The sequence below is a fragment of the Nocardia sp. NPDC051900 genome (assembly GCF_044452545.1).
In the GTDB taxonomy this organism is placed as follows: Bacteria; Actinomycetota; Actinomycetes; order Mycobacteriales; family Mycobacteriaceae; genus Nocardia; species Nocardia sichangensis.
Genome location: NZ_JBITBU010000016.1, coordinates 158,195 through 201,399 on the forward strand (window position 1 = coordinate 158,195; position 43,205 = coordinate 201,399).

Genomic DNA, 43,205 nt, shown 5'->3' on the forward strand with positions numbered 1-43,205 from the left:
GCGAACTGCGAGGACGAGCCCACCGCGTCGCGTACCTCCGCCAGCGTCACGGTGGTGCGTGCGCCGACCTCGCGCAGGCCGGTGTCCTCCAGGTGGGCGGCGATCCAGTCGGCGCACCAGTCCACCGGGGCGAAACTCTGCCGGGAGCGGCCGCTGGCGAACACCGGACGGTCGGCGGCCATGTCAGCCAGCACACCCTTGCGGTAGTCGCCGCCGTACATCGGGCCGAGCCGGACGACGAAAGTGTCGCGGCCGGAACACATTCGCTCGGCCTCCGCGCGATGGCGGCCGTAGACCGTGTCCAGCTGGGTCCGTGCGGAGATGCTGCTGATCTGCACGAACCGGTCCCAGCGCCATTGCTCGCGCAGCAGGCGCGTCTTGTCCACCGTCTCCCGGCGATCGTCGCCGGGATGCTGCTCGGCCCAGAACCGCTTCGACGGGCAGGCGGCGTTGATCAGCACGTCGTAACGACCTGCCGTGCAGTGGGATTCGTGGTCGTCGCGCACCACGGGCACGACCTCCCATCGCCGCGTCCTGCCGAGCGCCTCGACCAGTGCGGCGCCCACGTATCCCGCTGCGCCGAGCACCGCCACCCGCATCCCGCTCATGCGAGGCCCTGTCCGGCACGGGCGGTCGCGCTGGTCGGCCGCACCGATATTCGACCGCTCACGACTTGCCTTCCAAGGTGTGCGGCAGCGGCGCCACCTGCACGATCGGCGGATCGCACTCGTCCCACGGCTTGGTCAGCATCGCGACGAAGGTCAGCGGGGTGATCGAGTACACGGTGTGCATCACCCCGATCGGCGTGCGCGTGCAGATGCCCTTGCCCACATGGATGAACTCCTCCGGGCAGTCCGGATCCTCGTAGTCGTCCTTGGTCACCAGCACGCCGTTGCCCTCGACGAACAGCAGGTACTCGACGAAATGCGGGTGGTAGTGCAGGCCGCGCACCTTGCCGGGGTGCATGTAGATCAGGTTGAACTCGAGCAGGGGTTCCGGCGGGACCCAGGTGAAAATGCCACCGCGCCCGTCGCGGACGGTGTCGAGGTTGCACGACGGGGTGAGGACTTCGACCTTCATTACTGCATCCCTTCATCAGGCGGATACCGCGTCGGGGCGGACAGCGGCGAGCTTGTCCGCGAGCGAGTCGAGCAGCGCTGCCCGCTGCTCGACGAGAAAGAAGTGGCCGCCGGGCAGCAGCTCGGTGGAGCGCAGTCCAGGCAGGACGTCGCGCCAGGCCTCCAGCTGGGAGGCCGCGACCTGGCGGTCGTCGCGGCCGCCGAACAGGTGGGCCGGGCACGACGGCGCGGCGGCGGGTGTGAATCGGTAGTCGTCGAAGATCTCGAAGTCGCTGCGCAACGCGGGCAGGAACAGCGCCATCACCTCCGGGGTCTCGCGCACTTCCGGCGGGATGCCGCCGTAATGGCCGACCGCCGCGACGAACTCGTGGTCCGGTAGCTCCGACAACCGACCCGGCCTGGGGAGATGCGGGGCCACCGCGCCACCGAGGAACAACGCGCGTGGCGCGATCCCCTCGGGCAGGCGGCGGGCGACCTCGTAGGCGGCCAGCGCGCCGAGGCTGTGGCCGAAGAACGCGAACGGAAGATCGGTCAGCGGCAGCACCGCGGTCAACGCGGTCTCGACCAGATCGGTGAATCGCCGGATCGGCGTCTGCGCCAGATGCCGTTGGCGGGCGGGCAGTTCCAGAACGCACAGCTCGATCCAGTCGGGCAGCTGGCGCCGCCACGGCGTGTAGGCCGCCGCCTTGCCGCCGGCGAAGGGCCAGCAGAACAACCGCAGGCTCGGCGTCGCGGCGCTCTTGCGATGGATGGTCAGCCCTTGCACCTCGCGAATCGGTTGCGCCGCAACCGCCGTCGGAGAGGTCATCGCGGCCGGACCAGTCGTAGCGGGTTCCGGTGCGACCGGCATAGCCGTTCTCGGTGTGACCGGCGCAGCCGCTGTCAGTGCGGCTGCCGAGGAAATCGCCGAGACCGCCTCAGCCGGAGCGGCTTGCGATAGGGGCAGCGCACGTACGTCAGCTACTGTCGCGATCCGGGTCACCGGGGCATCCAGCGTCGCGAAGAACTTCGACAGCGGTGCCGACGGGCCCACCTCGTAGCGGGGTGTGCCCGAGCGCAGCAACGCTCGCATGTTGGCCGTCCAGCGCACCGGGGCGGAGATCTGGCGGACCAGATGCTCGGCGAGGGTTTCGGGCCGATGGAACTCTCCGGTGTAGTTCGAGGTCACCGCGACCGCGCGCTCGGCCCGCGTGCGCGGTGCGCAGTCGGCCAGATGTCCGGCGAACTCGTCCTCGATGCCGCGCATCCAGCGGGAGTGGAACGGCGCGCTGACCCGCAGCGGGACGAACCGCAGTTCCGGGAAGCGCTCGCCGAGCACGCCACGTGCGGCGGCGACAGCGTCGCGTTCACCGCTGATGACCACCTGATCGGTGGAATTGTCGTTGGCCACCTCGACGCCCGCCTCGGCCACCAGTTCGGCCACCCCCGAATCGGCGATGCCCGGCAGGATCAGCGCGGCCATCGCGCCCGCGCCCTCCGGCACGGCCTGCTGCATCAGCGCGCCGCGCGTGCGCACCAGTCGTACCCCGTCGGCGAGTTCGAAGACGCCCGCCGCGACCAGCGCGGCGTACTCGCCGAGACTGTGCCCGCCGAAAGCGACCGGTTGCCAGCCGGATTCGCTCACCAGCACCCGGTAGGCGGCGATCTCCATCGTCAGCACGCACGGCTGGGTGTACTCCGTGCGATGCAGTCGCGGATCCCGCTCCACGCAGATCCGCAGCAGGTCCTCGCCCACCGCGGCGCTCGCCTCGGCGAAAGTGTCTCGCGCGAGCGGGAATTCGGCGCAGAAATCCGCTCCCATCCCGGTGCGCTGCGCACCCTGCCCCGGGAAGACGATCGTGCAGCTCACCGCAGCGCCTCCGCGGTCGGCTCGGCCCCGCGGGGTGCGGGGATGTAGCCCACCTCGGCGCAGTGCGCCAGGTACACCCGCACCAGATCCTCGGTCGGCGGGCAGTCGATGCCCGCCGCGCCGAGCACCCGCCGGGTGTAGGTGCAGTCGGCGTAGGAACTCTCCTCGTAGTGGATGGTGCCGAACAGTTCGATGCCGTACTTGAACATCTCCAGGGTCTGGCTGTCGTACACCTCGTCGGTGCCCAGCCGGTAGATCTGCCGGTCGGTGGCCCTGCGGTGGAATTCCTCCAGCGGCACCAACGCCACCTCGTACCCGGCACGCTGGACGTAGCGGACCACGTCGTAGTAGCGCCGGATGTCCGGATTGGTCAGGTGGTAGGTCTCCCGGTAGGTGGCGCGGCGCGTGGCGATGTGCACGATCGCGGCGCTGACGTAGTCGACCGGACTGATGTCCCAGTGCACCGGCGTCAGCATCGTCTCGCCGGTCTCGATCATCGTCTTGAGGATGTCGTAGTACGCGCCTTTGACGCTGACCTCGGAGAACGGGTACCGGCCGGTCCGGCTGTCGCCCATGATGTTGCCGGGGCGAACGATGTCCCACAGCAGTCCGCGTTCGCTCGCCTCCCGGATCAGCTTCTCCGACTCGTATTTGGTCTGCTGGTAGGGCAGATGGTCGTAGCCCTGACCCAGTTCGAGATCCCGCTCGGTGAACGGCGGGTTGTTGAAATTGAGCCGATCGCCCAGCGCGCTGAAACTCGACACGTACACCAGGTACTTGCCGCGCGAGCGCAACGCGAATTCCACCGCGCGACGGGTTCCTTCGACGTTGATCGGGGCCAGGGCGTCGTAGAACGTGACCAAGGTGGTGCGGCCCGCGGCGTGGATGGTCAAGTCCACGTCGTCGGCCAGCCGCCGCCAGGTGACCTCGTCCAGGCCGAGCCGTTCGCTGGAGACGTCGCCGAGCACCGCGGTGACGCGCTGCGCGAACGCCTCGTCGAGGGTCGACTCCGGGTCGTAGGTGCTCAGGAAGTGCTTGATCCGACGCTCGGCCGCGGCCACGGTCTTGCCGCGCACCAGGCAGGTCACCCGGACGTCGGTGCGGGTGAGCAGATCGTGCAGCAGCTTGCCGCCCAGCACGCCGGTCACGCCGGTGATGAAGACCGACCGCACCGGGATCGGGACCTCTGTCGTCACCACGGGGATGTCCTGCTGGGCCGCTGTGGCCGCGGCGACCACGGTCGGGCGTGGGGCATCGTCGTGTGCCGTGCCGGAGATGATGCCTTCGGCCACCAGATAGTGCGACAGCGACGCGATCGTCGGATGCAGCTCGGTCGATTCCGCCGGGATCTTGACGTCGTAGTGCTTCATCAGCCGGTTGAGCATTCGGACGGTGGCCACCGAGTCGAATCCGAAGTCGGCGAATTCCGCCTCGAGGTCGAGCTCGGCCGGGTCGGACTTGGTCAGATCGGCGAAGATCTCCCGGATGTGCTCGGCGAGCCGGTCGCACAACTCGCTGTCGAATTCGTCACCGGAGGGCTCGGCGACGGCCGGTGCGGCGACTTCGGCGGTGGGCGTTTCGACCGGTTCCGGCGGTGCCGCAACGTCCTGAGGCGCTGTGCCGTTCGGTGAGTGCCCGTTGCGCTGCTCCGACTGCGGTGGCTCGATCTCCTGCGTGACCACTGTCTTCGCGACCACGTGCGGTGTTCGTCTGCGGTAGTCCTCGGGCACGATCCAGTACCTGCGCCGGGCGAACGGATAACCGGGCAGACCCACGATCCGGCCGAACGGCTGCTCGTAGCCCTGTTCCCAGTCCACGGTCCATCCGCCTGCCCACAGTTCGGCGACTCGCGGCAGGTTGCCCGACCGCAGCAGGGCGCGCACTTCGGCGCGGTCGGCGTCCGATTCGCCGGGCAGCTCGTCGAGGTCGCGGTGGGTGCGGGCCACGCCGCGGAAGACCAGTAGTCCCTCCGCCGGTGCGGGTGCGCCGGCATCGGCTGTGCTGTCGAGTAGTTCGACGAGTTCGGCCGTCGAGGTGGCGACCACCGCGAGTCGATGTTCGAACGGTGTCCGGCCGACGGCCAGCGTCCACGCCACATCGGGCAGCGCGAGAGGGTGATCGCGCAGCCGATCGGCGGTGCGGGCGGCCAGCTCCGCGAGCCGGTCGGCGTCGCGGGCGGACAACACCACGATCCTCGGCCGCCCATCTTCCGGCGTTGCCGCCACGGGCTCGGCGTCGGTGAGGATCATGTGGGCGTTGGAGCCTCCCGCGCCGAACGAGCTGACGGCGGTGACGCGTGGTGTGCCGTCGCCGGGGCGCGGCCAGGGTGTGGGCCGATCGATGACGTGGAACGGTGTCGCCGCGAAGTCGATTCCCGGGTTCGGTGGATCGCTGTGCAGGTTCGGCGCGATGGTGTCGTGGCGCAGTTGTAGCAGCGCCTTGACCACGCCCGCCGCGCCCGCCGCCGCTTCCAGATGTCCGACACTGGATTTCGCCGAGCCGATGCCGCAGTAGCCCTGCTCCGCTGTCGAGCGCCGATAGGCCTTGGTGAGGGCCGCGATCTCGATCGGGTCGCCCAGCGCGGTACCGGTGCCGTGGGCTTCCACGTAGCCGATGTCGGCCGCGTCGACGCGTGCCGCGGTCAGGGCTCGGCCGATGAGGTCGGCCTGGGCGACTGGGTTGGGGACGGTGAACCCGTTGGTGCGTCCGCCGTGGTTGACGGTGCTGCCCCGGATCACGCCGTAAACGCGGTCACCGTCGGCGCGTGCGTGCCGCAGCGGTTTGAGGACCAACGTGACCACACCCTCGCCCGGCACGTAGCCGTCGCCGCCCGCGCCGAACGTCCGGCAGCGGCCGTCGGTGGATGCCCAGCGGCCGTAGCCGAGCAGCAAGTACTTGCCGGGATGGATGGACACGTTCACCCCACCGGCCAGCGCGTAGGCCGCTTCGCCGCGGCGCAGACTCTCGCAGGCCAGATGCAGCGCGGTCAGCGATGCCGAGCACGCCGTGTCGACCGCGAGAGACGGGCCGGTGAAGCCGAAGTGGTAGGACACCCGATTCGCCACCGCAAAATACCCCGAGATCGGCACGCCGACGAACGCCTGGTACTCGGCGTAGCCGACCCCGGCGAAGACGCCGGCATCCGGCAGGCCGCGTGCGGCGGCGCTGCGGCGTACCCGATCGGGCGAGTAACCCGCGTCTTCCAGAGCCGCCCAGGAGGTTTCGAGGAACAGCCGCTGCTGTGGGTCCATCTCCTCGGCGTCTTTGGGGGTGATGCCGAAGAAGCGAGCGTCGAACTTGTCGACGTCGTCGATGAATCCGCCCCAGCGCGCGTAGGTGGTGCCCGGTTCGTCGGGATCGTCGGACAGGTATTCGCGGTGATCCCAGCGTTGCGGCGGCACCTCGACGATGCAGTCGCGACCGGCGACCAGGTTGGCCCAGAACTCCTCGATGTCCCCCGCCATCGGGAACTTGCCCGCCATGCCGATGACGGCGATGTCCGCCGCGTCGTCCGCGTCGTCGGCGGAATGCTCGGCGGGAGCGGTGGGCTCGGAGGTGACCGAGCCCGCCGACGCGGGTGCGCCGCCGGATGACGCGGTTGCGTTCGTCGTGTTCTCGGTGACGGCGGCCAGACGCGGCCCGTGCTCGTCGGCGAGGTAGCCCGCGAGGTCGCGGACGGTCTGGTATTCGAACATCAGCGTGCTCGGCATCGGTCCGAAATCGGTTTCCAGCCGGTCGTTCATCTTGCTGATCAGCACCGAGTCGATGCCATAGTCCTGCAGCGGGATTCGGGTGCGGATCCGCTGCGGGTCGAGTCGGCAGTACTCGGCGAGCAGGCCTTTGAGGTAGGTCTCGGCGGACTGCCGTCGCTGCGTGGGATCCGGCGATGTGGGCAGGACATGATCAGGCGCAGCAAGTCCACGAGCCCGATCGTCGGCAGCGTTCTGGGGCGCGCTGTTGTCCTGGAGCGCAGCGGCCGTCTGTGTCGCGGGCGCCGACGAGCCTCCGACCGCTCGCGAGGATGTCGCAGGTCCATCGAGTGCCGTCTCGACCATGGACGTGCCGGATGCCACCGCTGCGGCGGTGCTGAGCTCGCGGGGCGCCGCGCCGGTCGATGGGGCTGCGGTGCGCTGCGTCGCGGCGAGGTCCTGGGCTTCGCCGACAACGGAGCTGTGCGACGGGCGCGCCGTGTGCTCGGACGAAGGGACGCTCGAGTCCGGTGCCCAGCACCGTTCCCGGTCGAACTCGTAGCCGGGCAGATGGATACGGCGCGCGGCCGGGTCGGCCCAGCCCGCATGTGAGACGTGCCCGCCCTCGACCCATTGCCGTGCCACCGCCTCCGGGTCGTCCAGCACGGTGGCAGTGTCGCGGTCCGCGGCGGGGGTGTCGGTCGTTCCGGTGTAGACCCCGGCAGGCCGGTCGCCGTCGGCGAAGGCGGCAAGCCGGGCCACGACCGCATCCACCGAATCCCCGACCACCGCGAGCCGATGCTCGAATTCGCTGCGCCCGGCCGCGAGCGTGCGCGCTACGTCGGCGAGCGACAGGTCCGGGTGCGCCGCGAGATGCCTGCGCAGCGTCCGCGCCATCCGCGACAGGCTCGTAGCGCTGCGCGCGGAGAGCACCACCACCTGCGGTATCCCGGGCCCCGCACGCCGTGCGGTCGCGACGGCCGGTGCGCCGTCGACCACCAGGTGCGCGTTGGTGCCGCTGAAACCGAAGGAACTGATCGCGGCTCGGCGTGGCGCGCCGTCCCAGGCCCGCAGTTCGGTGTTGACGAAGAACGGCGACTGCTCCAATCCGAGCAGCGGATTCACCGAAGCGACGTGCAGTGACGGCGGCACCTGTCCGGCGCGCATGGCCAGCAGCACCTTGAACAGGCTCGCCATGCCCGCGGCGTGCGAGGCGTGCCCGATGTTCGATTTCACCGATCCCACCGGGATGACGCCGACCGCGTCGGTGTAGCGACGGAACGCCGCGGTGAGTGCCTCGAGTTCGATCGGGTCGCCCAACCGCGTTCCGGTGCCGTGCGTTTCGACGTAACCGATGGTGGACGGATCGATCCCGCCGTCGCGATACACCGCCAGTTCCAGTTCGGTCTGCGAACGAACGCTGGGTGCGGTGATGCCGTTGGTGCGGCCGTCGTGGTTGACGCCGATCCCGCGGATCACCCCGTGGATCGGGTCGCCGTCGCGTTCGGCGGCGGCCAACGGCTTGAGCACCACCACGCCGACACCCTCCGCGATCACGAAACCGTCGGCGTCGGCATCGAAACTCGCGCATCGCCCGCGTGGTGAGAGCATGCCCATCGACGAGGCGAGCAGGTGGTATTCGGGTGTCACGAACACCGCGACACCCCCGGCCAGCGCCAGCTCCGACTCCCCCGCGGCGAGACTGCGGCAGGCCTGGTGCAACGCGACCAGCGCCGAGGAACACGCGGTGTCCAGACCGAGACACGGGCCGGTGAGATCCAGGTGATAGGCCACGCGGGCAGGCAGGATGGCCGGGCTGTTACCGGTGAACACGTGATGGGAGCCGACCGTTCCGCGGTTGCGCAGCAGGGTGGCGTAGTCCGAACCGGGTGACCCAGCGAAGACGCCGCACCGGGTGCGCCGCAACGACTTCGGGTCGATGGCGGCGTCTTCCAGGGCCAGCCAGCTGTGTTCCAGGAACAGCCGCTGCTGCGGGTCCATGTAATCGGCTTCGGCAGGCACTATGTCGAAGAACGCCGGATCGAACTCCTCGACGCCGTCGAGGAAGCCGCCCCACTTGGAGTAGGTCTTGCCCGGCGTCGCCAGGCCGGGACGGAAATGCTCGGCGATCGGCCAGCGTCCGGCGGGGATCTCGGTCACCGCGTCCCGCCCTGTGGCGAGATCGCGCCAGAACTCCTCGAGGTTCGCCGCGCCCGGGAACTGCCCGGACATGCCGATGATGGCGATGTCCATCGATGTTGACCTTTCGCTGGGCCGTGCGGGCGGCGCGGTGGCGGTTCGAGGAGCCGAAGCGCCTTGTTCGGCCATGTGCCTGCTGAGCAGCCGCACCGACGGATGGTCGAACACCACCGTGGGTCGCAGCGTCAAGTCGTAGCGGGCGTTGACTCGATCGATGATCTTCACCGCGAGAATGGAATCGACGCCGTAGTCCGACAGCGGCAGCTCCGCGCGCACCTCGCCGCGCCCGACACCGAGGCCCTCGGCGACGAGGGCGACGAGTTCGGCTTCCAGGACGGCCGCACCACTCACGGTGGCCGGTTCCGCGTCCGGCCGCGCACCGGCGGGCGGGTTCCCGGTATCGGCGAGGCCGACTCGCGCGGTGGCGGGCTGCACCTCGGTCGGGGGTAAGGCGACAGCGGGCAGCGTGGTGGCGCTGACCGCGGCCAACACCCGGAAACTCGGCTCCGGGTCCTCCGACAGGCCGGGACCCCAGGCGCGGATTCCGGAGAAACCCGCCGCACTCATGGCGTCCCGCCACTGCGATTCGGACAGCAACGGCGAATACGGGAGACGCGCCTCGGGATCGCGATACGCGTGCCAGCCCTCCAGCAGGCCGAACGTCAGCGCGAGAACCTCGAGGTCGGCGGTCGCTTCGGTACAGGCGAGCACGCCGCCGGGCGCGAGCAGCCGCCGGACGTTGCGTAACGTCGCGTCGATCGACCGCGTCGCGTGCAGGACGTTGGCACAGATCACCAGATCGGCCTGGTGTGCGGGGAAGCCTTGCGCGATCGGATCCGCCTCGATGTCCAGCACCCCGAACCGCACGTTCGACCGCGTACCGAAGGTGCGTCGCCCGTGCGCGACGAAACTGTGCGACACGTCGGTGTAGTGATAGTCGAACGCGATCCCGCGTTCGGCGAGCGCGTCGAGCACCGCGTGCGTGGAACCTCCGGTGCCCGCGCCGACTTCCACGATCCGCACCGGCCGGGTCTCGCCGTGCCGCTGCGCCACGGCCGACACCAATCCGGCGAGCAATCCGTTGGTGAAGTCGTAGGCGGCGTTGCCGCGATAGATCGCGCCGACCAGTTCGAGGTCTCCGGCGGGGAACAGCACCTCGGTCGCGGACATCTCGCCGCGCAGTACGCGCGGATAGGCGGCCAGGCAGGCATCGAGCAAGGCCACGTACGGTTCGGTCTCCGGGAAGCGCGCGAGCAAGTCCGCGCGCATCCCGCCGGTGCCCGGTGGCGGGCCGGCGACTTCGATCCGGCCCTCGTGCCATCGCACCAGCCCGTGTCGCCGCAGAATGTCCAGGCAGCTGGTGCGTAGCCGGTCGAATTCGGGCCGCGCACCAAGGCGCGCGTCCAGCGACGGCGTGGTCCACTCCCCCGGCGTGAGCCCCATTCCGGCGAAGGTGGCGAACAGCAGCATCGCCGCGTAGCGGCCGAGTTCGGCTTTACCGGGCTCCACTGTGCCCGCAGGCTGGATGGACGCTTCGAAGCCCTCCACCGCGGCGTCGAATCCCGAGAGCGGCGGTGCGATGATCCAGTAGTCGGTGCGCTCGAAAGGATAGCCGGGCAGCGGGATTCGCTGCCGCGGCCCGCCGCGTCCACGCCAGTCGACATCGGCGCCCGCGACCCACTGCCGGGCCAGCTCTCGGTCGTCCGCCGCGGGCGCGTACAGCGGTGGCCGGGTGTGTGCGTCGACGCTGCCGGTGACCAGGGGGCCGAGCTGGTCGGCGCCGAACTGGTCGAGCGCGTCGGCCACCTCGAGCGGCGAGGACGCGACCACCGCGAGCCGGTGGGCCAGTGCGGGCCTGCCCACTTGCAAGGTGCGCACCGCGTCGAGGAAATCCGCGGGATCGAGGGTGCGGAAGTGCCGTGCCATGATCTCGGCGTAGCGGCGCAGCCGCTCCGGAGTGCGCGCGGACAACACGAAGATGTCGGGTTCACCGGTGGCGGCCGGACGCACTCGGTCGTCGATGAACTCCGCGAGCACCACGTGAGCGTTGGCGCCGCCCGCCCCGAAGGCGCTGATACCCGCGTGCCGCGCCACCGCGACGCCGTCGACGGTGCGGCGCGGCCAATCCTCCAGTTCACGCGGTAAGCGGAACGGCACCGAGTTGAACGCGATGGCCGGATTGACCTGTGCGGCATGCAATGTCGGCGCGATCCGGCCGTGACGCAGCTGCAACAGCACCCGGGTGAGACCCGCGATGCCCGCGGCCGCTTCCAGGTGGCCGATATTCGACTTCGTCGACCCGAGTGCGCGGGAGCGGCCGTCGCCGTTTCTGCCGAAAGCGGCGGCCAGCCCGGCTATTTCGATCGGATCGCCGAGCGGTGTGCCGGTTCCGTGCGCCTCGAGGTAGTCGATCGCGGCGGGGTCGACCCCGGCGGCGCGCAGGGCCTCGCCGATCACGTCGGCTTGCGCCCCTGGATGCGGCACGCTGTACCCGGAGGTCTGCCCGCCGTGATTCACCGCGCTGCCGAGGATCAGGCCGTGGATGGTGTCGCCGTCGGCGCGGGCGGCCGACAGCGGCTTCAGATACAGCGCCCCGACGCCTTCGCCGGGCACATAGCCGTCGGCGCTCGCGGCGAAGGGCCTGCACCGGCCGCTCTCGGACATCATGCCCAGGCTGTGCAGCAGCAGGAATTTGTCCTCGTGCAGCAGCAGGTTCACCCCGCCGACGAGCGCCGCGTCGCATTCGCCGTCGAGCAGGCTGCGCCGCGCCAGATGCAGTGCGGTCAGCGACGCCGAACACGCGGTGTCCACGGTGAGGCTCGGTCCGCGCAGACCGAGGGTGTAGGAGGTGCGGTTGGCGATCGACGACGGGATCGAGGCCACCGCGACCGGATCGCCGTCGCGGCTGGCCGCCACTCCGAGCAGCCGGTAGTCGCTCCAGGTGGCGCCTACGAACACACCCACCCGGCGGTCGCGCACGGCCGGGTCGGTGTGGTGGTAGCCGGCGTGCTCGAGCGCCGCGTACGCCTGCTGCAGGAACAACCGCTCCTGCGGGTCCAGCAGCGGCGCCTGAACCGGCGGGATGCGGAAGAACTGTGGGTCGAAACCACCCACGTCACGCAGGAATCCGCCGGTCATCGGTGGCGCGCCGGGCGTGCCTCGGACGGAGGTGAGCCACCAGCGTTCGGCGGGGACCGGGCCGACCGCGTCGTGTCCGTCGCGCAGATTGCGCCAGAACTCCTCGATGTCCTCCGCGTCGGGGTAGCGGCCGCTGATTCCGACGATCGCGATGGGCTCCTCGACGGGCTTGCGATGCTCGTCGACCGGCACGGTCGCGTGATGCGCATCGCCCGGCGCGGGTGGCGCGTCAGACGGTGCGGTTGCCGGTTGTAGTCGTGCTCGCAGGATGTCGCTGTGGCCCCATACCGCGGCCAGTTGTGCGCGGTGGAGCGTCGCGCAGGACAACAGCAGGTCCAGTCCGGTCGCGGTGGGCAGCAGTCCCACACCGGCGCGCCGCAGCGCGGCGATCTGCTCGGCGGGGGGATGCATACCGCCGTCGGCCCACAGCGGCCAGCCGATGCTGATCGTCCTGCTTCCGGCTCGATCGCGCTGTTCGGCGAAGACGTCGAGATAGCGGTTGGCCGCCGCGTAATCGGCTTGCCCCGGGTTGCCCAGCACCGCGGAGACCGAGGAGAACAACACGGTCAGGCGGGTCTCCGGCAGCGCCCGCGTCAAGTGCTCGACGCCGTAGATCTTCGGTGCGAGAACGGTTCTCGCGTCGTCGCGGCTGCTGCCGGACAGCAGTCCGTCGCGCAACTGACCCGCACCGTGGTAGAGCACGTCGACCGGCCCGAAGGTGGCGTGGGCGATCGCGGCGACGCGTTCGGCGTCGGCCGCGACCGACACGTCGGCGCGCACGTGTACGGCTTCCGCGCCGAGTTCGCCGAGCTCGGCCAGCAGTCCCGCGGCCGACGCGTCGAGCGGACGGCGCGATACCAGCACCAGCCGTGCGCTGTACTCGGCGGCGAGGCGGCGGGCCAGGTGACGGGCGATCCCACCGAATCCGCCGGTGACGACGACCACCGATCCCGTGCGCAGCACCGCGTCGCCGGAACTCGGCGTGGCATCGGTGAGCGGGCGGGTCCGGCGGATCCGGCGTTCTGCGCCGTGGTAGCGGATCTCGGTGGCGGGGTCGCGTTCGTCGATGCCCAGCTCCGTGGCCACGATGTCGTCGATCGGACGGGCGGGGTCGCGTTGGATGGCCCGCAGCAACGGTTGCGGCTGCTCGAGCCGCAGTGTGCGGGCCGCACCGCCCAGGAGGGCGCAACTCGATTCACCCGCGGGTGTCGCCGGTGTGAGAGCCAGCACCAGGCGCACCGGCGGTTCGGACACCGCCGCGACCGCGCGCAGCAGATCGCGCAGCGGCAGGTACACCCGTTCGATCAGCGCCTGCGGGTCACTGTCTGTCGTCGTTTCGGGCCACAGGTACACCGCGGCGTCGAAGCACAGCCGCAGGGCCGTCAGCTGGTCGACCAGCAGCTCCATGTGCCGTGCGTCCGCCGGGTCGACGACGAAAGCGTCTGTACCGGAGACGAACTCGCCACCGGGACGGACCCGGATGACAGTCGCGGCCGCGCCGTGCGGGTAAGGGTGCTCGGCGGTATCGAAGACGAGCAGGCTGGTGGGTTCCCGACGCGTATGCGCGGTGGTGTCGGGCTCCCAGTCGAACCCGAAAACGACGAGGTCTTCCGCCGCTACCGATTCCGGCGACGCGACCTGGTCCACTGTCGGCGGTCCCGCCACCTCTGCGACCACGATGGATTCGGCCGACGCGGCGGGGCGGTAGTTCGCGCCGACGATGTCGGCGAGATGTCCGGCGAGCGCGTCGATGGTCTGGTACTCGAACAGCAGCGTCGGATACAGCGGCTCGCCGACCCTCGCCTCCAACTCGGCGGTCAGCCGCAGCAGACGACCGGAATCCAATCCGAGCTCGTAGAACCCGACGTCGGTGCCGATCCCCGTGGCGTCGGCGCCGAGTTCACCGGCCACGAGAGCGGCCAGGTCGGCGGTGATCACCGCACGCGGATCACCCGAGGCCACCGGCACCGTCGTCGGTCGCGGCGTGGCTTGTCCCGTGGGTGCTGCCTGCGGCCGCGTCAGCAACCGCTGGATATCCGCGCTGCCACGCACACGCTTGGACGTCAGCCGATACCGCGCCACCGGCGCTCCGTCTTGGTCGTAGAGCGCCACATCGGCTTCGAGCAGGTCCCCGCCGTGCCCGCCACCGCGGACCGCCGCTCGCACGAGCACCTCCTCGGGCGTCGCGCGCCAGGCGCGGACGTCGCCGAAGAAGATGGGAATGAACGCGCTGTCGTCGTCCACGCCGAGCCGCTGCGGATCGATGAACGGCACGATCGTGGATGCGTCGAGGAACGTGGGGTGCAGCAGGAAGCCGGGCAGATGCGCCGTGGCCTCCGGACCGAGACCAAGCGTCGCGGTGACCACATCGTCACGCCGGGCGAAATGTCCGGTGGCGCGCATGAATTCGCGATGATCGATACCGCGGCCGCCGGTCTGGGCGTACAGCTCCGCCATGCCGCGCGCACGCGACGCCGCCCGGAAGTCGGCCGCATCGATCCCCGGCGGCTGATCGGAGGAAGCAGACCGCACCACAACGCATTCCGCGACAGGCTCGATCGCGCCGACCGGCACGCCTTTCGCGTCCAGGCTCTGGACGTCGATGGCGATCCGGCCGGTCGGACGATCCACGCGGAACGCGATGCGCACCGCGCCGTCGTCGGCGAGGGCGACCGGACGCTGGAACAACGCCTCCCGGATCGTCAGCTCGCCGGGCCGGTACCCCGCCGCCATCGCCGCGCGCAGGATCATGTCGAGATACACCACGCCCGGCAGGATCCGCACACCGTGCACGCGATGGTCGCGCACCACCGGGTCCTCGGCGCGCAGGGTGGTGGCAAAGCTGTCCAATTCGATCCCGCTCATCGCAGCGGCTCCACCTGGAGGAACGACGGTGCGGGCGCGCTGATCGGCACCACGATCCGCGGCGCGGGCTCCGTCGATGTGCTGGGAACCGTTTTCGGCAGCATGAAGCTCCTCTTGCGGAAGGCGGGTGGATCCAGGGGGTGGCGTGTCGGACGGTGCCCATCGGGCGCCTGCTCGACGATGAGGTGGGCATTGGTGCCGCCGAAGCCGAACGAGCTGACGCCCGCCGCGCGGGGCCTGCCGTCGGCCGGCTGCCACGGGCGCAGTTCTCGGTTGACCTGCAGCGGCGATCCGGCGAACTGGAATCGCGGATTGAGGTTGTCGCAGTGCAGCGACGGCGGCAGCGCCGCGTGGTGCACGGCCAGGATCGTCTTGACCGCCCCGGCGATGCCCGCCGCGGACAGCAGATGCCCGATATTGGTTTTCACGCTGCCGACCGCGCACGGCTCCGGGCCGCGCGACCGGTCGCCCAGCACGGTCGCCAACCCCTTCAGTTCGATGGGGTCGCCGATCATGGTGCCGGTGCCGTGCGCCTCCAGATACGACAGCGCGTCCGGGGACATGCCCGCCACTTCGAGCGCCGCGGTGACCACCTCGATCTGCGCCCGCATGTTGGGTGTGGTGATGCCCATCGTGTGCCCGTCGTTGCCGATCGCCGAGCCGCGCAGCACCGCGTAGACCCGATCGCCGTCGGCGAGCGCGTCGTCCAGCCGCTTGAGCATCAGCAGCGCCGCGCCCTCGCCCGGCACGAAACCGTCGGCGTCCTCGGAGAACGTCGCGCACCGCCCGTTCGGCGAGAGCACACCCGCCGCCGACAACGTGACGAACAGCATCTCGTCGAGCAGCACTTCCACCCCACCGGCCAGCGCCGCGTCGACCTCGCCCGCCCGCAACGCCTGGCAGGCCAGATGCACCGACAGCAACGACGACGAGCACGCGCTGTCGAGCACGACATTGCCCGCGTGCCAGTCGAAGAAGTCCGAGATGCGCGCGGCGATGAAGTTCTGCCCGATGCCGATGATGGTGTGCCGGTCGGCGACCGGGATGCGGTTGAAGTAATTCGCCGCCCTGCTGCCTGCGTAGACGCCGACTCGCTTGCCCGCCAACTCTTCGCGCCGGTATCCGGCGTCGGTGGTGGCCAGCACCGACGTCTCGAGCAGCAGCCGCTGCAACGGGTCCATCTGCCAAGCGAGTTCGTCGGTGACGCCGAAATACTGCGGATCGAACAGATCGATGCCGTCGACGAAGCCGCCCCATTTGCTGTTGGTCAGACCGGGTCCGCCGCCCGGGCGGTAGAACCGGGCGGGATCCCAGCGGGCCGGGTCCACCTCCCGGATGCCGGAGGCGCCCGTGGCGAGCAGGCGCCAGAACGCGTCCGGAGTGTCGCCGCCCGGAAGGCGGCAACCGATGCCGACCACGGCGATGGGCTCGGCTGCCCGGCCACGGCGGGCGTCGGCCGCCCAGGTGGCCGCACTGGGACGGGATGTCCCGCGGTCGGATGTGCGTTGATGATCAGCCGGTGGCCGCTGCGGATCGGCCGGTGGATCCGGCGGCGCTTCGGGCGCGAAACGTTCCGGGAATTGCTCGGTCAACAGACCCGCCAAGTCGTCCAGGGTCGGGAACTCCAGCACCAGCGCCGGGTCGAAGGGCGCGTCGACGACCTGCTCGATCCGGCGCACCGCCGAGGCGATCAACACCGAATCCGCGCCGTACTCCTCGAACCGTTTGTCGCCCTCGAAGCGGGCGGGGGCCAATTTCAGTTCGTCGGAGAAGATGCGCAGCAATTCCTGATACGCCGCCGCGGAGCCGTTCGCCGCCGTGGGCCGCGCGGTCGGCACGGGCGCCACCTCTGCTGCAGGTCGATTCGTCTGTGTCGAAAGATGAAGTGCCGCACCGTGGTAGGGCAAGACCACCGGGGCGGGTAGACCCAGTGCCGCGTCGAGTAGTTCGAATCCTTCCGCGGCGCTGAGGGTGGGCAGGCCGGTGGCGCGGTAGGCCGCGCTGGTCACCTCGCCGAACCCGGTGTCACGGAACGACGGCCAATTGATCGACCGGAACCAGTGTCGTCCCAATGCGTGCTGGGCCTCGGCGAAGCGGTCGAGGTGCGCGTTGGCCATCGCGTAGTCCGACAGGCCCACCGACAAGCCGGGCAGCACGGCCGACACCGAGGAGAACAAGACGAAGAAGTCGGGACGGTCGGCGGCCAAGACGTCGGCGAGGACCGCGGTGCCCGCCAATTTGGGCGCGAGCACGGTCGCGACGGCGTCGCCGGTCTTGCGCACGAACGCCGGGCTCTCCGCGGATACGCTTCCCGCGCAGTGCAGCACGCCGCCGATCGGGCCCAGCTCGTTGCGCACTCGATCGAAGAAGCCGGACAACCCCGCCTCGTCGGTGAGGCTGCCGAAGTAGGTGCGCACGGCGACGCCGCGGTCACGCAACTGCACCAGCCGCCGAACCTTCTCCGCCTCGGGGCCGGTTCCAGCAGCGACCCGGTCCCATTCCGTCTGCGGCGGTAGCGGTTCCCGGCCGAGGACGGCCAAGCGGCGCGCTCCGCGTTCGGCCAACGCCGCCGCGAACGCCGCACCCAGTCCGCGCGTGCCGCCGGTCACCACATAGGTGCGGGCGGGATCCACCACCAGACCGTCGCGTGCTGTCGCGTCGGTGAGTTCGACGGCTTCGCGTATTCCACCGCGATACCGCACCCGCGGCGCGCTGTCCTCGGTGGCCGCGCTCTCCGCGCCCAGTATCGCCAGCAATCGCGCGGGATCGGCGCACACCGCGTCGCGCTCGTCACCTATATGGACGCTCCGTGTGCGCACGTCGCGGATCTCCTCGGCAAGCGCGGCAACCAGGCCGCCCAGCGGCGCGGACTCCGGGCCGTCCGCGCCGGGGTGTCCGGCGGCGATGTGCAGCAGCGCGAGCGAACCGGCGCGCGCCTCGATCACGCCTTGGTAGAAACCCATTCGGCCGAGGTCGCCGGTGGGTCGTCCGGTCGCCGCGGGGACGAGGTCGCACACATCGAGGACGCAGTCGGTGTCGGGATAGCGGGCCGCGAGCGCCCGGCCGAGCGCAGCGCCCGCGTCGAAGTCGTCGCGGTGCAGGTCGCCCGGTAGTTCGGAGAGCCGCACCAGGCGGCCCGGATCACCGGTAGCGGCGGTCAGCGCCTCCACCAGGTGGTGCGGGGTTCGCGCGTCGTATACCAGCAGGGCGCGGCGGGAACGCAGGTCACCGCCGGGCAGCGCAGCTTCTCGCCAGACCGGGACCAGCAACCGTTGCGCTGCTGCCCGGCGGGTCGGCGCGGACTCCCGCATCCCGGCCTCCGTCTCGAATCCGCCCGTCGAAAGCTCCGACAACGGCTCGAGTGCGAGCCATTGCGCTGATACGGGTTGCGGTGCTCCCGATTGGAGCGTGGCCTGCCCATTCAGCGCAGGGAGCGCGACCGGAACAGGTCCCGAAGTCGACGTGGGCTGCGGCAGCGAGGTGTTGTCCGGCGTGAATGTGGACTGGTCACTGTGCCCGGCACCCGGTTCCACGCTGGGCGCGACGTCCGGAATCCAGTACCGCTCACGGGCGAACGGGTACGTGGGCGCGGGAATCCGGCGTCGCGGTCCCGGATCACGGACGGTGGCCCAATCGATGTCCTTACCGCCGAGCCAACGCGCGATCCGGGAATCCTCCGCCGCGTCCCGGCAGGATCTGGCGCCGGGCACGTCCTCGACCCAGGCGCGGACCGCGGCGCGCAGCTGGCCGATGTCGCGCGCGACGAACGCGGCGCGCGCGCTGCCTGCCTGCCGACCCACCTGCATGGTGAAGGCCAGATCGGCGAGGTTCGGCTGCTGCCCGGAGAGGAAACGGTCCAGCGCGGTGACGTACTCCGTGAGCCGCTCGCCGTCGCGCGCGGAGAGCGGGACGACCTGACCGCCGCTGAACCGCGTCTGCGGCCTGCGATCCACGTACTCCTCGATCACCACGTTCGCGTTGGCCCCGCCTGCCCCGAACGAACTCACCGTCGCCCGGCGCGGCCGCGCCGGATCTCCGCCGGGCCATGGCAGCGGGCGGGACGGGATTCGGAACGGTGTGGCCGCGAAGTCGATGTTCGGGTTGGGCGGCGTGGCGTGCAGCGACGGCACGATGGTCCGGTGTCGCAACTGTAGGAGCACCTTCGTCAGCGCCGCGACACCGGCCGCGGCCTCGAGGTGGCCGACATTGGACTTCACCGAACCGATCGGCAGCTCGGCCACGCCGGACGTGCCGAACACCTTTGCCAGACCGGCGATTTCGATCGGATCGCCCAGCGCGGTGCCGGTGCCGTGCGCTTCGACGTAGGAGACCGACGCCGGGTCCACGCCACCGGTGCGCAGCGCCGAGCGGATCACCGCCGCCTGCACGTCGGGATTGGGCACCGTGAACCCGTTGACCCGGCCGCCGTGGTTGATCGCGGTGCCCTTGATGACGCCGTAGATGGTGTCGCCGTCGGCTTCGGCGTCGGCCAGCGGCCGCAGCACCAGCGCCCCCACACCCTCACTGGCCACATACCCGTCGCCGCCTGCGCCGAAGGAACGGCAGCGGCCGTCGGTGGAGGCGAACTGCCCCTGGCTGAGCGCGACGAACTTGTACGGGTGCAGTGACAGATTGACGCCGCCGACCAGCGCCAGCCTGCATTCGCCGGTCCGGATGCTCTGGCAGGCCAGGTGCAGTGCGGTGAGCGAGGACGAGCACGCCGTGTCCACCGCCATGCTCGGCCCTTGGAAGTCCAGGGCGTGCGAGACACGATTCGGGATGCTCCAGAACGTCGACCCGGGCAGCGTGCCGCGCCCGAGCCGGGACTCCTCGGCCCCGAACATCTGATAGGTGCCCCACATGACACCGACGAACACACCGGCCTGCTCCGGACGCAGGCCGCCACGGGCCAGGTCGGCCCGGGAGTGTCCGGCGTCTTCCAATGCGGCCCAAGCGGTTTGCAGGAACAGCCGCTCCTGCGGGTCCAGGATCTCCGCCTCACGCGGGGAAATGGCGAAGAACAGCGGATCGAAGCAGTCGACGTCGTCGAGGAACCCGCCCCACTTGGTGTACGCGGTGAAGGGGTTGTGGCGGTCGGGGACGAAATAGCGGCTGTGATCCCACCGCTGCCGCGGGATCTCGGTGACGCAGTCGCGTCCCTCGACCAGCACCCGCCAATACTCGTCGAGCCCGTCCGCGCCCGGGTAGCGTCCGCTCACGCCCACGATCGCGATGTCCCCCACCGCGTCGGTGTGGCGATCGGTGTTCGAGATGGCGGCCGCGGTCGGTGTCTCGCGCGATGCGAACGACTCGGCCGACGCATGTCGGGCCTCCTGCCGACCGACGCTGGGCGCGGTCGGCGCGGACGACCCGAACGGGTCTGCCGATGCGTGCGCGGTCACGGGCCGCCGGTCGCGCGAAGCCGAGCGGCCGGCAGCGGCAGCCGCGTCGTTTGTGCCGGTCTGGTGAGTGCGCGGGGCAGTATCCGTCGCCCGCGGCGGCACGGCCGCGACGCCGTTCGACATGGGCACGGTGCCGCCCACGGCCATCTCCACGTTCAGCCGGGGAGCGGGCGTCCGCGCCGCCGTCCGATCGGAGGAATCGCCATTGCTGTCGATCGGCGGCGGCGCGGACGGCGCTTGCGCGGAGGCCAGCCGCACCAGCAGGCCGACCACCGCGCGCGGGGTGGGGTACTCGAAAGCCAAGGTGGCGGGCAGGCGGTGACCGCTCGAGCGCGACAGTTCGTCGCGGATCTCGAGCGCCGCGACCGAGTCCAGCCCGAGTTCGTGCAGCGGCCGATCGAGATCATCGCCGGGCGCCAACCCGAGGCAGCGGCGCACCAGCGCCTCCGTCCGCGCGGACAGGTCAGTGGCCGAATCGGTTGGCGTAGACGTGTTTTCGATCGGCGCGACGAAGTCCAGCAGCACGTCCGGCACGTCGGCGGCGATCACACCCGACATCGTCAACGGCATTGCGGTGACCGCCGGAGCCGCGGAACCGATCAGTTCGGCGAGCGTGTCGAAAGCCTGCTCGGGTCGCAGCAGGCCGTAACCACGGCGGGCCAGCCGTTGCACCGCGCCGCTGCTGAGCCGCTCGACCATTCCCGTGTCCGCCCACGGGCCCCACGCGATCGACAGCGCGGGCGTGCTCGACGCGTCGCGCGACTCGGCCACGCCGTCGAGGAAGGCGTTCGCGGCGGCGTAGCCGGCCTGACCGGGCAGTCCGACCACTGCCGCGGCCGAGGAGAACAGCAAGAAGAATCGCAAGGACCGGCTCTCGGTCAGCTCGTGCAGATGCCATGCCCCGAACGTCTTCGGCGCGAGCACCCGCCCGACCCGTGCGGCCGTCTGCTCGGCGATCACGCCGTCGTCGAGCACCCCGGCCAGGTGCACCACGCCCGCCAGCGGCGGCAGCTCACGGTCGATCCACGTCAGCGTGGCCGCCACGGCCGTACGGTCGGCGACGTCGAGCGACCGCACCTCGATCCGAGCGCCACGCTCCCGCAATTCGGCGATGGCGGACTCCGCTCGAGCATCGGGCGCGGACCTCCCGGCGAGAACCAGGTCCGGCCAACCGCGGTCGACGAACCAGCGAGCCAGCCGCAGACCGACCCCACCCAGGCCGCCGGTGATCAGCACCGTCCCACCCGCGCCGGAGGCGACCGTCGGCGCGCTGGGCACTGTCAACGGCACGAGCCGAGGCACCCGACGACGCCCCTGACGCAGCGCGAGCTGCCGCGGCGACGAGGGTGTCACGAACGTGTCGACCACAGAGCGAACGTCGGCATCCTTATCGAGATCGATTACATGACAGCCTATTTCGCGGTGTTCGAGCTGCGCGCTGCGGGCGAATCCCCACAGCGCCGACTGCTGCGGCGCCACCCGATCGGAAGGCTCCACTCGCTGACCGTGACGGGTGAGCAGCCACACCGCCGGTTCTCCGGCCAGCGCCGCGGCCTGCACGAGATGCAGCGCGCCCACCACCAGACGTTCCGCGGCCACCGGTGCGGGCGCGTCCTCGTCGGACAACGCGACCGCGGAGACGATCCCGCGCAGCGGTGCGCGACCGTCGTCCACCGCGCCGAGCAACGCCCGCACGGCCGCGGGCACGCCGAGGTCGATCTCGAACTCGTCTTCCCCGCGGAACCCGAACCCGTCACCGGGCCTGGCGACTACACACTCCCCGCCACGTGCCCGCACCTCGTCCGCGACATCGTCGGCGAAGCTTCCGGGCGCACCGATGACGAGCCAGCGCCCGGCCGCGGAGGCCGGTGCCGCCGGGCCGGTCTCCCGCCAGTCGATACGGTAGGTGTCCGCGACCGACCGATCGGGAACCGCCGGGGCGGACGACTGCCCGGCCGAATTCGGCGTGGGCATCACTCGCAATCCGTTCGCGACCAGCACCGCAGAGCCCTCCTCATCGAGCAGTCGAACATCGGCGACACACAGCTGCGGCGTCTGCTCGAGGACGCGCACATGGCCGAATCGAACGGTGCCCGCCACGGCGGAGACGAGTACCTGGTCCACCGCGAACGGCACCCACGTCTGCTCGTCGGCCCGCGGCGACATCGCCGCATAGGTGGCTTGGAACGCCGCGTCCAGCAGAACCGGGTGCACCGCCCCAGGGCCGGTATCGGTATCGAAATCCGACAACGTGGCCAAGGCTTCGCGCCGACCCAGGCGCAGGCCGACGACACGGCGGAACGCCGGTCCGTAAGGCAGGCCCGCGCGGGTCAGCCGTTGGTAGAACTCCGCTGCGGCCAGGTGTTCCGGGCAGGCGCCGAGGATCTCCCCAAGAGAGGCACCATCCGGGATCCGGTGCGTTCCGGTGCTGACATGGGCGCGGGCGTGTGTGCCTGCGCTTTCCGTCCGCACGTGCACCGCGAATCCGTCGGCGGTCGGGTCGAAGTCGATTCGTACCTGCTGCGGGCCGGTCAGCGCGAGTCCGCTGGTGATCACGAGGTCATCGATCGCGACGACGTCACCGGCGACGAGTCCGTGCGCGACGTCGGCGATGGTGGCGACGAACCAGGCGCCCGGCACGACGACAGTCCGATCCACGACATGGTCGGCCAGATATGACGGAGAATCCGGCCCGAGCGTCAGATCGAAATTCGTTGCGGTGCTGCTCGATATCGAATGATCTGCCTGCCGGGCCGCAGCCGCAGCGATCTCTTGCCGCGTCCGAGGACCCGCATAAGGGACGGCATCCACCTCGGCCGACGGAGGCGCGGCCCCGAGGTCCGTCAGAGGATTCGGCTCGGCTGCGACGCCCGATCCTGGGACCGTCTCGTGACCGCGAGTTGGATGGGTCGTGACGCTGCGATCCGATAGCTCGGCATGCAGATGCGTCGAAACCATCGAGTGTCCTGCGCCTGCGGCCTCAGAGTGCGAAAGGACTGCGTCGACCGGACGCGTCGAGTAGCCCACGGCGGGTGTCGGTGCGGTTCCGGGCTCCGCCGAGACGCTGCCCGACCGCATGGAGATAAGCGTGTGCCCGTCGCCAGCGCTGCCCGGTGCCGCCACAGCGTCGTAGGACCGGGATTCGACCCAATAGCGTTGCCGCTGGAAGGGGTACGTCGGAGCGAGCGCGCGCCGACGATCGTGCGGACGGTGCACCTGCTCCCAGTCCACCGCCACGCCCCCGACATACAGGCGTCCCAGCGCCGTCATCATCGTCTCGCGATCACCACGGCCGCGACGCAGCGACGCGACGAACCGCGCCGAGTCACCCAGCACGCGCCCGCCGAGCGCGGACAACGTCGGATGCGGCCCGATTTCGAGGAACTCGTCGATCCCCAGCTCGGCCAGCGCACGCAAGCCCTGTGCGAACCGGACCGGCTGACGTGCATGCCGCGCCCAGTACCGCGGGTCGAGTTCGCCCGGGCGCAGCACCGCACCGGTGAGGTTGGAGATCAGCGGAATCGCGGGATCGGACATCGTCGCCCGGGACGCCGCCGCGGCGAGGTCGTCGAGAATCGGGTCCATCGCCGCGGAGTGGAAGGCGTGCGAGACGGTGAGATCGGCGGACCGTATACCGTTGGCCGACAACTGCTCGCGCAGCGGATCGAGTGCGGCTCGCGGTCCGGCGACCACCACCTGAGCCGGTCCGTTGTATCCCGCGATCGACACCGCGGGCGCATACCGTGCGACGAGCGGCGAGATCTGCTCGGCGGGGGCGTCGACGGCCACCATCGCGCCTCCGTCCGGCAGGCGCTGCATCAGGCGACCGCGCACGGCGACGAGCCGCAGGGCGTCCTCCACGCTCATCGCGCCTGCGGCGCAGGCCGCGACGTATTCCCCGACGCTGTGCCCGAGCACCGCCGCCGGGGCGATCCCCCACGACCGCCACAGCTCCCACAGCGCCCACTCGACCGCGAACAACACCGGCTGGGTGAACACCGTGCGACGCAACAGCTCCGGACCGTGATCGCCGTAGAGGGCCTCGATCAGCCCGATACCGTCCGCGATCGGCCCCAGCACCGCGTCACAGTGCCGCAGCGCGTCGCGGAAGACCGGTTCGGAGTCGAACAACTCGCGGGCCATGCCCGGGTACTGCGATCCCTGCCCGGTGAACAGCAGCGCCACCTTCGTGCGCGCGGTTCGCTCCACCCGGCCACGGATCGGAATCGGCGCACGCAGCTCTCGCGCCACGGCGGCGCTGGTGTCGGCGACCACCGCGAGCCGTTCTTCGAAGTGTGTCCGCGCGGTCGCGGCGGTGTAGGCCAGATCGCCGAGTGTCGCCTGCGCCGAGTCGATTCGGTCTGCCCAGCGCCGCGCGCTGTCGGCGAGGGCGGTCTCGTCGCGCGCGGAGAGGACGAGTACCTGCGCGGTCGGCGATTCCGGTCGCGGCGCGGGTACCGGATCACCCTGCGCCAGGATGACGTGCGCATTGGTGCCGCTCATCCCGAAAGAGCTGACGCCGATCGCCGGTTCGTGCCCGGTGCGCGGCCAGTCCCGCGCCTCGCGCACCACTTCCAACGGCAGCCCGGCCCAGTCGATCAGCGGGTTCGGAGTGTGGAAGTGCAAGCTCGGCGGGATCCGGCGGTGCTGCAACATGAGCACGGCTTTGATGACGCCCGCGACGCCTGCCGCCGCCTCGGTGTGCCCGATATTGGTTTTCACCGACCCGATGAGCAGAGGCTGCGTGCGGCCCGATCCGTACACCTCGGCCAGCGCGGTGGCCTCGATCGGATCGCCGAGCGGGGTGCCGGTGCCGTGTGTCTCGACGTAGTCCACCGTGTCCGGCCGCAGGCCCGCCCGTTCCAGCGCGTCGGTGATGACGCGCTGCTGGGCCGGGCCGTTGGGTGCGGTGAGACCGTTGGACCGTCCATCGTGATTCACCGCGACGCCGCGCACGATCGCCAGCACCCGATCGCCGTTGCGCCGGGCCTGCGACAGCCGGGTCAGCACCAGCACGCCGCAGCCGTCGGCGCGGACGTAGCCGTTGGCGTCGGCGTCGAACGCGCGCGAGCGTCCATCGGGCGACAGCGAGGCCAGGCGGCAGAAACCGATGGTGGTCTCCGGAGCCAGCTGGAGGTTCACCCCGCCCACCAGCGCCAGATCGCAACGGCCCGCTCGCAGCCCGTCTTCCGCCGCTTGCAGCGCCACCAGCGAGGAGGAGCATGCCGTGTCCAGCGTCATCGCCGGGCCCTGCAGCCCGAGAACGTAGGCCAAGCGTCCGGCCGCGACGCTCGGCGCCGAACCGATCACCGAGTATGCGCCGATCGCGGTCGGATGGTCGGCTCGGGTCGGCGTCGCCGGATACTCGCTGAAGCACAGTCCGACGAACACCCCGGTGCGGCTGCCCGCCAACGCGCCGGGTGCGCGGCCCGAGCGCTCCAGCGCCTCCCACGTGGTTTCGAGCAGCAGGCGTTGCTGCGGGTCCATCGCGCGTGCCTCCGCCGCGCCGATACCGAAGAACGCGGGGTCGAACTCGTCGGCGTCGTCGACGAAACCGCCCCAGCGGGTGTACATCGTGCCCAGGGACGCCGGGTCCGGGTCGTAGTAGGCGTCGATGTCCCAGCGCTGCGGCGGCACCTCGGTGATCGCGTCGCGTCCGTGCCACAGCAGGTCCCAGAAGTCCTCCGGTGTGCGCACCCCGCCGGGGAAACGACAGCTCATGCCGACGATGACGATCGGGTCGTCGTCGGGCCGGTCGCTCTCGAAGTCGATGCCCGGCGAAACATCCTGTCTCGCAGACTGTTCTGGTGGAGCCGCGATCGGGTACCGCGGCGTGGGCGCGACCGGGCTCACCTCGTCAGCGAGCGGGGGCACATCAGCCGCGACCAAGGGCACGTCAGCGGGCACCGGGGACACGTCGGCCGCGACAGCGGACACGTCAAGCCCAGGCAAGAGCACGTCAGCCGCGACCAGAGGCACGTCGGCGACGACCGGGGACACCTCAGCCCCGGCGGGGGGCAAATCGTCAGCCACGGCCAGAGGCAAACCGGCTGCGTACGAGGGCACATCAGCGGCGATCACGTTCGCGCCGCCGGCGGGAGCGGCTGCGCCCTTGCGGTGCAGGAACCGCGCCATCTCACGCACGGTCGGATAGTCGAAGACGAGCCCGGCAGGCAGCGGCATTCCGACCTCGACGGCGAGCGCGGCCCGCAGTTCCATTCCGGTCAGGGAGTCGACGCCCGTGTCGTGCAGTGGCAGATCAGGATCGAGTTCGCCCGCGCGATCGAGTACCCGCATCGCGACGCGCTGGACGAGCGCCTCCCACGGTGCGAGATCGTCGGACGCCGACTGCGTTCGCGGTACCCCGGTGGTCTCCCGTGGAATCGTCGGCGGTACGGTCGGCGCGATCTGCGGCATGCGCTGCGCATACCACCGCTCGGGCACGAATTCGAAGACGCCAGGGGCAGCACTGTCGTGCCGGACGAGGTGCTCCAGCGCCGCGGCCGCGTCGCCCGCGGACAGCGGAGGCAGCCCGCGCCGCACGAGACGTGCTGCGACGTCGGGCCGATCGGCGGCCATGCCCACGTCGGCGAACGGCCCCCATCCGATGCTCAGCGCGGGCAGTCCCTCGGCACGCCGCCGCCAGGCCAGCGCATCCAATGCCGCGTTGGCCGCAGCGTAATTCGCCTGGCCAGGGGTACCGAGTACGCCTGCGACGGAGGAGTAGGTGATGAAGAGTTCGATCGGTTGATCGCGGGTGAGCTCATCGAGGTGGCGCGCCGCATGGTATTTGGGTCCGAGCACGGTCTCGAACCGCGACCAGGTCTGCTCGCTGATCACGCCGTCGTCGAGCACTCCCGCGCAGTGGACCACGCCGCGCAGTGGCGGGAATCCGGATTCCGAAATGCCTTGCAGCAGTTCCGCGACGGCCGCGCGGTCGCCGACATCCGCCTGCCGCGCCGTCACTCGAGCGCCGGTGCCGCGCAGCGACTCCAGCAGCCGTTCCCCTGCCGGATCCGGCGCGCGTCTGCCTACCAGCACCAAATGCCGTGCTCCACGGTCGGCCAGCCAGTGCGCGGCCTCGGCGCCGAGGCCGCCGAACCCTCCCGTCACAAGATAGGTGCCATCGGACAACCGGTCGCCGCCCGCGGCGACCGGGACGTCTTTGCCGAGCAGGACGACGCGACCGGGATGATCTCGTTGCGACATGGCGCGGAACGCCTCGGCGGCACGATCGATGCCGTAGGCCGCGTGCGGCAGCGTGGTCAAAGCGCGCTGCTCGAACAGCGCCAGCACACTGCGCAGGGCAGCGCCCAGTCGCCGCGGGTCGATAGTGGCCGGATCGAAGGTCCGGTGGTCGACATCCGCATGCCGATGCACCGTTCCGGTCTGCACCGGGTCGACGATCTCGACGAATCGTCCTCCCGCATGCAGGACTTCGGATGCGTGTGCGGCGAAGCCGTCCCCCGAGGTGTGCACGACGACGTCCAGTCCGTGCCCGGCGGTCGCCGCCCGAACCCGTTCGCCCAACTCGTGGCTGCGCCAGGTATGGATCTGTGTGACCGGCAGACCCGCGTTCCGCGCCCAGCGACACAGCGCGGCGGTCGCGCACACCTGCGCTCCGGCGTGCACGGCGAGCTGGACCGCGGCCATGCCGATGCCATCGGCGGGGCCGTGGACGAGCACCCGGTCCCCGGCGCGCAGACCGCCGAGGTCGAACAGCGCGTGCCAGGCGGTGGTGAAGGCGTAGGGCACGGTCGCGCCGTCGGCGAAGGGCAGGTCGTCCGGCAGCCGGGCCACCATGGCCTGGTCCACCGTCACGTGGCGGGCGAAACTGTCGGCCGCCAAGGCGACGACGCGGTCACCGACCGCGAATTGCTCGACCCCGGCGCCAATCGCGGTGATCCGGCCCGCGCACTCGGAACCCAGCGGTCCCGCCCCATCCGGATGGATGCCCGAGGCCACCCAGAGGTCGTGGGCGTTGAGGCCGGTGGCGGCGACGGCGATCTCGACTTCGCCGGCTGCCGGTGCGCGTCGGATACCGGCCTCCAACCGCATCCGTTCGAACTCGCCGGAACGGTGCGCGACCAACCGGTAGTCGGCGGACTCGAGGCCTTCGGCGACGCGCGCGGTCAGCCAACGGCCGTCGCGGAGGGCGAATTCTCCTGCGGCGCGGCCGCTGAGCAAACCATCGACGATCGGGGCGCTGTCCACGATGGTTTCGGCGGGCAGGTCCAGCAATCGGCATCCGAACTCGGGGTGCTCGGTGGCCAGCGTGCGTCCGAAACCCCACAGCAGCGCTTGATCGGGGTCGGGACGGTCGGTCGGGGTGACGCGCTGGGCGTTCACGGTCAGCAACCACAGCGCGGCAGGCCGGTGCGCTGCCGAGTCCAGAGCGCGCGTCAACCGCAGGGCGGCTTCGATGCGAAGCCGGGCGGAAGCTGCCGTCCACGCGAAGACGATGCCCTGAAACGAATTCACGGACTCGGAAGACAGGATCTCGTCGGCTGCGTGCCCGTCCTCGGGGCGAACCATCACGATTTCAGCGCCCCGCACGCTCAATCCGGCGGCGACGGCGTCCCCGACCGCTCCGTCACCGAAGATCAGCCATCGACCCGCAGGTTCCTCGCGCACGCCGCCCTCGGCAGCAGCCCATCCCATGTGATGCAGCAGGCGTGCGAGCCTTGTCGAGTCCGACTCCACGGCAGACGATTCCGGCACAGTATCGAAATTCGCGGCCAGCAGGCTCACACCCTGAACGCTGGCGAGCGGTCGCCCGGACTCCGAGTACAGCGTGGCGTCACCGAGGATGATCCGCCTCCCTCGTTCGGTCACCCGCACCCGGCACCGCACGGTCGCATCCCCGGCCGTCGGGTTGCCGAAGAATCGGACACGATCGATCTCCGACGGCAAGAACAACTCCTCGCCCCCGGTAGCTGTCACCACGATGCTGTGCAGACAGGCATCGAGCAGGATCGGATCGAGCGCCGTGCCGTCACCGGGCAACCGGAACGCCGTCTCGGCCTCGGTTTCGCTGATCCGCCGGAACTCCAGGGCACAGCGGTAGTCAGGGCCCAGGTCCAGGCCCAGCCGGGCGAGAGTGTCGTAGTAAGTGGGCCAGATGCGCGCATCGGAAACAGCGGATCCGGCCTCATACGGGTCCGCCGAATCAGACTGCGCCGCAGTGAGTGTCGCTTGCGCATAACCGGCTCGGGCGTCGTCGGAGCCGAGGAAGCGCACATCGTGGCCGTCCGCGCCGGGCTGGACCACTACGCGCAGCACCGCTTCGGCGGTGACCTCCAGCGGCGTGATCAGCCGCAGCTTCGCGACTTCCCAGGCCCCGGGCAGTCGAGTGGCGATCTCGTTCAGCTGAGCGCTCAGCCACGCCGCGGGCACTGTCGGCAGACCACGCAGCCGATGTCCTGCGAACATCTCCGGGGTGAGCCGCAGGGCGCGTGACGAACTCGATTCGTCCCGGCGCGGCGTCAGCTCCAACCAATGCCGTTTGCGCTGGAACGGGTAGGCCGGTACATCGACATGTCGCCAATGGTGACCGGAATAGACGGCACCCCAATCGATCTCGGCGCCATCGACATACCGTCGAGCCAGTTCGAGCGACCCGCTCGACACCTCAGCGACCGACCCGCTCACTGTGACCCCGGAGGCGACGTTCTCGAGCGCGGCACGCAGCTGCGCGGCAGTGTCGAAACCGATCGCCACGCGCTCACCGAAGTGTGTTCGGCCCAGCGCGGCGCGCGCACACAGATCCACCAATGCGATCTCAGGGTGGGCGACGAGCAGATCCCGGTATCGCGCCGCCAGTTCGCGCAGCGCATCGGCGCTTTTCGCCGACAGGACCAGCAAATGAGGCCCGGCATCGTCGGGGGCATCGGCCTCCGAGACCTGTGGCGGTTCTTCGATCACCACGTGCGCGTTCGTCCCGCTGATCCCGAAGGCGCTCACCCCCGCCCGCCGGGGCCGTCGAGAACGCCGCCACGGTCGCTCCTCGGCGACCACCCGGATAGCGACCGAGTCCCAGTCGATATGCGGATTGCCCGAACGGAAATGCAGCGAGGCGGGAATGCGCTCGTGGCGCATCGACTCGATCACCTTGATGATGTTCGCGATGCCCGCCGCCGCCTGGGTGTGCCCGAGATTCGACTTCACCGACCCGATCCACAGCGGCGTGGTTTCGGTGCGACCTTCTCCTAGGGCTGCGGCCAGGGCGTTCACTTCGATCGGATCACCGAGTGCCGTGCCGGTGCCGTGTGTCTCGACGTAATCGATGTCCCCCGCCTCGACGGCCGCGTCCGCCAGTGCCGCGCGGATGACCCGTTCCTGCGCCGGACCGTTGGGTGCGCTCAATCCCTGGCTGCGGCCGTCGGAATTGACCGCGGAGCCGCGCACCAGCCCCAGCACCCGATCGCCGTCCCGCCGCGCGTCCGCCAGCCGCTTGAGCACCAGCATTCCCGCGCCGTCACTCCAGACGACGCCGTCGGCGCGTGCGTCGAAGCTCTTGCACCGGCCATCGGCGGCCAGGCCGCGCGCCCGCGCGAAGTAGATGTCGAGCGAAGGCGTCAGCACCACGGTGGCGCCGCCCGCCAGCGCCAGATCGCATTCGCCGCTGCGCAGACTGCGCACCGCCGTGTGGACGGTCACCAGCGACGAGGAGCACGCGGTATCGATGGTGAGGCTCGGCCCCTGCGCGCCGAAAAAGTACGACAGTCGGCCGGAGGCGACGCTGGAGAGGTTTCCGGTGCCGAACCAGGCATCGGGCGCGAGGTCGGCCCGCGCCATCCGTTCGGCGTAGTCGTTGGACATCACACCGACGAAGACGCCGGTCCGGCTGCCCTCCAGGCGGCTCGCTGGGTAACCGGCGTGTTCGAGCGCCTCCCACGCAGTTTCGAGCAGCAGCCGCTGCTGCGGGTCCAGCATCCGGGCCTCGCCGACGGAGATGTCGAAGAATCCGGCATCGAAATCCTCGACACCGTCGACGAAACCGCCCCAGCGGGTGTAAGTCTTGCCGTCGGCATCCGGGTCCGGATCGAAGACGGCGTCCACGTCCCAGCGGTGCGCGGGTACCTCGGTCACCGCATCGGTTTCGGTGGTCAGCAGGCGCCACAGATCGGCGGGCCCGCGCACGCCGCCGGGATAACGGCAGCCGACGCCGACGATCGCGACCGCGTCGGCGTAATCGTCCGGGGCAGGCCCGGCTTCGCGTGCTGTGAGCTGAGACACGTTCGGTGTACTAGGTGTAACCGGAAGTTTCGTTGGGTATACCGGGGCTGTGAGCTGCTCGGAGATGCGCGTGGTCGGTCGCTGTTCGGCCTGCTGCCCTGCCGTGCGGCCGGGGGCGGACGTGGCGCCGAGCCGGGCGATCTCCTCCGAGACCGCGGCGACCGTCGGATGATCGAACAGGAGCGTCGCCGGAAGTCGCATCCCCAGATCCGCGGACAGCGCGTTGCGCAGCTCGACCGCCATCATCGAATCGAGCCCGAGTTCTCGCAGCGGCGTGCGGTCGGAAACCGCTGTCGTGCGGCCGAGTGCCGTCATGGCGTGGGTGCGCACCAGTTCCCGCAGTTCCGCCGGATCGCGCGAATCCTGGGCTTCGACCGCGGCGACCGGTTCCGGCTCCGCCGGAACCTCCGTGACGGCGGGAAAGACCGACACGACTCCCTCCGCCGACAGCAGCCAACGCAATGCTCGGACACCGTCTTCGGCGGCCAGTTCGCCGACACCGTGGCGTGCCCACGCGCGGCGGGCGGCTTCGCTCAGCCCTTCGGCCATGCCGGTGCCCGCCCACGGCCCCCACGCGATGCTCAGGGCAGGCAGTCCTCGAGCCAGCCGCAGGCGGGCGAGGGCATCGAGATACGCGTTCGCCGCGGCGTAATTGCCCTGCCCGGCGGTGCCCACCACGGCGCTGACCGAGGAGAACAGCACGAACAGATCGAGCGGCTGTCCCGCGGTCAGCTCGTGCAGGTGCCACGCGCCCGCGACCTTTCCCGCGAACACCCGGTCGATGTGCCCGGCAGTCTGCTCGAACAACAGGGCGTCGTCCAGAACTCCCGCACAGTGCACGACCCCGGCCAGCCTCGGCAACTCCACACCGAAGCGGCTGATCAAGCGGGACAACGCATTCCGGTCTTCGACATCGACCACCGCGGTCTCGACTCGCGCCCCCGAAGCCGCGATCCGCGCCATCTCCCGCTCGTCTCGCGAGGTCGGGCCGCTGCGCCCGGCCAGCACGATCGTGCCCGCGCCGGCCTCGGCCAGCGTCCGCGCGGCAGTCAACCCCAGCGCGCCACGTCCGCCGGTGATCAGATACGCACCGCCACGCTTCACCTCGGGCGCCCCGCCCGGTTCGTCGGAAGGCTGCATCCGCATCGTGTAACAGTGACGCCCGCGCAGCGCGATCGCGGAATCAGTGGCGCCGGAGCGAATCTCGTCCACCAAGCGGTGGTCGTCGCAGCGCGCGTCCGCGGGCAGGTCGATCAGGCGGCACCGCAACTCGGGCAGTTCGGTGCGCGTCACCGCGCCCAATCCCCACAGGGTCGCGACGGCCGCACGCACGGGTTCCCCGGCGAGCGCTCCGGTCGCCCCCATCGTCACCAGGTACAACGGTGCGTCGGAAACCAGCCGAGCCATCCGTTGCACCACCGCGAGCGCGAATCGCGTTTCCACCCGCGCCGATTCGGCGCTGTCGTCCGCTTCGGCATCGGCGAGGTAGATCACCGCACGGTCGTCGCCGGGCCACACGTCGGGATCGGTCGTACGCTCCACGGATACCGCATCGGTACCCGCGGCGCGCAGCGCTGCGGCGAGCCGGTCCGCCTGCTGCCCGACGCCGACCACCAACGCGGCGGCGGGCGCCCGTCCGCTCGGCGACGCCACGACGCGCTCCCAGGTCGGACGGTGGGTAAAGCCGGACATGCTATCCCGATCCTGCGGCTGCCCGGCAGTGCCGGACTCGGCGAACCATACGTCTTCGATATCGCAGACCACCGCGCCCGCGGTATCGAAGACCGTCAGACGAACGGTGCGGCCGGTGCGCTCGGCCAGCGCCCACGCCGTTGCCCCCGCACCCTGGCCGGACAGACGCAGACGGCCGATACCCACCGGCAGACGCGCCGCGTCGCCATCTGCGGACACCAACGCAAGACCGGTCTGGATCGCGGCGTCGAGCAGACACGGCAGCCAGGCGTCCGGTTCGTCGGCGAGTTCCGCCGGGCGCGTCAGTTCGGCGAGCACGCGGCCCTCGCCGGACCACAATCGCGTGATCCAGCGGAATCGCGGGCCGAAAGTCAATCCGGCATCGGCACACCGGCGGTAGAAAGCCGCGACATTCTCCTCGGTGGACAGCGCGAGCCGCGCCGCGGACAGTTCGTCGGAATCGCGGGGTCGATTCGTGGCGGCTCGAACCGTCGCGGACACCGCGGTGACCGCGCCCTCGTCGACGTGGAACCGCACCTCGGCGCGACCGCCCACATCGGAGACCAGCGGCTCGGACAACTCCTCCAGCGGCACCGGTCGCGCGGCGACGAAGTCGATCAGCTCGTGGCCTGCGCCTCCGGCCGCATGCAACGCGCGCAACGCGAGCTCTGCCGCGGGCACCACCGCACGGTCGCGAAAGCGATGCTCGGCGAGATACCCCGTGCTCGGCGACGCGCTCTCGATCGGCACAAAGACCCGCTCTCGTTCGAAGGGGTAGGTGGGCAGGCCGTTGCGCCTGCGCGCGTCCAGCGGAACCACTGCGCTCCAGTCGATTTCAGCGCCCAGGCGATACAGCTCGCCGAGCCCGGTCAACAGCACCTCGTCGTCGGTGGACGTCCGGCGCATGCTCGGCACCCACACGGCGGCGGGGTCGGTGTGCCGCCCGAATTCCGACAGCACCGGATGCGGTCCCACCTCGAGGTAGACATCCACGCCCGACTCGGCGGTCGAGCGCACACCCTCGGCGAAACGGACGGTGCCACGGGCATGCGCGCGCCAGTACGCCGCATCCATGAGGCCCTCGATCCGCGTGCCGGTCACGTTCGACACCAGCGGAATCGTCGCCGCGCGCGGGACGGGAACCAACTCGGCGACCCTGGCTTCGAAGTCGTCGAGCATCGGATCCAGCAGGGGCGAGTGGAACGCCGCCGTCCCGGGCAGCCGCACGGCACGGATCGACCGTTCCTCGGCAGCCCGCACAACCCGCTGCACCCCGTCCACCGATCCCGACACGACGAATTGCCCGGGGCTGTTGACCGCCGCGACCGACACACTCGCCGAGAGCTCGTCCAACAGTGTTTCGAACTCCACGGGCGCGGCGAAGACCGCCGCCATCGCCCCTTGCTGCGCCACTGCCTGCATCAACCGGCCCCGTTCTGCAGCCAGACGCAAACCGGTGGCGAGATCGAACACGCCCGCGACGGTCGCCGCGACCAGTTCACCGAGGCTGTGCCCCAACACGACGTCGGGGCGGACGCCGAACGCCGACCACAGCTCGGCGCAGGCCCATTCGAGCGCGAACAAGGCCGGTTGCGCGTACTCGGTACGGGCCAGCACATCGTCGTCCGCCGCGAACAGCACCGACCGCAGACGCAGGCCGTCGCGAAGCGGTCCCAACAACTCGTCGCACCGGTCGAGCGCCGTGCGGAAAGCCGGGTACCTGCGGTCGAGCGCCGCGCCCATCCCGGCGTACTGTGCGCCCTGCCCGGTGAACAGCATCGCGACCCGCGGCTTGCCCGGATCCGGATCGATGGACCGATCTGACGGTGCCGCGAGATCGAGCGCCGCTTCTTCGGCTGTTCTGGACACGACCGCTCGCCGGTACGCGAAATGCGTGCGTCCCAGCGCCGCGGTGGCGGCGACGTCGGCGAGCGGCATCTCCTGCCGGTCCAACTGCTCCGCATAGCGGTGGGCCAGCGCATCGAGGGCCGACCGGGTGCGCGCCGAAATGACCAACAGCGCAGGCTCATTCGGATCGGCACGCGCCAGGGGCTCGGGTGCCTGCTCCAGCACCACATGTGCGTTGGTGCCCGCGAATCCGAACGAACTCACCCCTGCCAATCGCGGCTGCCGCGTCTGCGGCCAGGCGACGTCGTCGGTCGGCACCGCCAGCGCCGTGCCGTCGAGCCTGATCTTCGGATTCACTGTGGCGAAATCGTGCTGACGTGGAATTCGTTCGTGCTGCATCTGCAGCACCACCTTGATCAGCCCGGCGACGCCCGCGGCCGCCTCGAGGTGCCCGATCTGCGACTTCACCGAACCGAGCAGGCACACCGACCCATCCGCACGTGGCACGCCGACCACCTGCGACAACGCCTCGATCTCGATCGGATCGCCCAGCGGCGTGCCCGTGCCGTGCGTCTCGACGTAGCCGATCCGATCGGCGGCGCACCCGGCGTCGGTCAACGCGTCGCGCAGCAACTCTCGTTGTGCCGTCGGATTCGGTGCGGTCAGCCCCATGGAACGACCGTCGTGGTTCACGCTCGAGCCTCGGACGAGCGCCCTGATCTCGTCACCATCGGCGAGCGCTCGCGAAAGCGTTTTGAGCACAACGACACCCGCGCCCTCGCCACGCACATACCCGTTCGCGCGCGCGTCGAAGGGGCGACAGCGCCCATCCGGAGAGAGCGCGCCCATGCGGGCCAGCGCCTCCGAAGTCAGCTCGGATTGCAGCAGATTCACTCCGCCCGCCAACGCGACGTCGCACTCCCCCGCACGCAGACTGCGGCACGCCTGATGCACCGCCACCAGCGACGACGAGCACGCGGTGTCGATCGCCACCGCCGGACCACGCAATCCGAGCACGTAGGACACCCGCCCCGCCACGATGCTCGACATCGTCCCGGTGAGCGTGTGCGCGTCCACCGAACTCACCCAGTCCGGGGTGATCGTGCGCTGGTATTCCTGCCAGCTGACACCGAGGAACACCCCTGTGCGGGCCGCGGCCGGACCACCTGGCACCAGTGCGGCGTCTTCCATTGCCGCCCAAGCCACTTCGAGCACCAGCCGCTGTTGCGGATCCATCGACGCCGCTTCGCGCGGGGCGATCCCGAAGAACTCCGCGTCCATCGCATCGATCGGACCCGCGAGCAGCCCGGCTCGCCGCCGCGCCCGTCGAGGCGCCGAATCCGTTACCACCCAACGGTTCTCCGGCGCCTCGACGATCGCGTCGCGGCCCGAGGACAGCAGTTCCCAGTACTGCTGCGGGGATTCCGCGCCGCCGGGAAAGCGACAGCCGATTCCCACGATGGCGATCGGCTCGCGCTGCGGCCGCGCCTCCAACTCCTGAATCCGGCGGAGCGCCCGCGTCAGCAAGACCCGTAGGCCGTACCCATCATCCGACATCTGCGAAGCCACCCACATCTTGCAAAAGTTGTGACGTGGAACATACGACGCGCCCGGTTAGGCGTCAATTACCTTCGGTGTGCACAAAATTAACTCAAGTTACCAACTAGTAGCTTGATCTTCCGCTGAACCATGTTGCCCAAGTGAAACATTCACTTTTGAAGGATTCACTTCCGAGCTACTCATGCACCCGCCGCGCGCCGATCCGATCGATCCGCTCCCGCCCCCACGCACCCAGCGGCTCCAGCGCGGCGTTGAGCGCGACACCGATCTCGGTCAACCGGTACTCCACCCGCGGCGGCACTTCCCGATAGACGGTCCTGTCGACGATGCCGTCCTCCTCCAGCTCCCGCAGCTGCTGGATGAGCATCTTCTCCGAGACGCCGGGCAGCCCCTTGCGGAGCTCGCCGAAGCGCCGAACCCGGTGGTTGTCCAACTCCCAGAGAATCAGCGCCTTCCACTTGCCACCGACGACATCCATCGCCGCATCGATCCCGCAGAAGTACGGCCCCGACCGCTTCGAGCCCATCGTCCACCCTCTCCACCTGTTCACAAACCAATCGGTAAGTACCCCACAAAATAGTAGGTACTTGCCCGCCCGCCGGTCGTCGAGCACTCTTGATTTCAGCGCGCTGACCAGGATTTTCTCGACCTCAAAGGAGCTGAACCCGCAATGGCGGAGACCACGAATACCCCGGTGACCATCCTGGGACTCGGCGCGATGGGGCAGGCGCTCGCCGCGACCTTCCTGAAGGCGGGGCTGCCGACCACCGTGTGGAACCGCACCCCCGGCAAGGACGCCGACCTCCGCGGCGCCGGAGCCACGAGCGTCGCCACCATCGCCGAGGCGATCGACACCGACGGCCCGATCATCGCCGTACTGCTCGACCACGCTTCGGTGCACGCCACCCTCGACCCGGTAGCCCACCGACTGGCCGGACGGCAACTGATCAACCTCACCAGCACCGCCCCCAACGAGGCCCGCGAACTCGCCGCCTGGGCGGCCCGCCACGACTGCGACTACCTCGACGGCGGCATCATGGCGATACCACCCATGATCGGACAGCCGGGCGCGTCCATCCTCTACAGCGGCTCGCGGACGGTCTTCGACGCACACCGCGAATCCCTCGAATTACTCGCTGCCGCAGAACACTTGGGCGACGACGCAGGCCTCGCCTCGACCTACGACTTCGCCCTGCTGGCGGCCATGTACGCCATGTTCGGCGGCTTCCTGCACGGCGCGGCCATGATGCGGTCGGTCGGCGTCCCCGCCGCCGAATTCGGCCGGCGAGCCGCCGCATGGCTCAACGCGATGACCCAATCCTTGCCGCACCAAGGCGCCGTCATCGACACCGCCACCTACACCGACCCCATCCAGTCCATCGCCTTCCACAAAGCCGCCCTCGACGCGATCAACCGCGCCAGCCGCGACGCCCACGTCACCCTCGACTTCGTCGCCCCCTTGAAAACCCTCCTCGACCGCCAGGTAGCCGACGGCCGAGGAGCCCTCGGATTCGAACGCACCTTCGAAGAACTTCTCTGAGTCCCCCGCGTGGGCCGCACTCCTTCCACCGGTGCGGCCCACACGCCCGCCGCCCGCAAACGCTTAAGAATCCGCAGGTCAAGCCGCGATTTGGTCCACACGGAGATGATCCGATAATCTTGCTGGGCACACCGGTCCGGGTGGCGGAATGGCAGACGCGCTAGCTTGAGGTGCTAGTGCCCTTTATCGGGCGTGGGGGTTCAAGTCCCCCTCCGGACATTCAATGACACGGTTCTGTGGCAGATTTGCCACAGAACCGTGTATTTTTTGGCCTTAACCAGGGTCCGGACCCGTTTTCGGCGGCAGAATTGCCGCGCGGTGGTGTCATTGAACGGCTCGGACACGACCCCGGTGTCGCTGTGACCGACACGAAGGATCCGCCGCCGTGGCTGCGCGCGGGCCTGTATCCGTTCCCCGTGACAGAGCATGTCCGACCGGATCACATTCAGCCCGATGACCTGGGTAGAAGTCGTCACGGCGGATCTGCCTTGAAGATCTTGACCGTGCTGTGGCGAACATCGGATGATGGACACCTGACAGTGGTGATGGTCCCCGCGAGCCGTGAAGTCCTTCCGGTTCGAGCTGGGTCGGTCGACCACCCCGGTCCAGTGCAGTCGGCGCTGGTGCCGTCCCCGAGCGTCTTCCAGCCAATCAGCCCTGCCGTTCGCGGGCACCGTCCCTTCACCTCGTGTTGAGGAGCACCGTGAGTTTCGACGAAGTCCCCATCACACCACCCCCGCTCCCCCACCAGCCGCCGGTACTCGACCACAGCGCCGGCGATACCGGCCGCTCACCGGCTGGTTCTCCCCGGCTCGATGAGTACATCGCCCGGGTGCGTACGAAGGTCCCGCCGAAGACGCTGAGGAGCTACGACTCGGCATGGCGTGCGATCAGTCAGGTATGGGGCGACCGAGTGTTGAGCGAGCCGACGACCAGGGAGATAGAAGAGCTGATGGATGCGCATCAGATCCGTTCTCGCGCTCGCGCCAATTCCCGTGGCGGAGAGTCAGCCGCGGAGAATCTGCTGTCGGCGTTACGGCACGTCTACAAGCACGCAGTACGTGACAGGATCATCGATCCCTCCAGCAATCCCGCGGCGGCAGCAAGGCTTCCAGGTCGACGCGCGGGCAAAGGCGATGTTCTGACCAGCGAGCAGGTGCGGGAAGTTCATCGTGTTGCTTCTTCCACCGGTGATGACCCCGAGCTGGACGAACTGATCGTCATGCTGCACATCCAAACCGCGAGTGACCGGCAACCTGTCATCGATCTGGCGCTTCACGACCTCGACCGCGACAACTGCCTGGTGCGGCTACGGACGCGCGGCGGAGGGTTTCACTGGCATCCGGTCTCGCCCCGTCTCATGGCCGCGCTGGGAAGGCATGTCGAACGTCGCGGAGGAGTGAACGCTACACATCGCGTACTGCGTAAACGCAACGGACGCCCGATCAGCTACAGGCGCTACGACGGGTTGTGGAAGCGAGTCCGCGAGAACCTACCGTGGGCAAAGGAATTGGAGGTCACCACCTACTCGATCACGGAGACCGTGCGTGTGCACGTGCGCCAGTTGTTCGGGGAGACGGTCGAGCGGGTCTATATCGGCCAGCAGCACGACGACACCGCTGTGCTGACCCACCTGCGTGGTGATGTCATCGAAGCACTCATGACGATCACCGGCGAACCCCACCCACTCGCCAGAACCAAACGGTCCCAGGGCTCACCGGGTCGGTGAACGAAGTTGCTCGCAGGTGAGCGGGGTATGGGGGTGGTCCGCCCTGGATGAACAGCTCAAACAGACCGACAAGCTCATCGAGAGCCGATTCCACCGCCACCGCGCCGCCGACATCCCGCCGATCATGCTCGGCACCGAATTGCTCTCCGCCGCTGGCGACTCAGTGGCCCGCCTGTTCCACCCCGCATGTTCTGGGCAGCGGTCTGCACAATGGTGCGCCACGGTCGCCGCAACTCCCAAAACGAGGTGGTAGGAGCCGACGGGCAGCGGCAGCGAGCGGCGCAATGTGAACAGCGCGAATAGTTCTCCGAGACGGTGCGCGCCGTGCCCGCCGACGCGTAACGGGTGCGCAAATACGCCGAGATCGCCTTCGTGAAGTGGACGACCGTCCACCTCGCCCACTCGGTGGACTCGCGTCTGAGCAAGCTCCGACGATGGATGCGCCAAACGACAGTGACTGTCTGGCCGTGTCTCGAGTGGTGACCGCGGCGCTGCTGGAGCACGGGCTTGCGGCGAGGACGGCAACAGTCGCGGGTTGGGCAGATCCAAGCGCCACGATCGTCCGGTTCTTTCACCAAGTCAATGTGGCGAGGTCTCCGGCAACTGGTTGGTCGACCAGATCCAACTGAACACCGAACATCGTGACCACCCTGGCGGTGACCCGACGAGCCGAGCTGACCAAGGTTCATTGGGCCGGGCTCGAAACCGCTGCTGACGTGCCCGGCCAAGCGGCCGACCCTCCCGGTACAGCAGACGCCAGCTCATCAACGGCATCCGCTGGCGCATCCGGGTCGGCGCACCCAGGCGTGACATCCCGCTGCTATAGATCCTGGCGAGCGATCTACGCGCTGTCTCCGGCGCTGGGCTCGCACTCGACCGAGGGCTGCACACCTCGCGCATCACCACTGGACGGGGTGATGGAAGATCCGGACCGCGCGGCCTGGTGAGCCGGGTGGGCGGCGGCGTGGTCAAGGCTGTAGATCGTGAAGAGGATCGGCGCCGGCGCTGAGACCGCCGAGGAGTGTGTCGACGAGGGGGCGGACCTGGGCAGGGTCGAGGCTTCTCGGGTGAGTACCACCCTGGAATGCATTGCAGAGCAGCTTTTCGAGGGCGAGGCGGGGATCGGTGCCAGTGAGGAGCTCCCCTCGTTCTAGTCGCACTAACCGGGTGCGGCGGCGCCTCACAGGTCTTGTCGATGGCGTCTCCGGTCGACTCGAACAAGGTTTGCTACCAGGAAACTACCTTTCAGCGAATCGATCGGTGGCCGAATGGCGCCAATAGGCGTTCGACGTCGGCGCTGAGTGTTGTCTCTACCCTGTCGTTCTGGCTGCGAGCCTGCGATGGTGTCCCCCGGCCGGGGCGCCGATGTCAACGGTATGAGCCGTACCGCCGACTCGAATGCGGCTGATCGTCGTCGGCCGGAAGGACGAACGACCACATCATCGGCCATCGCGACTCGGGACCTTCGTCTCTCGCGGACTCCCCACGCACCCACCAGACTGGAAAACGGACGGCTGTATCCGACCCGAGCAGGGGTTATCGACAATGCCTGACGACACCGTGGTGATCGATCGCGCTGGTCTGGACCGTCTCGTGGACGTGCTGCGCGAGCAGGGGTACCGCGTCATCGGCCCGCAGGTCCGCGGTAGCGCGATCGTCCTGGACGAACTGGACTCCGGCCGGCAGCTGCCCGCCGGATGGGGCGTGGAGACCGCGCCCGGCCGGTACCGGCTGCACCGCCGCGACGACGCGGCGGTGTTCGCCCACTCCGCCGGTCCCGGATCCTGGAAGCAGTTCCTACATCCGCCGCGCCGCAAGATCGGGCAGTTCGGACCGGATCTCGAGCTGGAACCCGTCGAAGAAACGCCGGTCCGCTCCGCGTTCCTCGGCGTCCGCGGCTGCGACCTCACCTCGATCGCGATACTCGGGCACGTGCTCGGCGACGGCTCCCACCCGGACGCGTCGTTCACCGCTCGCCGGAAGGATCTGTTCGTGGTCGCGGTGAACTGCACCGAGCCCGGGGGCGTGTGCTTCTGCGCGTCGATGGGCACGGGACCGGGTGTGTCGGCCGGATACGACCTCGCCCTGACCGAGCGCATCGACGCCGAAGGCCACCGATTCCTCGTCGACGTGGGCAGCACGGACGGCGCGCACGTCCTCGCGGAGCTCACCGCTCGTCCGGCCGACGAGCAAGAGATCACGAACGCCCGCGCGGCAGTGTCCGCGGCGACCGGCCGGATGGGGCGCGCCATGCCCGAGGTCGACATCCGCGCACTGCTGCGCGACTCTCGGGAATCCTCGCACTGGCAGGATGTCGCCGCCCGCTGCTTCACCTGCGGCAACTGCACGATGGTGTGTCCCACCTGCTTCTGCACCAGCACCGAGGACGTCACCGACCTCACCGGCGACCATGCCGAACGCTGGGAGCACTGGTCGTCGTGCTTCGAACCGGACTTCTCCTACCTGCACGGCGGCAGCGTGCGGCAATCCGGCGAAAGCCGCTACCGGCAGTGGATCACCCACAAACTCAGCACCTGGTACGACCAGTTCGGCAGCTCGGGATGCGTCGGCTGCGGACGGTGCATCGCCTGGTGCCCCGCCGAGATCGACCTCACCGCGGAGGTGGCCCGGCTGGCCGAGCTGGCACAGGAAACCGACGATGCCCACCGGTGACGAACTTTCCCCCTTCGGTCGCCTGACGGCACTGAGCGCGGAAGAGCTCGACACGCTCGCCCGCGCCGGGCGGGACGTGACCTTCCCGGCCGAGCACCGGGTGATCGGGGAAGGCCGTCCGGCGGACCGATGCTGGCTGATCCGGCACGGCCGGATACTGCTGGACGCACAGGTGCCGGGGCGCGGCGAGATCGTCATCCAGACTCTCGGCGACGGCGATCTGCTCGGCTGGTCCTGGCTCGTACCGCCCTACCGGTGGCATTTCGGCGCGGTGACCGCCGAACCGGTCGACACCGTCGAGTTCGACGCGCGAACCCTGGCCGCACTCGCCGACCAGGATCCGCGATTCGGCCGTGCGCTGGCCTTGATGCTGTTCGAGGCCTTGCTGGAACGCCTGCAGGCCACCCGGGCCCGCCTGCTCGATCTCTACCGCAATCCCGCCGAAACGTGCACTGCGGGCCTACCCCGTATCGCGGCGGCACGAGGTGGCCGATGAGCGTAGCTACCCAGTCCCTCGCCGCCGTACACGGCGACACGATGCTTCCATACCGAGTCGTCGACCGCATCCCGCTGTGCCGAGATGGCCCCATCGTGGACTACGCGACTGCTGAACCATTGCTGGCGGTGCGTGAACTATGACGAAGACACCGACACTCGCGGTGTGGAAGTTCACTTCCTGCGATGGTTGTCAGCTCACCTTGCTC

Annotated in this window: 11 protein-coding genes and 1 tRNA gene (1 of these 12 cut by a window edge); 6 read left to right on the top strand and 6 right to left on the bottom strand. The window is 69.7% G+C overall.

The window, feature by feature from the left end; all coding sequences use genetic code 11:
- The 6 genes from ACIA5H_RS26225 to ACIA5H_RS26250 form a co-directional block, all read right to left on the bottom strand.
- Positions 1-608 carry the 5' portion of a hypothetical protein gene (locus ACIA5H_RS26225; RefSeq protein WP_379252436.1) on the bottom strand. 118 nt of this gene lie to the left of the window's left edge, so only the first 608 of its 726 coding nucleotides appear in the window; it begins with the start codon at positions 606-608; its stop codon lies beyond the left edge, outside the window.
- 58 nt (positions 609-666) lie between these two features.
- Complete coding sequence (locus tag ACIA5H_RS26230; RefSeq protein ID WP_356966209.1) at positions 667-1,080, bottom strand: hypothetical protein; 414 nt, start codon at positions 1,078-1,080, stop codon at positions 667-669.
- A 15-nt stretch (positions 1,081-1,095) separates the two neighbouring features.
- Positions 1,096-2,928 carry a thioesterase domain-containing protein gene (locus tag ACIA5H_RS26235; protein ID WP_397077954.1) on the bottom strand — a complete coding sequence of 611 codons (1,833 nt, stop codon included), beginning with the start codon at positions 2,926-2,928 and terminating at the stop codon, positions 1,096-1,098.
- A complete protein-coding gene (locus ACIA5H_RS26240; RefSeq protein WP_397077957.1) occupies positions 2,925-14,819 on the bottom strand; it encodes a thioester reductase domain-containing protein in 11,895 nt (3,964 codons plus the stop codon). The genes ACIA5H_RS26235 and ACIA5H_RS26240 overlap by 4 nt, the downstream gene beginning before the upstream one ends.
- On the bottom strand, positions 14,816-36,556 hold the full coding sequence (locus ACIA5H_RS26245; protein ID WP_397077959.1) for an SDR family NAD(P)-dependent oxidoreductase: 21,741 nt from the start codon (positions 36,554-36,556) through the stop codon (positions 14,816-14,818). Before ACIA5H_RS26245 ends, ACIA5H_RS26240 begins: the two co-directional genes overlap by 4 nt.
- Before the next feature lie 178 nt (positions 36,557-36,734).
- On the bottom strand, positions 36,735-37,085 hold the full coding sequence (locus tag ACIA5H_RS26250) for a helix-turn-helix domain-containing protein (RefSeq protein WP_355077950.1): 351 nt from the start codon (positions 37,083-37,085) through the stop codon (positions 36,735-36,737).
- A gap of 144 nt (positions 37,086-37,229) precedes the next feature.
- On the opposite strand from ACIA5H_RS26250, the gene ACIA5H_RS26255 reads away from it, so the two are divergent.
- The 6 genes from ACIA5H_RS26255 to ACIA5H_RS26280 all read left to right on the top strand — a co-directional run bounded on the left by ACIA5H_RS26255 (position 37,230) and on the right by ACIA5H_RS26280 (position 43,140).
- A complete protein-coding gene (locus tag ACIA5H_RS26255; RefSeq protein ID WP_397077962.1) occupies positions 37,230-38,099 on the top strand; it encodes an NAD(P)-dependent oxidoreductase in 870 nt (289 codons plus the stop codon).
- A gap of 134 nt (positions 38,100-38,233) precedes the next feature.
- A tRNA-Leu gene (locus tag ACIA5H_RS26260) sits at positions 38,234-38,318 on the top strand.
- Positions 38,319-39,015: 697 nt separating this feature from the next.
- Complete coding sequence (locus ACIA5H_RS26265) at positions 39,016-39,828, top strand: site-specific integrase (protein WP_397077964.1); 813 nt, start codon at positions 39,016-39,018, stop codon at positions 39,826-39,828.
- 1,545 nt (positions 39,829-41,373) lie between these two features.
- Complete coding sequence (locus ACIA5H_RS26270) at positions 41,374-42,501, top strand: 4Fe-4S dicluster domain-containing protein (RefSeq protein ID WP_397077966.1); 1,128 nt, start codon at positions 41,374-41,376, stop codon at positions 42,499-42,501.
- Positions 42,488-42,997: a Crp/Fnr family transcriptional regulator gene (locus ACIA5H_RS26275; RefSeq protein ID WP_397077968.1), complete on the top strand. Its 510-nt coding sequence runs from the start codon at positions 42,488-42,490 to the stop codon at positions 42,995-42,997. Before ACIA5H_RS26270 ends, ACIA5H_RS26275 begins: the two co-directional genes overlap by 14 nt.
- Positions 42,994-43,140: a hypothetical protein gene (locus ACIA5H_RS26280; RefSeq protein WP_397077970.1), complete on the top strand. Its 147-nt coding sequence runs from the start codon at positions 42,994-42,996 to the stop codon at positions 43,138-43,140. Before ACIA5H_RS26275 ends, ACIA5H_RS26280 begins: the two co-directional genes overlap by 4 nt.
- Positions 43,141-43,205: the final 65 nt, after the last annotated feature.

What these genes read in the sequence shown, in the direction of transcription:
- ACIA5H_RS26230 (WP_356966209.1), bottom strand. Translation starts at nt 1,080, where the DNA reads ATGAAGGTCGAAGTCCTCACCCCGTCGTGCAACCTCGACACCGTCCGC.
- ACIA5H_RS26240 (WP_397077957.1), bottom strand. Translation starts at nt 14,819, where the DNA reads ATGAGCGGGATCGAATTGGACAGCTTTGCCACCACCCTGCGCGCCGAG.
- ACIA5H_RS26245 (WP_397077959.1), bottom strand. Translation starts at nt 36,556, where the DNA reads ATGTCGGATGATGGGTACGGCCTACGGGTCTTGCTGACGCGGGCGCTC.
- ACIA5H_RS26250 (WP_355077950.1), bottom strand. Translation starts at nt 37,085, where the DNA reads ATGGGCTCGAAGCGGTCGGGGCCGTACTTCTGCGGGATCGATGCGGCG.
- ACIA5H_RS26255 (WP_397077962.1), top strand. Translation starts at nt 37,230, where the DNA reads ATGGCGGAGACCACGAATACCCCGGTGACCATCCTGGGACTCGGCGCG.
- ACIA5H_RS26270 (WP_397077966.1), top strand. Translation starts at nt 41,374, where the DNA reads ATGCCTGACGACACCGTGGTGATCGATCGCGCTGGTCTGGACCGTCTC.
- ACIA5H_RS26275 (WP_397077968.1), top strand. Translation starts at nt 42,488, where the DNA reads ATGCCCACCGGTGACGAACTTTCCCCCTTCGGTCGCCTGACGGCACTG.
- ACIA5H_RS26280 (WP_397077970.1), top strand. Translation starts at nt 42,994, where the DNA reads ATGAGCGTAGCTACCCAGTCCCTCGCCGCCGTACACGGCGACACGATG.